Raw genomic sequence first — 57,671 nt, 5'->3', positions numbered from 1 at the left:
TTTTCTGAGCCTGTCCAACCACATCAATAGATTGATAAGTTCCAAAAACAACCAGCAAATCTGATTTAGTTTTCGATTTTAGCTCTTGGTAGTTGTAAAGTAATTTTTCGTAGGAAGTTGTTGCTGGAAAGCCAATATCACTTGGTCTTATAGGAATATTTGATCCATCATGATTAACACTCTCTTTACTTGCATTCCTATCACTAGTAACTGCCATTGATGACATAGTCATTTCTGTATCGCTATTCCATCCTCTCAAAGTTTGAGTTAACAGTTGGATACTTGGAACAAGATATAATACCACAAATTGTTCTTTACCTTCTTTTTTCGCCATAGCTTCAGCAACTTTTAAACTAGTGAATGTTTTCCCCGTCCCAGGTGCCATAATTAATTGTCCTCGCTCATTATTCTGATAATGAGCGAGGGCTTTTTCTCTGACATCACATTGATACTTTCTTAGTTTCTTTTTCTCTTTGGTCTTTACTTCATCGGGTTTATCAAAGTAGAATTGATCCCAATCAATCCTTGAGTTTCTCAAATCGGATAATCCAATACGAATAACATCATCGCGATTGTCTAGAGCTTTTTCTGCGTTTTTCCCCCAATTATCAGTTGAGGATACAATTATTCCTGAATCATAATAACTTTTTCCTAACTCTCCCAAAAAAGAGTCAATATTAGTTTTCTGAATGGCTTTCTCATAGAACTTGGCTTGCACGGCAACAACTTCACCTGTATATTTTTCTGCTACAAGATCCACTCCCAAATCTAACTTTGGTATATTCAACCGTTCGGGAACATCATTAAGCATCCAAACATTCGCAAACTCATTCCTAAATGTAGGCTCGTTCGTAAGATATGCTCGAACTAAATATTCAAAATATGTTCCACGTATTCTTTGGTTCTCCGAGTTAGCATTTATTTGCTGTACTAATTTATCAAAACTCATAATACCGCTCCTTTAAAACTTAATGATTCTATTATACTTAAAAAATACAAGTCTTTTCAGTGAATTAATGTAACTAGCATATATTTTTAAAGGTACTGAAAACTAAAACCGTTGATAATTCATACAATAATACAAAGTTCCATAACTAGTTTAAATTAATGAATTTGGAACATAAACCCCGAATGATATTAACTATACTCCCCTATGCCTTTCGAAGGGAAACATACAAACCGTGTTGGTTAATGTGATGAAATTGGGTGAATTTTTTATCATTTTATATGTTAAGGGTTTAAGAAGCAGAATGCCTTTGTTAGTATGGCAACCAAAGGAGGAGGATCAATTATGCATAACAGAATGAAGCTAACCGCAGTGAAACTGGCAGCCTTGGTATTTCTAGTAGGTGCCTTTGCCCTCCCGGTTTTACCCCATACTGCGGCTGCCGCAGCATCCCAAGCTACATACAAAGTTGAAAACCTCAACGACAGTGAACTGAAGATGACATTCAACCATGCAGATGTTCATATTGACGCTAAAGGCAATGCAACCCTAAAAGACAACATAACGGGCGAGGAGCAGGCTCTTCCGAAAAGCTCTACTGACAAAAATGGTGACCCCGTTACACTGAAATATGAAAAAATCAAAAATGGCGTTTTAGTCAAAGTCGTAAACAAAGACGCTGGAAAAACGAGCGGTTCAATCAGCACCCAATCAGTCGGGAAATGTATTTTAGGTACTGGCGGTGGTGCGGTAACTGGCGGCGGCACACTGGGTCTTGCAGGAGCTGCTGTAGGAACAGTCACAATACCCGGTATCGGAACAGTAGGAGCGGGTGCCGTCGGAGCAATTACCGGCGCTGTTGGCGGTGCAATGACGGGAGCTGCCGCATCTTGCTTTTAATCATGAAAAAAAGGGGCCCGCGCCCCTTTCTTTTACTAACTATGGAAGGTGGTCGACATGTACAAAATCATCATTCCTTCAATACTAGCCATCTTCATTCTCTGGATACTCTTACAGATTTCGCTGGAGATAAGTATCGTTAAGAATCCATTGAATTATTTTATTGTATTCATTGTCTTCTTTCTCTTTATAAAGATGGTGAAAGAGAAGCAACAATAGGTTGCTTTCATCAGATGTGGGAAATAAAATTATATCTTAATGAATCCTATAAGCAGAAACCAGGCTATTATTCTCTATTGTACCTTGAGAGCAGGTGGAGGAAGCTTAGGTTTTGAACATTATGTTTGATTGGAAGTTTAATTTTAGCGAGAAAAATAATCTATTTAATCTTAAACAGTAATACAGTAATGATCGGATTCACGATTAATTAAAAATGTATGTTTACCTTTATGAAGTTAAATAATACGTCAGTGCTTAATTAGACAAACACTGACGTATTATTTATGTTTTAAATTGGTTCAACATTAGAGTTTACTCTTGGTTAGTATTAAAAATGATATTGTCCATTTCATTTTAATTTGGTAGATGACTAGAATACTTTTCTCCGAACTTTTCTATATCACTATAAAAAGGGTATTTTAAGGACTTTAGGCCAGTTACATTCCACTAGAATACTAACGCTGATTACCTGTTATAGTCTTCAATAATCGAAATCGTTTTATTTGCCACTTCACTCCCAAGTGAGGCATACAATTTCTTATCGCCAATAACATAAAATTCTTCTTTAGCTCGTGTAGCTGCAACATTCATCATATTTGGATCAGAAACAGCCCATCTTGCTGCCCCACTGCTATTAGTGTCCGCTCCAAGAACAAAATAGACAATTTTTGCTTCTTTTCCTTGAAAAGTATGGACAGTTCCGATGTTTGTTTTTTTCCCATTTTCGCGTTTCGTAAAGTTAATTTCATCTAAAACTTGTGCAAGTTTATAAGCCACATTTCTAAATGGAGATATAACATAGATTTCTTCAGCTAAGTCTGGATTTTCCTGCAAACGCTTATTAATCAGACTTTTCAGTAAGTCAGCTTGTTCTTTAACAAATTTGTCATTTGCTTTTCCGGTTGAATCATACCATTGTGATTTTCCCTGTGACTCACCTTCTGATTTACCTTGTACCATCAACCCATCATACGAGATTTCATTTGAAATCGTAAACATAGGATAGTTTGAACGTCTGTGCACCCAAAGTGGTATGCCAATCCATTCATCCTCATTTTTTTGGAAACCATACTGACTTGCAGCATCCACAATCGTTTGAGTAGAAGCATCAGCAGAGACAAACTTTTCATCAACTTTATAATACCTTCCAATCAATGTCAGGACATTTGAATCTAACGTCAACACTGGTTTTATTTGTGATGGATCCCCAACCACCATAACCTTTTTACTTCTAAAAATTGCGCCAACACTTGCCTGCGGTAGTGCTTGGCCTGCCTCATCTATGAATAGGTTACTTATTGAATTTTCATTAAGGTTTTTAAACATTCTACCAAAACTAGCAAAAGTAGTACTGACAACAGGGATAGCAAAATTCAACCATTGCCATGATTCTGAAATTAACTGATGTCCATTCTCTTTTCCAATGTATTCGGACTGTTTATTCCAAATAATTCTTGCCGCTCTTAAATTCTTTCTGTTTTCATACAGGAATTGCTTTCTAACCTTTAAGGCTGAAATGAATAATTCTGATTGTAAAATACGAAAGCGCTTGGTAAACCATGGATTAGACTTTTGAAGTTCATCATATGATAGTGAGAAATCTAGTTCTTCTATTCCACTTTGAAATTTGAGTTTTTCTAATAACGCAATTTCTTGTTCCAATTTCTTCAAATCATTTTGTTGAGTAGTCATCCATTGTTCGAAATCAGCTTTTGTGTCCTGAATTTGTTGCCGAGTATATTCAATTTTAACGGAATTTACCTTTAGTTCATTTTCGAATTTCATGCGCTCATTCAACAATATAGTCTTTTGTTGAGAAAGATGATTTAAATGAGCATTCGTATTATTGAGATTTTTGAAATACTGCTCAACTTTTGATTTATTAAATATTTTCTGGAACCATAAAAAACTTGGCTTTTGTGAAGTAACTACATCATAATTCCGTTCAGCTTGAGCTTGTAAATCATTCAAATTTTTGATTTCAATGGAACAATCCGATAACTTTTTTTGGAGATTTACGCTTTCTTGTCTCAGCCTTTCAAGTTCACGCTGCGCTTCTTCCTCCTGTGAAATCAAATTTGCTCGTTTCTCTGTTACTTCTTGTTCAAAAGCAATGGTTTGCTCCTTATGCTTGGTTTTAAATTTTTGAAGAGAATACATTTTCTTGCTATATTCCTGAATTTTTTCTCTTTCAGTTTTTAATTCATCATAGAGACACGCGAATTCTTGATATACACTTACATCTGTATTCGCTTGATAATTTTCTTCTAAATCTTTTTCAATTACTTCAATGGTTAATAGTAACTTGTTAATGTTTGTTGACGCTCCGCCTTCCAACGAAAATGTACCCCAATTATCCTCATTTAAAAGCTCACTTTTTATCTTGCGATTCTTTCCGAAACCTTCACCAGTTAATTTAGAATTAGAAACATCTTTAAAATAATTTGCTTCCTCTAGTTGCTTTTGAAAATCGTCAGCAATCTTTTCTTTCTTTGGTAACTCCTTAACAATATTTTGGACTGCCCCATTGTTTGAACTTGCTACAATAATATTCTTATCTGAAATGGAATCCGGTAAAACACCAAGTTTGGCACTCTGCCAATAAACTAGACTACCTTGAATATTTTTATCAGACAGCTGTAAAATTTCCGCTGCCTGTTGCACTACTAAATCAGCGAAAATATCTTTTAACAGTGTTGTTTTCCCTGTTCCTGGCGGTCCATTGACACTACGAATATCATTTTCATCATTTAAAGCAAGATTTACCGCAACCTGTTGCATGAATGAAAGCGCAAACTTAGGATTACTGGGGAAACGTCCCAACGGATAAAATTTAGGTTGCAAAATCATCTCGAAAACATGTGAATTAAAATGAGTTGATTCTTTTTTACCATCTAAATTTTTTCTGTATCCAGAAAAGCCATTAAAATATCTATCCAAATTTTTATTAGTGATTGTCTTTGCCTTGTTCAGATCTCCAATAAAAAACGAATGTAGATTCACATCTCCATTATCCAAGTTTTTCACAAATGCATAGCGGAAATTTTCTGTAGTAACATTATAATTTTGTAAGAGTTCAGAAAATGCGGTATTAAAATCCTCATCAAATTTTCTGTTCAAGTCTTCTCTAAATGAGTTTTCAACTTTTAAAATATCTTTCGGTAAATCGCCATGTCGGCGGATATAACCGCTCATCGTATAGAACAATTTGTCTGCTATGAAATTTAATTGGTTATCAAAATATAAAGAGAAGGTGAATTTGTCAGAGTTACTAACTTCTTCGCAGGTCTTGGCGATCTTATATTTCTCCCTCAATATGTCAACAATCTCTTGAAAATTGAATATATCAAAATATAATACTAAGCCCGACTTCTTAAAGAACTTATCTGATACATTTTGCTGTTCTTTTTGTTTAGTTAAAAAGTCTAAAAAAAACTTATTCCAGTCCTCCTCCACTGTATGTAAAGGCTTTAGAGCTTTATCTTTTTTATTAATAGAACCTTCTGATAGTTGCTCTATCGTAATCCAAGCATTTAAAATGTCTTTCCTTCCGTTCATACTATCCCCCGTCATCATCCATATATAGAAAACTTGAATTATATGTTGCATTTGTGTATTTCATTTTAAAAATGCAGAGTTTTTCATGGACAAAATTAGATTTACTAGAAGCTTTTCAACAAATGATAATGTTTGGATTTAATGAGGCTGATCTATTTCATTAACTTTATATCATTAATTTTACATTTTTTGATAATTTTCATCACTTTCTTTAACATAGTAGACATTATAATTTCTACCTAAACAAATATCCTTTTAGATTAGTTTGTAATCAAAAGGATATTTGTCTTATAAAACTTCGCTCACTTCTGTTAAAGTTTTCCGTGATGTATCTAAATGAGGTTATCTATCATCTTCTGCAACAAGTTCCTTTAATTGTCGATTTAGGTTAGTAAGAATATGTTGCTTAGAATAATGATACAATTGATGTATCATTTCTTGAGGAACATCTTTCTTTCTGATGTGCCATGATTCTGTGGCCGACCAACTATGTCCGTATAACATCCTAGATATACTTGAACTTACATAGTTTAGAACCCTATCTAACGATTGTGCAGTTAGCTGAAATAGCCTTGGTGACATTTTTCTGTAATCATAATTAACTACAATGTCTAAAATTATAGTTAAATATTTATCATACATTTTAAATGCTCCATTTTCAGAAGTTTTTTCCCAAACCTTACTTATACAAACTGTGAGGAACTGTATATATGGAGAAATCATATGGTGTTCAAATCTTGATAAAACATCAATTAATTTTAATCTGACCTCCCTATTGTCTATAAAGGATTGTACGAACTCTTCATTCCCTCCTTTTAACTTACCTATCAGCTTATTTAATTGAGCTAATTTATTATCATAATCTTCTTGTTTTGCAACAATAAAGACAATCAACTCATTTAAAAACTTTTCTAAGTCACTTATTTCAATGATTACATTTCCATTTTCATCTCTGTAGGCTTCCTCTTTTGGTGAGGATGTCCAAAGAGCTTGTATGATTTCATAAGGGTATTCGTTTTCTTCTGTGTAAATATTTTTAGACCAATCAACTGCTGACAAAACATTTACATCCCCTAACCCATAACCCAGAATTAAGGTAGTAGATTCTCTTATCGTCATTGCTAATTTAGCCTGCCTATATTCATTGGGTCTAAAAAGCGGTATATAATCTTCCTGAGTAATAATAATTGATTCAGAATCTAATCTAGTTCCATGTAGATGATAAATGGGAACAATACTTTTAGGAGCAGATAAATAATTCATCGGACTAAGACTCTTACTCTTCCCCGTAAGAATAGTTTCAAGAACTAAATCGTAGTTTGTGGTAACTATCCATGAAGGGCTTAAGATATCAAAGATTTCTCTAAACTCTAAGGTCCTTTCTTCACTCGGAAGCCAGTTAGATAAATTACAAATTTCTTTTTTAAATATACGTTTAGCTTCAACATAATCGATACTTCGCTTAATAGCTAACCTTTTACAAATCAAAGTTGCTAACTCAGGTAATGAAACACCAATTAATTCTTCATCGTTCGGAAATTCTATCTCAAATTCTCCACTTGCTTCTTTAATTAATTCAAACCAACCTAAAGCTGGTGGAAAATCATCACCAATAGCAGCCTTAGAAAACCCCGCTCCAATGAACATCCCTAAATTTCCATAGTTAAATGCATTAAATAGTTTCTCAAAAACTATCTCTCTTGGTATAACTTCACTCACTTTAAAAAGCCTCCATATAAAAATTTTTTATAAAAAGGGTGTGTGATGAAATACAGTATCTCCGTTTTTATTATCAATTTTATTGGCAATATTCAAAGCATATTTATAAGATTCAGGATGTATAATTTCTGAATTTACTATAATTTCTAGAAACTCTTCAAAATCAAAAATATCCTCCTCATGACCAAACACATAATAACAAGGTAGGCAATCCAATTCTTCGTTATACAAGAAGTATATTAATCCAGTGATATAACCATCAATATAAGCCACATCATGATAAACACCTTTATTATATTTTTGTTGTTTTATATTTTCATAGTTATTTATTATTATCCTTACTTGTTGAGGGTTTGAATAATCACCTGTCTTCCTCATTGCTAAAATTCTTTCAAACGAGTGAATAAGACCATCTTGATAACATAAGGTTAAAATTACTTGAGGATTTTCTTTTATGTTAAATGAAGATGAAATTCTAGTATGTTCCTCTTGGACCAACTCTAAAACATCATATATATCTTCAAAGTTTTCATCAGGTACTATTAAATTCAAATGTATTAAATGTTCTTTTAATACCTTTATGAAAAATGTTGCATCTGTTATAACAGGTGTAATATTTATATTGCTAAATTTTTCTTCAGCTTTTTTATCTAAGGTAACTATATATGCATGTGGAAGAAAATCCTTCATTTCTTCTATTAAAGAGTAATGGATCTTATTAAAATCCTCGTCTCCAAATGAATAACCTATAAAAACAACACATTTTGTAGCAAGCATAGTCTTTAACGAGCTTCCAATAATTCCACTATTTAAAGATTGATAGCATTTATCATAATCTTCCTTAGTCGCTATAACTGTCCCATAGTTATTTATTGAACCATGGATTTTCAAAACCTTTCTTCCTGGATTATTCCAAAATGCAAAATCTTGAACTGTAACAATAGGTACAGCTCCACATTTTCTTTCAAACAAGTCGTCCCAATTCGTAGTAATTATTTCTGTAATTTGATGTATTGTTGAAAGCTCATTATGGAATTTCGAAGCTCTTCTTTCTAGTTCTGGGAAAGAACCTACATAATCAAGTCTATCTTTAATTTTTCTTAGGAGCTTTGCACGTCCATTTGGTTGCTTACAAAATTGACTCATTAATTCAGAAAATGACAAATTTGCACCTTTGTCTAAATTTAATAAATCTTTTATTTCCTCATATAGTGTATAGTTATACACACTTCTGGATTCAGTACTTACTCCTGCTCCTGCAAAAATTACTAGATTTCGATTTTGAACTGCTTCAATAATATCTCTGGGAAGAATAAATTCATGATTATTTTTACAAACTTCACACTCACAGTTTTTACTTTCTAAAGATTGTGCCATTGATATACTTCAACTCCCCTCATATTATTTCATTACATTTATGGGTATGTATGTTTTTTATCATAACTCCACTTTCCATTAATACCTATAATAAAAAAGGAATCTTTTAAAAATCCCACTCACTTATGATAAGGCTCCCCACGGTTAATCCGAAACGCCCGATAAATCTGCTCCACTAAAATCAGCCGCATGAGCTGATGAGGAAATGTCATTTTTGAGAATGACAGTTTGTCGTCTGCCCGTTTCATGACGGCGTCACTTAGTCCTAGTGAGCCGCCGATGACGAAGGTGATTTTGCTTTTTCCATAAGTCGCCAGCTTATCTATTGTATCGGCCAGTTCTTCGGATGTTTTCATTTTTCCTTCGATGGCGAGGGCGATGACGTGGGTGTCCGGGCTGATTTTGGCCAGGATGCGTTCGCCTTCTTTGTCTTTGACGATTTTCATGTCTTGGTCGCTCAGGTTTTCCGGAGCTTTTTCGTCCGGGAGTTCGATGATGTCGATTTTTGCGTAGGCTGAGAGTCGTTTTTTGTATTCTTCAATGCCTTGCTTGAGGTATTTTTCTTTTAATTTTCCGATGGTCACAATATTGATATTCACAGGTCATCCCCACTTTAGAAACAAGTTATTCATATATATTGTCCACAATTGTGGATATCTTTTCTGTATTTTGTGTAGGATCATTCGTTCCCTACTAGATATGTTGCAGTGTCCCCACATAATTCACAGACTGTGGATAAACTGTTAGTATGTTCGATTTTTCTGATTTCGGGCGGAAGCTCATGATCATCTATGTACATGTCCAGCACGGTTTCGATATGTTCTTCACAAGAATAATAAGCGGTTTTCATTGTTACATCCTCCGATTTTCTTTTGCACGCGGCAATTGTTCTCTTTTCAATATAACCTATTTATACACATGTTAGTAGTGCTTCGGGCTGAGTTTTATCCACAATTCGGCAAATCACGCGCAAAAAGAGCCGGTGTTTTCAGCATCCGGCTCTTTACGTGTTTTCTCTTTTTTCTAAGCGAAGTACGAACAGAATTCTTAATAGACACGCCAGCAGTGTAGAGCATACATCTATCCAGTCCAGCTTTCCGTCATTTAAAAACGCGGCAAGCTTTTTCTTCATCGGCTCCCTCCTAAATTCCTCTATCTCTATGTTCGGTCGGCTTTTTTCTTGCTATATAGCCTTATCATGAGGGTCACAACGATATATACAATCATAATCAATGCCCCGTTACTCACATCAGGGTATCCAATCAACATATTCATTATGACAAAAACAATGGTTATACAAATGACGGACAACAATAAGAAGATACTGAATGATTTCAAATGAACACCTTCTTTCCCGCAGTAACGTTTCATTATAAAAAGCTTACCAAAAGCGGCAAGCTCTTCCGAAATGTTCATACTCTTCAAAACCCGCCCATCACCTGAACATCGTACAGCTTGAGATGGCTTTTCGGCGTGACGATGTTTTTTAAGTTTGGGATGGTTCGGTCGTTCAGTTTTTTGCCCGTTTTCAGGTCGAAAGATTCGATTTTGGCGGGCTTTTTGTAGCTGTATGTGAACAGATACAGCTTTCCGTTTTGATGCGTCAGGTCTTTGAAGTCGGCTTTCATTCGGGATGCGGGGAGGGCGAAGGCTTTTTTGCTTTTTCCGGTCTTAGGGTTGATGCGGTAGACGGTTCCGAAGCCGTCAACGAAATAGAAGCTGCGCCGCTCCATGAAAAAGCTTTTTTTGAAGCTGAACGGCATGGAGTCATAGATCGTCTGTTCGTCATTTTTATAAGCGGCGATGTCATACGTTTTGATGGCGCCGCTGTTTTTCATGACTTTCACCATTTGATAGATGTGATCTGCTTTTTCCCCTCTGGTGACAAAGCAGACGGCGCTGTCGTCCGCTGCGAGCTGGGATTCGACAGACGTGCCTTCTTTGTACGTCCATGTCGCGATTGATTTTGTATGGAGCTTTTCTTTATCGGCCTGAATGTCTTGGACGTGATAGCCTTTTTCGTCATCTGTCGGCGTGAGTGCGAAAAGATGATCTTTAAAAAAGCCTGAAGCGCGGATATAGTGCGGGATGACGTCTTGCTTCCAACTGCCGTCAATCTGGCGGTACAGCTCTGAGCGATAGCTGCCGCCGCTCTTGTCGTAGCCCGAATTATACAGCGTGTAAAAGCCTTTCGCCCGCTCGATATATCCCGCGCTGTCTCCCGTATGCTGGTACGCTCTTTTATACGTGTGAAGACCGCCCTGAACGGTGTAGATTCCTTTTTTGTCTTCCAGCAGCACGCTGCCGTCATGCACTTTGGCCGATCCGAGCTCAAGCCCCTTCATGTGATAAGAAGAGAGCCGCCCTTTTTCATCGGCGAAGAGGGCGTAGCTTTTTCCGCCGCCGAACGTGTCTTGGTCAGCCGCAGTGGAGAAATACAGCAGCGCCTCTTTATCTTTCAGAAAATCAGGGTCATTTAATGTGTCTCTCGCAACCTCCGCAGGATCTTCCGTGCGGAAATAGAAGAAGCATAAGACCGCTGCGGCGGCGATGATCACTAAGGGTATCCAGATGATTTTTTTCACGTTGTACTCCTTAGTGAATGGTCAGAATCGTGGCCGTGTAGGACGAACTTGTGATGTCGCGCGGGTATACGCCTAAGCCGCCGTTAGAGTCGATATCAATCCCGGCTTTTAAGAGGAATGCCGACCACAGCAGTTTTGAGCAGTTTTTGGCGCCTTCATGGCCCGTATTTCTGTTATTGACGAAGTTGAAGGAGTACTCATCACCGACTCTTGATACAGCCCAGTCAGCGGCGGCTTGTTTTTGGGCATCAGTGACTTTCACGGTCTGAACGATTGAATTGTCTTCGACTTCTCTGCCGTTATAAGCAATCTGGCGGACGCCGTCTCCCGGCACGGATTCGACAATTTTATCAGCGGATGAATACATGCCGACATGCCCGTGGTTGTAATAAGCCGTGTATGAGTTCGTGTAATAAATATTGCCTTTTGTGCTTTTCGGAAGTTTTTTGGTTCCTGACGATCCGCCCATCGCAGAGATCCCTTCTTTGGAAGCGATTACATTTCCTTGCACCTTGTCTGCCGTGATTTCTTGATGAAACTGCTTGAGAATTGCTTCTGTTGAAACGTGCTTCTGTTTGGCAAGCTCTTTGGCGGATTGGAGAACGTCTTGGGGAGTCGTGCCCTGCTGAAGCTCTGCGATTTCTTTTGCGTAGCGGGCTGTTTCTGTTTCTTTCGCTTTTACATTCATACCGGAGAACGACAGAACCATGGTGAATGACAGGGCAAACGGGAGGACGGCTTTGAACAGCTTTTTACACATCATGACTTCGCCTCTTTTCTTTGAGTATAATTTTTCCACATTTGTATTATATGACGGAATTGCGATAAAAAAATATACAATTTACAGATTTTTAAAAATTTTATAACAATATGTAAATATTATGCATAAAACATTTTCAAATATAAGGAAATCCGGTTATCATACAAGAAAGGGGGAGGGCATATGAAGGACAGAACGATCGGTTCGATGCGGGTTTCCGCAATGGGGTTAGGGTGCATGGGCATGTCGGAATACTATGGCAGCCAGAGTGAGGAAGAGTCGATATCCACACTGCATCATGCCGTTCATCTCGGCGTGAATTTGTTTGATACGGCTGATCAATATGGATTGGGTGCGAATGAAGAACTTGTCGGCAGAGCGCTCGCCCCATTCAGAAAGGAGCTGTGCCTCGCGACGAAATTCGGTTATGTCCGTAGCGAAAAGGGTGAGTTTATCGAAATCAACGGACGGCCCGATTATGTGAAAAAAGCGTGTGACGCCAGTCTGAAACGTCTCGGGACAGATTATATCGACCTTTATTATCTGCACCGGGTTGATCCGCGGGTGCCGATTGAAGAAACTGTCGGCGCCATGAAAGAGCTGATAGACGAAGGAAAGGTGAGGTACATCGGATTGTCAGAGGCTTCCGCAGAAACGATCAGGCGCGCCGTCCGTATTCATCCGATTGCCGCGCTTCAATCGGAATATTCTTTATGGAGCAGGGAAGCGGAGGAGCATGTGCTGCCCGCCTGCCGTGAGCTCGGCATCTCATTTGTGCCTTACAGTCCGCTCGGCAGAGGTTTTCTTTCCGGAAAGATGACGTCGGCCGATCAGCTGGATGCCGATGATTACAGAAGAAGAACGCCGAGATTCCAGGGAGACAATTTGGCGGTGAATATAGGGCTCGTCCAAAAACTTACCGCCATTGCCCGGGAAATGAATATCACTGCTCCTCAGCTTGCGCTCGCATGGGTTCTCGCAAACGGCGATGACCTCATTCCGATTCCGGGTACAAAAAAGAAACACTACTTGGAAGAGAACCTCGCCGCTCTCGACATTGTGCTTCCCGAGGATGTGAAGGCGCAGTTGGATGAGATGTTTCCGATCGGCACGGCGGCCGGCGAGCGTTATCCGGAACACATGATGACATTGTTAGATGAATAACAAAAGAGGCCCATCGTGCGGGCCTCTTTTCATGACAGCTTTTTGCTCATGATGACATCCGTCTCCAGAAATCCCGTCTTCTCATACAGCTTCCGAGCCGTTTCGTTATGAGCGAACACATGGAGAGAAATCTTGCGGACACCCAGGTCTTTGGCTTTGTCCTCCAGCCTTGCAAGCGCCTCTTTTGCATAGCCTTTGCCGCGGAAAGGCGGGTGAAGGCCGAAATCATAAATAAATGCGTCCTGCTGCGGGTGGTCCGGATCGGCGTGCAGCCACAGCCAGCCGGCATTTTCCTTTCCGTCCAATGTCAGCGTCCATAAATAGTGATCGGCCGTCTCCAAGCCGTCAGGAAGCAGGTCTTCAAATGCCAGCTCCGCTAACTCCGGCGCTTCGTCAGGCAGCCACGTTCCCGCTTTTACCTTTTCTTCAGCGTAATGCTTGGTTGAATGGGCGAGATAGGACTGAAATTCTTGTCCTGTCATCGGCTGCAGCGTGATAGCCATTGAATCACTCCTTACAAAACACGGACTGAAAGCGGTATCATGCAGTATTATCCGAAGGCTCCGTTTTCCGCCGGTTTTATGATTTGTTCGGCTTGTGCCGTTGAACCAGTTTGCGCAAATAATCCAATCGAAATGAGACTTGCCAAGGCTGCTGAGAGTACAATGAATTTACATGTTTTCATTACGAATCCCCTCCGTCAATCTCAAAATTTGGTCATTGGCATCAATTGATTCCTGAAAATACTTCGCCGCCAGTTTGTAATTCTCCTGTTTTTTAAAATGCGCCGCGGCTTGATACGACAAATCGGAAACGTCACTCCACAGCTCTTTCCTTCTTAACTCGGCGAAAGCTGATTCAAGCGATTCTTCACTCTGGTCAATAAAGACATGCTGTAAGATGCGCAGCTTTTGGGTGTATACGGGCTCGTTTTTTTCTTCAGCGGCATTCAGCGCTTTATGCAGCCAAAACCGGCCCTCATCCATCTGTTCCTGTTTCAATAACACTCTGGCCAGCATGTACAGACTCCGCACCGAATATGCTGATTGCAAATGCTCCTTTTGATCGATAGCCGTTTCAAACTCGACCCGCGCCTCCTCAAGCTTTTCCTGTCTTTCATAGCAAATGCCTGCGTTAAAGTGGGCGAGCGCCTCAATATGCGGATCGCCCGCTTTGGCGGCTTGATGAACCGCCGTCTGCAGGAGCTCTTCGGCTTTCTGGTAGTGAAACAAGTCCATTCTGTTACAGCCGATCACCATTAAACACTGTGCTTCTCTGACCGCGTACATTTCATTGGCTTTGTAGATCTCCAACGCTTTTTCCGCGTGGTTCATTGCAAAGTAGTTTTGGCGGATTTCATAGTAGGCAATCGCCACTTGATAATTAAACTCGGCTCTTTCAATCTCATTCGGTATGTGCCGGAGCCTGCTTTCAGCAATCCGGTAAAAATTTATTGCGTTCATAAACCGTTTACGGTAAAACTCGTGCATTCCGGAAAAGAAATAATAATAGTATTGAATCATCTGGTCTGTTTTTTCTTTATCGGCGTTCAGCTGGATCGTTTTTAAAATGCCGTCTGTTTTCTCATACTCTTCCATCAAAAGCTTATAGCGGGAATCAATTAAATTAAAATAAAGGAGCACCGTTTGATTTTGTGTCATATTTTGCAGATCCGTAAGCAGTTGTTCTCTTAACGCCTCAGCCGATTCGGTGTTGTGCTTTTTGATTTCCTCATACCAGTCACTGATTTTTTTCGCAACTGTTTCGTGGGCCATCACCTCAGCCATCTGTCAGGACACCTCCCTTTCCCATTTTGTGTAATAAATATATCATATTTACAGTTCCGAAAAGAGGGTGAAAGCCCTCTAGTTTCCTCATGGCAACAAAAAAACCCCCGCAGGTGCGGAGGCTCATATTTTATAATAGTTTTTTTCCCAACAAAGATTCTACCAGCTCGACCGCTGTTTTGCCGGTTTTGTTTTTGTGATCGAGGATCGGGTTGACTTCGACAAATTCAGCTGAAGTAATGATGTCGGCATCATACAGCATTTCCATTGCCAAGTGGCTTTCACGGTAGCTGATGCCGCCGACGACAGGCGTGCCTACGCCGGGTGCGTCGCTCGGATCAAGGCCGTCGAGGTCAAGGCTGAGGTGAACGCCGTCACAGTCTGACAAGTAGTCAATAGTTTCTTCAATGACCTTTGTCATGCCGAGGCGGTCAATCTCATGCATCGTATAGACCTTCATGCCTGTTTCCTTAATGTATTCACGCTCGCCTTCATCAAGCGATCTCGCGCCGATGATGACGACGTTCTCCGGCTTGATTTTCGGGGCATACCCGCCCAGATTCACCAGCGTGTCGTGCCCGACGCCGAGGCTGACGGCCAGCGGCATTCCGTGAATATTGCCTGACGGCGACGTTTCCAGGGTGTTTAAGTCGCCGTGCGCGTCATACCAGATGACGCCGAGCTGTTTATAGTGCTTTGCCGTTCCTGTCAGCGTTCCGATCGCGATGCTGTGATCGCCGCCCAGGACGAGAGGGAACCGCTCATTCTCAATGACGCTGTCCACCTTTTGGGCGAGCTGCTCGTTCCCCGAGAGCACAGAGTTCAGATTTTTCAGCTCTTCATCATTTTTGAGTTTTTCACGATTGACGGGGATGTCGCCTAAGTCTTCCACCGCATACCCCATGTCAGATAACCGTTCAATGAGATGCGCGTAGCGGATGGCGCTCGGGCCCATGTCCACTCCGCGTCGTGCTTGTCCTAAATCCATCGGCATTCCAATAACTGAGATATTCTTGTTCATCCGTTTTTCCACCTCAACATGTTGTATGTTGTCCTGTGCGGGTTTCTCAAAGATGACTTGGACACGAAAAGATTTAAAGCTCTATCTGTTTTTCTGACTGCTTATGCTTTTTTACATACAGATGATAGACGATAACGCACACCGCCATGAACGGGATGCCGCAATAAAGGGCGAGCCGCTGTTCTGAATCAAATGCGAGGCTGATCAGAACAACCGTGTTTAACGTCAGCCCGATAATAGGCAGCACCGGGTACAGCGGTGTTTTAAACTTCAGGTCTTCCACTTTGCCGCCTTCGCGGATGTATTTCCGTCTGAACATCAGCTGTGACAGGGAAATCGTGATCCAGCCGACCTGCGCGCTTAGTCCGGCTAATGATAAGAGAAACATATAAACGGTTTCCGGCGCTGCCACTTTAGACAGCAGTGACAGGCAGGCGACGGCCAGCGTCACGATCAGAGCGTTCATCGGCACCCCGCGTTTATTTGTTTTGCCGAGCGATTTAAAGGCTTGTCCTTCGTTCGCCATGGCATATAAGATACGCGTCGATGCAAACAGGCCTGAGTTGGCCACTGAGAGCAGCGCAATTAAGATAACAAAGTTCATAATATCGGCGGCATATGGAATACCGATTTGTTCAAACACCACGACAAACGGGCTTTCGACCACTCCCGCCTGCTTCCACGGAATCATCCCGGCAATGACGATGATGGAGAGAACGAAAAAGACAAGCGTTCTCCATACCGTCTGCCGGATAGAGCGCGGAATCGTTTTCTCGGGATTTTCACTTTCTCCCGCGGCAACCCCGATCAGCTCCGTTCCCTGGAACGCGAAGTTTACGGTAATCATCGTAATAAGCATAGCCTTAATGCCGTTCGGAAACAATCCATCCTCATAAAAATGAGAGAAGAAAGGAGCCTGCTCGCCGTGTTTCATGTCAATCAGGCCGAACATGGCGGCGCCGCCCAAAATAATAAACAGCAGAATGACTACAATTTTAATGCCGGAAAACCAAAATTCCGACTCAGCGAACGCTTTTGTGGTAATGGCGTTCAAAAGAAACATCAGTCCGACAAACACGAGGCACCACACCCATACGGGAACATGCGGAAACCAGCGGAGCATCAATTGTCCCGCAGATAAAAACTCAATGGCGCATGTCACCGCCCAGCCGAGCCAGTACAGCCAGCCGAATGCGAAACCGAAAGCGGGGCTGATGAATTTGGTTGCGTACGTCTGAAACGACCCTGATACGGGAAGGGCAACCGCAAGCTCGCCTAAGCAGAGCATTGTCAAAAACATAATAAAGCCGCCGACCAGATAAGACAGAACCGCGCCCAGCGGTCCCGCCTGGTTAATTGTAAATCCGGTACTCAGGAAAAACCCGGTGCCGATCACTCCGCCTAATGAAATCATAAACAAATGGCGTGATTTCATTGTGCGCTGAAGCTGATTCTCTTTTTGATTTGTATTCACTATTCTGCACCCCTTCAGCAACTTGTATTGGAACCAAGCCGGTGCTTTGAAACCGATTTGCTGTCCAAAGAGCCTCTATTTGTATATGAATGTTATATGAAATTCATTTTCGTACATAAAGATACATTATACTAAAATACTGTCGCCGCGCAAATAGAGTGTGCTGAATTTTTTATTTGTAAATTCCATACAAGCCGAGGGAAAGCATTGCCGCATCAAGGTTTTACGCGTTTTGAAGCACGTTTGTGATCTTTTGGATCGCCCAGTCCAAGTCTTCCTTGGAAATCATTAACGGCGGTGCAAAACGGATCACGGTATCATGTGTTTCTTTGCATAAAAGCCCTTCACCTTTCAGCTTTTCACAATAAGGGCGGGCCGCTTCTGTCAGTTCAACGCCGATAAACAGGCCGCGACCGCGCACGTCTTTTATGATCGGGTTATCAATTTTCTCAAGCTCTTCTTTAAAATAACGGCCAAGCTGAAGGGAACGCTCTGCCAGCCCTTCTTCCTCAAGGACTTCAAGAGATGCGAGCGATACTGCGCAAGCGAGCGGGTTTCCGCCGAATGTCGAGCCGTGGGAACCCGGGTTAAACACGCCGAGAATGTCACGGTTCGCCGCAATGCACGAAATCGGGAAGACGCCCCCGCCGAGCGCTTTGCCTAAGATGAACATATCCGGTACGATATTTTCCCAGTCAACCGCGAATGTTTTCCCTGTGCGGCCGAGTCCCGTCTGAATTTCATCAGCGATCAGAAGTACATTTTCTTCCTTACAAATGGCTGCCGCTTCTTGTAAAAATCCTTCCGGCGGAATGACGATGCCCGCTTCTCCCTGAATCGGTTCGAATAAGAAAGCGGCTGTGTTCGGGGTGATCGCCCGGCGCAGCGCTTCTGCGTCTCCGTATGGAATTAATTTTATACCCGGAAGCATAGGTCCGAAACCGCGTTTATACTCATCTTCTGAAGAAAGGGATACCGCAAGCATCGTTCTGCCGTGGAAGTTGCCGATACACGCAATGATTTCCGCCTGGTTATCCGCTACTCCTTTGACCTCATATGCCCAGCGTCTCGCCGCTTTGACAGCGGATTCAACGGCTTCCGCCCCCGTATTCATCGGCAGAATCATATCTTTTCCGGTCAGCTTGGCTGTTTTCTCATAAAACGGACCGAGCTGATCATTATGGAACGCGCGTGACGTCAGAGTGATTTTATCCGCCTGATCCTTCAGCGCCTGAATGATCTTCGGATGTCTGTGCCCCTGGTTCACCGCAGAATAAGCACTCAGCATATCCATATATTGATTACCTTCAGGGTCTTTTACCCAAACACCCTGCGCCTCGGAAATAACAATCGGCAGAGGATGATAGTTGTTCGCGCCGTAATGTGAAGTTTGGCTGATAATTTCTTGAGATTTTGTGAAAGCTGACATAATCTGATTCCCCCTTGTTTTGTAATCATTCAACATTAGATCTTGCTTTCCCTTTTTATAAAGCAAGTTCCGTGCCAATCCGAAAAAACGGGATGTTTCGCCAGCATTCTTTCTTTTCCCGCAAAATTTTCCGGCAGTTTGCGTGCAAACTTCAGCCAAGCGCAAAATTTTTTTGCGTTTTCCGCTGACAAAATAGGAGCAATCCAATTAGATTGCTCCTACTCAACAGTTATTTATTCAATTGTCTCTGATATACAATGTAAGAATATAGTAAAGATAATATGATACAGCCGATTGCCGCAATGAAAATGACTGACACTCTATACACCGGCGGCAAAAAAGCTGCAAGCATCATGAGTATGCCCGCTGAGACAAAAATTTTCGAACTAACCCTGTGTGTATCCTTCCAAACTCTTTCACTGCTCAGCGTCCAAGGCGTTCTTATCCCTAAAAAGTAATTAGGCTTAACTTTCTGAATAAAGTTTCCAAACACCATGAAAATGACTCCCACTATAAAGTTTCCTAAATAAGATATAGGGAGATCATATCCCAGGCCGGTCAAGATGGTCATCAGATTAATGACAAACAGAACCGCAAACAATGTATTAAATATAGCCATATATGGCCGGATAAATGTTTTGTAGTTATTTTTAGGATCAATCTTAGGGATGATCACCATTAAAATATATTGAATAATCATGATGCCAATAAGCATCACCATTGCATTAAATTTAGAAGTGTAATCATTTGCGCTTCCGTTTAATCCCCAGTGTGTCGCCAAATTGTCCGGTAAAGATGAATATGTGAAAGCCCATGTGAAAACAGTTAAAACTATGATTCCTGCTGAAAAGAGATATTTTTTCATGATTCCCCGCCTTTCTTATTATCATGTTCTGAATCAGTCAGAGAAAAGAACCAGCCTATAAGATCCTGTAATACAGTGGTATTTAATGAATACATAATAAATTGGCCTTTCCTCTCATCGTGAACCAAATCAGTATTTTTCAATATGGTAAGGTGATGAGAAATACTGGGTTTTGACATGTCGAAGTGTTCCGCAATTTCACCAGCTGTCATGTCTTGTTTCTTTAATAAATCCAAAATTTTTCTCCTTGTAGGATCGGCCAGTGCTTTAAAAGCTTTATTCAAAAACTTTCCCCCTCTCATACATACATGATTTAGATATTTAAGTATATATCTAAATATCAACCATTTTCCTAAAAAAGTCAATGGTTTTATTAACTAAATTTCCATTTATTTTTAAATATCGTCCAAGCGCAACATTTTTTTGCGTTTCCTATTCGATTTATTTTAAAATAATGAATGTTAAGACGATTGAGAGGGGGAATTGACCTGCACACAACCAGCGAATTTTACACACTCGTGTTACAAAGCATTCTGGAAGAGATTGATGTCGGGCTGCATGTGGTGGACGAAAAGGGCAGCACCGTCATTTACAATAAGAAAATGATGCAGATTGAAGATATGGATGAACGGGACGTCCTGCATAAAAACCTGACTGATGTATTTATGTTTTCCAATCAGCAGGACAGCACGCTCGTTCAGGCCCTTCAAGAAGGCAAAACGATTAAAAACGTGAAGCAAAGCTATTTCAATAACAAAGGCCAGGAAATCACGACGATCAACCACACCTTCCCGATTGTGCAAAACGGCGAGATCAAGGGAGCCGTGGAAATCGCCAAGGACGTCACCAAGCTCGAACGGCTGATCAGGGAGAACATGCACAGGAAAGAACAGAACAGCTACACGTTTGACAGTATTCTCGGCAACAGCTCAGTTATTCGGGAAGTCATCGAAAACGCAAAACGGGCAACCCGCACATCATCATCGGTGCTTTTGGCCGGCGAGACGGGAACGGGCAAGGAACTGTTCGCCCAAAGCATTCACAACGGCAGTCAGCGCTCAGGCGCCCCGTTCATCTCACAAAACTGCGCCGCCCTGCCGGATAGCCTGGTCGAAAGTATTTTATTCGGCACGAAAAAAGGCGCCTTTACCGGAGCCATCGACCAGCCCGGCTTATTTGAGCAGGCGCAGGGAGGCACCCTGCTCCTTGATGAGATCAACTCTCTCAATCTCAGCCTGCAGGCAAAACTGCTCCGCGCCCTGCAGGAAAAGAAAATCAGGCGCATCGGATCAGCTCAGGACAAACCGATTGACGTCCGCATCATCGCCACGATGAATGAAGACCCGATCACCGCCATTTCAGAAGAACGGCTGCGCAAAGATTTATACTACCGCTTAAGCGTTGTCACGCTGATCATTCCCCCGCTCCGGGAGCGCAAGGAGGATATTCTGCCTCTGGCCGAAGTGTTTATCCAGAAAAACAACCACCTGTTCCAAATGCATGTCGATTCGATCAGTGACGATGTGCAGCGATTCTTCCTGGAATATGACTGGCCGGGCAACATTCGCGAGCTTGAACATATGATTGAAGGCGCCATGAACTTTATGACGGATGAAACGACGATTACGGCGGCCCACCTGCCTTACCAATACCGGATGAAAATCAAACCCGCTGACACGGAAAGCAAAGCCGCCGCAAGCACCCAGCCCGGCACCGATTTAAAAGACAAAATGGAAAACTTCGAAAAATACATGATCGAAAAAACCCTGAGAAAACACGGCAATAACATATCCAAAACGGCAAACGAGCTCGGAATCAGCAGACAGAGCCTGCAATACCGCCTGAAAAAATTCGGTCTGGACCGGATGAAATGAATCCATACAAAAAAAGGCTGAGATGCTCCTCAGCCTTTCGTCAGGTTATATCTGATTGGCAAGCCGCTCTCCGGTAAACCAAAAGTTCTCACTCACTGCCAATGTATGTTCCGTATTCTCGACTTGATGCCACCAATGGCGCGGCGCGTAAATGATTTCTCCCGCCTTTTGTCTGAAGCGGATCGGAGACGCCTTTTGCACCAGCGGTTTTTGCTCAATGTCTTTTTCATCAAAGACATTGATATTTCCTTCGTACAAATACGGAGAGTCGTCCGGATGATAGAAGATCCATTCCTTCTCCCCGAAGATGACGCCGTTCCACGCGTGCGTGTTGTTAAAATCCTGATGCAGCGGCGTGCCTGTCTGCTTAGAACCGAGAAAGAACCATTTCCAGTCCCGTCCCGTTTCTTCATCCGCTCTCAATGTGTCTTTTGTAAAATACTCGGGTGCGGAATAGACAAGGTCTAAGTCATTTTGGTTCAGCTGCGTAAAATTCCAGTCACAGTACCATTTGTCATCATTCTGATCAATGTACTCGATATAGTTGGAAAGCTTTACTTGTTTAAACGTTTTGACCCCTTCGATATCTGATTTCCGGATGGTGACCATTCTGTCTCCATAGTGTTCATCAATGTATTCAAGCGTCCACGGCCTGCATTCCCAGTGATCCATTGCCCCCGTCAAAATAAAAGGTTTCTTATCAGCATACTCGCTTACAAAAAGATCGTACGATAACTCATTGATTGTCAGTCTGTCAATGGTCATATCCATTCCCCTTTTATTCGGCAATCTGCCGTTTTTTTTGTTTGGCGTAACTGTATGGACCTGAAAAGATGGTGACGTTTTGATTCTCAAGCCAGAAAATCTTGTTGAACTTCTCCAGCAGGTTTCTGTCGTGAGAAACGCAGATGATGGTGCCTTGAAACTGCATCAGGCTGTTTTCGAGAATTTCCTGAGATTCAATATCCAAGTGGTTGGTCGGCTCATCCAGGATCAGGACATTCAGCTTTTTTTCCATTAAGATGGACAGCTTCAGCCTGATTCTTTCACCGCCCGACAGGACGGAAAGTTTTTTAAAGACCGACGACCCGTAAAATCCGTACTTGGCCAGCATATTCCGGGCCATGCCCTCTTCAGTCAGCAGATTTTCTTTAAAGAATTGCAGAATCGTCTGACTCGAATCTCCGACGTGGCTCTTTTGATCAATGTAGCCTATCTTAAGATTTTCCCCCACTTTAATGGTGCCGTCCGACAGTTCTCTTTCCCCGATGATGCAGCGGATCAGCGTTGTTTTGCCGACGCCGTTTCTGCCGACGATGCCGATTCTGTCTTTATGCTTTATGCGCAGGTTCACATTTTGATATAAAAGGGAAGATCCGTTGGTCACCTTTCCGTTTTCAATGAACACAATATCTTTTGAACCGGCGCCCGCTTCCTGAAATGCGTTTTTTAATTTTTGCTCCGTCCGGACCGGCTTATTGATCAGCTCGATCCTTTTCAGCGCCTTTTCCATATTATTCGCGCGTCTGTGCAGGCCGACAGACGGCGGATTTGAGCGGTTGGCCCAATCTCTCAGCTGGGCGATGGATTCCTTCATCTTCTGTATTTTTCTCTGCTGTTCTTCATATTTCTCAAACTGGGCGATGATGAATTCTTCCCGCTTTTTCAAGTATTCGCTGAATCCGTAAGGCCAAATCTTCACCTCGGTATCGTCAATCTCGAGCACCTTCATCGCCGTTTGGTCGGCAAATGTTTTATCGTGGGTCGTAAACAGAATGGTTTTGTTCGATTTTTTAATAAACCCTTCAAGCCACTCAATCGCATGGACGTCCAAATGGTTGGTCGGCTCGTCCAGCAGTATAACGTCGTCGTTGCGGATTAAAATTTCGGCAAGGCCGGCTTTTGTCTTTTCGCCGCCGCTCAGCTTTGAAAACGGCTGATCCTTTAATTCGCTGAGGCTGAGCCCATTGCATACTTCATCAATCATCGCGTGCATCTGGTAGCCGTTGTTCCGCTCAAATGTTTCCGTGTATTGACTGTACTTTTCCAATAAAGCAGTCAGCTCGTCATCACTCATCGGTTCCGAAAGCTTCAGCTCAATGGCCTTCATTTCCTTCTGGATCGCCGCGAGAGCTTCAAACGATTTTTCCAGATATTGATACAACGTCAGATCCTCATGGGGATCAGCGATCTGCTTCAGCAAACCGACCTTCGCCCCTTTGTTGATCGCAATCGTTCCTTCATCTGCCTCAAGCTCTCCGGAAAGCACCCTGAACAGCGTACTTTTGCCGGAACCGTTCGGCCCGGCCACGAGCACTTTTTCGCCTTCATTGATGAAAAAAGAAACTTGTTTGAAAATGGTATCTCCCGCTAGATTTACCGTAAGATTATGAATATTCAGCAACTCACATCATCCCTTTGTCATTCTGGTTCAAAGCTCGACTTTATTCTGGATGGCGACGCTCGCTTTCAGTTTGTAAAAGCTGAGCATCATAAACAGCGACAATAAGATGGATAATACCCCGATTGCGGTCAGCAGCAAAGCTGAATCAAAATAGTCCGTTAAGAATCCGATAAACGGAAAGGCAATGAACATGAAGAGCGAGGTCATCAAACTGATAATGGACAGCAGCGTGGCTCTCGTTCTGGACGGAATCTCATTATTCACCACCTGACTGGATACGGGTTCTATCACATCATAGAGCGCGTTAATGACGACAAAAGCCGCAATCGTCACGTACAGACTGCCCGAAGGTATAAACAGATAGGCCGCCCCGATGATGCAGAATGTCAGCAGAAGCACGCGCCTCGGCGTGAATTTTTCCGCCGGCTTGGAAGAAAAGATGGAGCACAGCGCCTGCAAGATGGACAGTCCCGCAAAAATAATGGATATATTGCGCACGGACAGCCCTTCCTGACTTAACAAATCTTGTCCGTACATATAAAAAACCGATGTAATCGCAAAGAAAACGGAGAGTGACAGCACCAGATATTTAAAGGCTTTGTTCAGCCTGAAGAAATCTTTGACTTCTTTTAAGATGTCACTGACCGTCTGCGTTTCGTGTTCACTGTTTTCAAATTTGATTTCCGTCAGCTGTGTAATGACCGCCATTGCAATCAGCTGAGTGACAATCCCGGCGATAAACACATACGACCATGATATTTCCTGCAAGTAGCCGCCGATGCCCATGGCAATCGCAAGACCGAGTATGACAAGTCCGTTATAGTTTCCGATGGATTTGCCGTACCACTTTTCTTTCCCTTGTTCTTTCAGTGAATCAAACAAAAAGGCGTGATCCGTTCCTGATATAAACGTCAGCCCGATACCGTATATAATATGGGCGATGAAGAGGGCGATGAAGTTATGGAAGCTCAGGAACATCACCAAATAGATAATGACCATAAAATGGCCGAGCAAGAGCGATTTTTTTCTCCCGATTCTGTCCGAGATGACGCCGCTCGGCACTTCCGCCAGAAACATCGCCAAATTCAGGACCGATTGCAGGATGCCCACAAGAAACAATGAATAATTCATGCTTGTTAAATATAAAATCCAAATTCCCCGTTCAAAAAAGAAGTTTCCGAAAAAACCGGAGAAGTAAAGCAAATTTCGATTCCGCAAATGAATACCCCTTTCCAGCTATCTGCATTTAACATCATGAACAGAAAGGAGCCCGTCAGTCTTTACACTAAAACCCTCTATACATGGATCTTGCAGATACAGACTTTTCCCAAAACAAATTGGGCAATAATGAGTTGTATTCTCGAATAACCCAAAAAGTTCCTTCTTTTTTTCAGATCCTATGGCATCAATGATCGTTTTTTTCTTCTCCGGATCGCTGATGTCGCGGATGAAATATTTGATATAGCTCAGCTCATGCATGTAAGCCGGCAGGAACAAATGGAGCTCAATATCAAACCCGCTTTTATCCATATGGTAATAATCATTGAAATGACTGACGCGGGAGACGGATACGTCCGCTCCGGCCCGCCGAAACAGATCAGCCAGCCTTTCAATGATCTCTCCGTTGGGATAATAATCGGCATAAACGATTCGGATCGGTTCTTCTTTTGTCAAAAGGGGCGGATCTTTCTGCGGTGTCCTCCCGTTTTCCCATATACCGATTAGTGAATCAGTCGGTGTGATGATATGCCCCAAATCCCCGGCCAGCTTTTGTTTATCAAAATAATGCTGAATGAAAGTTCTCAGCATGTCGTCCTTTACCTTGAAGGTAAATAACATCGGCAAATGATTTTCTTTAAAATCAGCATACTGCCGATACCTCATGTTTGAATGATGAAACTGGGTGTGGCAGGTCACGTCCGTTTGATTCGCTTCGTACAGCCCGATGCTTTTTTCCAGATCATCATTCAAAATAAATTGGATGATCTGAACGGTGCGGTCATCCGCGGGCGTCATTTTATATTGCGGATTTCGCTCAAATTCCAGCCCCTTCTCAAACGTTCGCTTGAATCGGTACGGGCCGTTTTCCGGCACATCGCCCCCGGCGGTCGCCGGAATCAGAAAGCTGCTCTGCAAAACGGATTCTATTTCATCAGACGGCTCGTCCAAGGTGACTTCAAAGCGTTTTTCGCCCGTTACGTTCACCCCGAGCTGATCGGATGAGACGAGGCCTTTTACATACGGAACGGCCTGTTTTATGTTCAGGAAACTGCCGAGATGGGGACTTTGGTTTTCTTTTGTCAGATGATAGATGATCGTTTGAACCACACCCTCGGCGTCACCTAAATAGTCCGGGTGAATGTCCACCTGACAGGTGCGGGGATCTTTGCGGATGATCCGGCAGTTATAGCCGTCCTGCAGGCTTTCATACATAATGCTGCAAATCATCTTGCTTGTGTAATCCTGCGTATCTAATGGGTTCAAGCGTATCGGGCTTGTGTCGATTTCTATTTTCAGAGGGTCGCCCGGTTTTCTCGCCGTACGATGCATCGTCTTCATAAAGCGCTTTCCTTTTGAGAAAGCTTCGTTTCTGTAATATGAAGGCCGTCAAAGTCCAGGCCGATGCGGGTATTCAGGGATTTCGGGCTTCCGCCTGCAAGGTATGTGATAATGTCATGAGACATAAACGAGGATATAATACCGTTTGTCGCTCCTAAGGAACCTTTGATCGGTTCATCGGGGTAACAGTTCAGAAGTCCGGCCGGCATGTTTTTTTCATAAGTGACGCCGGATTGATAGGATTCAGGCGTGAGCAGAGGCCCCCATTGGCCGCTGAAGCTGCCGACACCCCCGGTCATAAACGCGATATTCCGCTCCTTACAATACCGGTAAACCCATTCAGAAATGTTATGGGGTTTGTCAGCGGCATTTATGACGATATCAATTTCATACGGATCTAACACACGCAGGTCCTGCGGCTGTGTAATTTCCTGATGGTAAAGTGCTGCGTCCGCATGGGGATTGATACCCGCAATATAATCTCTGCATTCTGAGATCTTTAATTTGCCTACAGAAGATTTATTATAGACGAATTGTCTGTTCAGGTTATGTACTGATACGGCATCGAAATCAATGAGAATAAAATGCTGCATGCCCGCCGCCAGAAGGTTTTGAAGAATGATCGTTCCGACGCCCCCCAGACCCACGATCGCTGCCCTGCTGCCGTCTAATCTGTTTTGGATCAGATTGGGGTTTTGGTTGTATTTCTCAAAATGGTACAGCTGCTTTTCAGTGATGCGGCCTTCACGGCCGTTTTGCCATGGCTCTATTAAAGCATCCAATTTCATTAACGCATCGAAAAACTGGTTTCCCGCTTCCTCTCCCAGAAGATCAGAAAGCTCTTGTTTTTCACAGCCGGTGATCAGCCGTTCAACCGCCTCTTTGATCTCACTCGTATGCGCAAGCTTAATCGCCTTTCGATATTGAATGATAATATGCGCCGTGTAGGTCAGCACCTGCACGCTGTCTTTAAACTTCCAGCGCTTACAGTCAGTTGACATCATGACATACCCCCTGAAAGATAATAACTCCCCAATGAGGGGAGTCACGGCTTTACTAGCAGCGATGCACCAAGCTTGCTGTTTCTGTATCAAGATCAAGTTCTTCAATCTTCATCAGTACACACCCCCTTTACCAATAACTAGATATTATCATCAATATTGGAAAAGGACAAGTTATTTTTTGAAAATTTAGAATTTATATATAAATTGTGATATTTCTTCCTGCTTCCCGGTTTATCCCGGCAGCCGGATGATGAACACGGAGCCTTTTCCCTGCTCACTTTTCACTTCAATTGTTCCGTTATGGCTGTCGATAATGGTTTTTGTAATGGCAAGACCCAGCCCCGCGCCGCCGGATTGACGGGATCGGGAGGTTTCCGCCCTGTAAAACCGGTCAAACAAATGAGGCACATGCTCCGGAGCGATTCCCGTTCCGTTATCCGCAATCATAAGCATGATTCCTCCGTCTTTCTGCAGGGAGACGGTGATGACACCCGTGTCTTCATCCGTATGCTGCACCGCATTGTAAAATAGATTGAGAATGACCTGCTTCATTTTGTCTTTGTCAAAAACGGATTCTATCTTTTGATCGACAAAGAACTCGAGCTTCCGGTTTCTCGCGAGCAGCTTCAGCTGAGCCTCCATTTCCAAAATGACGTCTCCCAATGCGCCTTTTTTCATTTCAAAGCTCGGCACCCGGTCAATCTTCGCGAGAAACAGAAGATCCTCTATCAGCTTATTTGCCCTGGCGGATTCCGCGTACATGCTTTGAAGCGCTTTTTCTTTCTGCTCCGGCTTCTCCGCCGCTCCGCGCATTAAAATTTCGATAAAGCCGTGAATGGAGGTAAGCGGCGTTCTCAGCTCATGTGATGCATCTGATACAAACTGCCGGATTCGTTCTTTCGCTTCTTTTTCCGCCTGAAAAGAGGTTTCAATCCGTTCCAGCATCTGATTGATGGAGATGCCCAATGACTCAATTTCGGCCTGCTTCCTATCGATCGGCAGCCGTTTATCGAGACTGCCGGCATTAATGTCACCCATCATACGCACAATGCGGGACAGCGGCTTGAGTGTGAGCCGGATCACCGGCAAGAAAACAAACAGTCCGATGACCAAAGCCGCAAAGGAAAGCACCGCGAAAATGCTGATCTGGCGGAAAAGCGAATCATTCAGAGGCTGGGTCAGCGTGCTCATCTGCACAACTCCCGCCTGCCTGCCGTCAACGGAAATCGCCTGAAACACGACGATGATTTCCTCACCCGCCTTATTGTGAGCCACCTGATAGTGAAGCGCCATTGTATCTGTCAGCGCATCCTGATACACTTTTTTCGGAAAAGAAGGAGCGGCCCCCGCGTGCGGGTCTTCTGATAAAACAGACATCTTGTATGATTGATTGATAAAAGCAACCGTCACCCCGGGGTAAATCAAATTCGGATGAGCCGATGTTTCGGAACGGGCAAGGGTTTTGATTGACCTCCATACGCTTTGATCCATTGAATTGATATAACTCTGAATGCTGATCGCCTGATTTTCATACATCGTCCGTGTCATAAACATGTACTGAGTGCCGCCGATGAAACATAACAGCAAGGCCAAAATCGCCAGTGACCTGAACAGGAGCTGGAATCGCAGGGTTCTGTACAGCCGTTTCATGCCAGATCCACCCTGTACCCGGCGCCCCGAACCGTGCGAATCACCTTGTGTTCTTTGTCCTTCAGCTTTTCGCGCAAAGAACGGATGTACACCTCGACGATATTGTCTTCCCCGTAAAAATCATAGCCCCATACCTGATCGAGAATCCTCGTTTTGCTGAGAACCGTTCCGTGGTGGAGCACTAAACATTTCAGCAGTTCATATTCGGTGGCGGACAGCTTCAAAGGCTGTTCATTGTAAAAAATCTCTCTGCTCCGGTCATCGATTCGGAAGGGGCCGAGCACCACCTCATCGAAAAGATGCGGAAACTGGTTGCGGATTCTTGCGTAAATTCTGGCAAGCAGCTCCTCAAAGCTGAACGGTTTGATCATGTAATCATCAGCGCCTTCAATCAGCGCCTTTACGCGAAACTCTACTTCATCCTTCGCGGTCAGCATGATGATGGCGGTATTGCTTGTTTTCTTAAGCATCCTTGACAGCTCAAGCCCATCCATTCCCGGCATCATCACGTCCAAAACGGCAATATGAGGCTGAAATGTTTTCACAAGATTCATCGCCGACATCCCGTCTGCCGCGGACATCACTTCAAACCCTTCATTGACAAGCCCCATCGTTAAAAAATCAATGATGGCGGGCTCGTCGTCTACAATCAGCACCTTGATGCCTTTCAACTTATCCATGATGCAGTCTCTCCTTAGATGTATCAGCCTGTGTTTATTTTTTTCGCTTCCCCTTCTATTATTCGCTTTTATCTGAAACAAAACTGAATCTAAGCTGAAAATCCGCTGAATTCAGGAAGTTTTCAGCTTAGATTCATGTTGTTTTCAGTTTGGGTCTTTACAATAAGCCTTAGTTGGGAAGCCAACAATGAAATGTTTAAGGAGGAATATATGATGGGAATTACAAAAGTTTTATCAGGAGCTGCACTGGGGACCATACTTTCAATCAGTTCTTTAACTTCAGCGCATGCGGCTGTCATTCATAAGGATGACGCAGCGCAGACGAAAGTGGAAACGAAACAGCAGGCTTCCGTTTCTATCTCTAAAGCGAAAGAGACCGCATTGAAAAACTGCAGCTGCAAAGGCGCCGTTCAATCAGCGCAAATGAAAAAAGTCAACGGCGCTTACGTATATGTTGTCAACGTCCTTGACGTAAAAGGAAAGCAGCACACCGTCAATGTCAACAGCTCCAGCGGAAAAGTCGTGAAACACCAAATTGAAAAGAAACAGCAATTCATCTCAAAATCCGGCGCTGAAAAAATCGCCGTGAAGAATTGCAAAGGAACAGTGAAGTCTTCTGAGCTGAAGACCGAACATAACGCTATGGTTTACGTGGTTCAGGTGTCAGGACAAGACGGGAAGCTTCACACATTCCATATCAATTGTAAAAACAGCAAAATCGTCAAACATGATATAAAGAATAACCAGCAACACATGACCCGTGCAAAAGCGGAATCGTTCGCACTCAGCCATTGCAAAGGCGCTGTGAAATCCGCTCAAATGAAAAAAGAAAACGGCGTATCAGTCTATGTTGTCAGCATATTCGGCCAGGACGGCAAGCTTCATACGCTCCACATGGACGGCAAAAGCGGAAAAGTCCTGAAAGAAGAAGTGCAGAAAAAACAAGTGATGATCGCTTCTAAAAAAGCGCATTCCATCGCGCTCAGCCATTGCAAAGGCGCTGTTAAATCGTCTGAAATGAAGAAAGAAAACGGCGTCTACAAGTACATCGTGAAAATCACTGCCCAAAACCATACGGAACAAACGGTGAAAGTAAACGCTCAAAACGGAGCCATCTGTAAATAACAAAAAATAAGCTGCCGGCAGTTTCATCTGCCGCTTCAATTCAGCAGCACCAGTCTGTTTCAATCACAAAGTTCTAAGTTCATGTCTACCTTTTTCTAAATATACCCATTTTTAACTGAACGTGTTGTGACCCACGTTCAGTTCTTTTTTATGGCTTCTGAAAAAAGGCATAAAAAAAGCGCCCTGAAAAAGGACGTTTGATATGACATGTTTCATGTTCTTAAATTCTGCATTCTAAAATAATTCTTCCTTCACATTCACCTTCAATTTCATTCAATACGATGATCACATCAGCCGTTTTCATGTGTTTCACCTCCCCGTTTTCATAATAGTATAATATTAACAAATAAATCAATAAAAAACAGCCCGGATGTCCGGGCTGTTTTTTTATTTCTGTAATCGATCCGCTTCTGTCAGTTTGACTTCCGCTGTTTTTTTCTTTCCCGAACGGTAAAACGTGATGTTCACACGGTCGCCGATCTTTTTGCGATACAGGCGCTCACGGAGATCCACAACGTCATTGACCTTATGTCCGTCGAACCCGGTAATCACGTCGAGCTTTTTCAAACCCGCTTTTCCGGCCGGTGAAAACGCGTCGACACCCATAATGACCGCCCCGGTTTTAACGCCTTTCGGAAGTTTCAGCGTTTGGCTCCAATGGTAGCTCGCAATATCCGTTAAGGATTTCATCTCAATACCGAGGAAAGGCCGTCTGACTTCTCCGTATTTTTCTAAATCCTGAATAACGGGAATGACAAGCTTTGACGGGATGGACAGGCCGATGCCTTCAACGGCGGATTCAGCGATCTTCATTGAGTTGATGCCGACCACCTTGCCCGATATATCCATCAAAGCGCCTCCGCTGTTGCCGGGATTAATCGCGGCGTCGGTCTGCAGCACTTCCGCATTCCAATCCGGCTGTCCGTCGCCGTTTGAGTCAACGGGCACTGCCCTTTCCGTGCCTGAAATGATCCCCTGTGTCACTGATCCCGCAAATTCAAGCCCGAGCGGATTTCCGATCGCAATGACCGGTTCTCCGACTTTGACTTGATCAGAATTGCCGAACTGGGCGGCCGATTTGATTTTATCAGACTTCACCTTCAGCACGGCGAGATCCATCAGACGGTCGCTCCCGATCAGCTCAGCAGGCACGCGTGAGCCATCCTTCAGGCTGATCTCAATTTCAGTCGCACCTGCAATGACATGGTGATTGGTTACGATATAAGAAGTGTTTCCGTTCTTTTTGTAAATGACGCCCGACCCGCTTCCCGCTTCGCCGCCCTCTCCCCAAATATCGGTCTTTTGGATATTGAGAACACCGACTACCGAATCTGATACACGGCTGACCATATTCGTGACAGCATCATTGACATTGACGTTGACTGTTTTCACCTGTTCGCTGCCGAGACGCTGGCTGGTGCTTTTGCTGCTTTCTCCATGGTCTCCGCCTGTCCAGTACGGCAGCAGGAAAGCCATGAGCGCGGCCCCGACGATGACGCCGATCAGACTTGATAGAAAGTACCCTCTCTTGCTGCGGCGGGGCTGTTCGGAGGCGTACTGTTCATCATCGCGATTATAATCCACCCTATCTCAAATCCTTTCAAGAGTACTCGATTTGCTTATAGTGTGGGTCAGATCGCGGATTAATAATCATGATTCATTTGGAAAAATTACACGGCGCACAGCGGCGTCGGGATTTTCGGATCGGTATCAAATAACTGAAACGTTTCCCCGGCGACAAATCCTTTCGCAGCCAATGTCTGCTGCACGGACATTCTCGCCAGTTCCTTCATATTGTTGTCCTGGCTCAGATGCGCCAAATAGATGCGCGATGTGCCGTCGCCAATGACATCAGTCATGGCGAGCGCCGCGTCTTCATTCGAGACGTGGCCGACATCGCTTAAAATCCGCCGCTTAATGCTCCAAGGGTATCTGCCCATTTGCAGCATGCCGACATCATGGTTGCTTTCAAACACAAACACATTGGCCGAACGGATAATGCCTTTCATTCTGTCGCTCACATACCCGGTGTCCGTCATCAGCGCGAGCTTTCTGCCTTGGTAGTGGAAAACATAAAACATCGGCTCGGCCGCGTCATGAGAGACGCCGAATGACTCAACATCAAGCCCGCCGAAGGATTTCACGCTTTCCATCGGGAACAAAAACTTTTGTCCGGTATCCAGCTTGCCGATCTGATTCTCCATCGCTTTCCACGTCTTTTCATTCGCGTAGACGGGAAGACCGTACTTTCTCGCAATGACGCCGAGCCCTTTAATATGGTCGCTGTGCTCGTGAGTGACAAAGATGCCGTCGACGTCGTCTATCTTGCGGCCGATTTTCTCCATCAGCCCGTCCATCGCTTTACCGCTCAGGCCGGCATCCACCAGAAAAGAGTGCTCCTCTGTCTCCAGATAAAACGCGTTTCCGGTACTCCCGCTCGCAAGCACGCTAAATTGCAAGCCCATTGTGTCTCACTCCATTATTTATTTTGATTGTTATCAATGACTGTGCTTTCCAATGCGTTCACAGTGTACGTTTGCAGTGTCTTTTTCTTCGTCCCTTTTGACTTATCTTCAATTGTAATTCTCCATACCGGCGCCAGCACCTGCGTACTTGTCAGCGGATATTGGGCAATATAGCCGAACTTAACGCTTTTAACGGCGCAATTCGCTTTTAAATAATTTTGAGAATACAATAATTCGACCGCATCAAGCTCAGGAATCAGGCTCTCCGTCTGGATTCGCTTGAATGACTCCAGCATGGTCTGCTCGTAAGATACGACCTCGTTTTTATCGTTCAGATGCAGAATCACCTGTCCGATCGCATCCGTGGACGAGTCAAAATCCTGATAAATAAACTGGCCGTCATACATCTGGTAAAAAATGATCTGTTTTTTATCCTTGTCGACTTTCCACAGTTTATATTTTTCACCGCCGGTTACTTTAGAGCTGACGAGCGATTCCGCATCCTCCTGCGTTTTTTGCTTCGATAAACCGACCGGATCGGTAAATTTCATTTTCAGCGTCGTAACCTTGTGATCATCCGCCGGCATCTCCATTAAAGGCTTTTGATCTTTCAAAGCATCAATATCTTCGGCGGTAAATACCTTTTGGCCCGCCGTCAGCCGGTAGCCCGTTGCGGAATCAGAAGACAGGTTGCCGAATGTGATATGATCCATCTCCATGTCTTTTTCCACGTTTGAATTTTTAATCACTTCGTATTCACTGCTCGAGCGTTTTTCAAAAAACTGATAGCCGAGAAAAATATCGAGGATGAGGAAGGCAATGATGAAGATCGTTTTTGTCTTATTCCACTCCATTATCGTCCTCCTCCTTCCCCAGCAGATCTTTCGTAATCGGGACGATCTTCCCGTTGATTTTCATACTCCAGACGGGTTCCAGTTCAACGAGATCATTCGTTGATGAAGAGACCATTTGATAGGACAGGAAGATCTGGTCGATTTTATTCACGTCGTATTTATCCTGCTGCTCCAGCAGAGACACAACCTCATTGCCGTTCATCATTTTTACGTCTTTTGTTTTAATCGGATTCGGTCCGAGAACATAGTTCGGCCGCTTGTAGCTGAGAACCTCGTCATTGGCCCATTGCAGGGTCAAAACAGGTCCGGATCCGAAAGGCTTAGACGTGCTGTTGACCACAGGCATTTGGTCTTTAAACATGTAGAAACTCAGCTGCTGGTTATCACTCACATTGAAAAATTGATAATGATCCGTCCAGCTTCCCGTATCCTCTAAATATTTATAACTTTTCTTAATCAGCTCGCCTGTTTGATAAGAAGCGCTTTGTGCCAGGTTCCGATGCTGGAATTGAATCTGCCGCTGTGTCGAATTGATTTCCAGACGGCTGATTCCGTCAGTCAGCACATTCCGATTGTAATTCGGGTCTTCTCTGACCGTGCTCGGATCATTAAAAAGCGTCTGCTTAAACAGGTTCGTCTTAATGGTTTCAGTGATAAATTCTTTTTCCTTCATATTAAACCGCGCATTCGGCATGAGAAATTCTTTGCTTTTTCCGACCGAATAGAGGTGGTATAACGGCATACTCGACTTTTTGCTGTACAGCTCATTCATCAGATTGCGGTAATTCGCCGATTCCACAGTCACTTCCAAAATCAGCTGCTTGCTGTATGAGACCATGTAAATCTTCTTATTCGTCTTATTCTCATTAAACGGAATGACAATATGGTCAAATGAGCTGTATTCCATTGACGGATTCGACCATTTAAACATCGTTTGGAAGAAATCAATCGGAATGGTGTCATTGAATTGCAGATCGAGCTTTGCCGAATTGCCGTTTCTGCCGTAAAGCCAATTTTTAAAACCGAGCTTGTCGTATTGATCGGAAATATCCTTCATCCCTTTTACTTCCCATTGCGGCAAATCCGCCCACAGGTCATTAAAGAGCGTCTCATCATTCACTTTGTAATGAGAGCCGTTTGTATGAATAAACATATCCCGGGGTTTTACCGTTTGCGACACTTTTTGGCTCGTTTTATCAATTTTATGCTTTTCCCGGACAGTCGATTTGGTTGAGGCCGTGCCTTCTGAAAAATTGGGCTGGAATGTCCAAATTCCCCATGTTAAAACAAGACTAATGACGACCAGCACTGACAGTATGACTGTTTTTATATTTTCACGCCTCATCCCAATCATCCTCTTGCTCTTCTTTATATGGAAGAGTAAATGTAATCTTCGTTCCTTTGCCTTCTACACTGTCGGCCCAAATGTCTCCGCCGTGAGCCTGAACCATCTCTTTTGCAATCGCAAGGCCGAGCCCGGTGCCGCCGAGTTTTCTCGTGCGCGCTTTATCCACTCTGTAGAAACGGTCAAAGACTTTTTCCACATCTTTTTTCGGAATGCCGATACCTTCATCTTTTACGCTGATATAAAGCAGCTCTTCTTTCTCATTCACATCGACTGAGAAAGTGACATGTCCGCCTTCCGGTGAGTATTTCAGTGCGTTAGAAATGATATTATCGAGAACCTGCGTCACTTTATCCTGATCAATCTCCACGTACAGATTTCTGTCCGGAAGCTCGCGGATAAATTCGACATGCTGTTCTTTCGTCATTTCAAAACGATCGATAATCAGTGACATAAAGCGGATCATATGAATCCACTCCCGATTAAACTGATAATCTTTGCTGTCGAATTTAGAAAGCTGAAGCAGGTCGTTCACCAATCTGATCATGCGCTCAGTCTCATTTTGGGTCACCATTAAGAAACGCGGAGCGATATCTTTGTTTTCCCACGCGCCTTCTGCAAGCGCCTCTAAATAGCTTCGCATGGTCGTCAGCGGTGTCCGCAGCTCATGAGACACGTTGGCAACGAACTCTCTGCGCTCCCGATCGAGTTTTTCCTGTTCGGTGACATCATAAAGAACCGCGATTAAACCGTCGATTTTTCCGTGCTCTCTCTGAATAACGGAAAAATTCACCCGCAGTACAGTCGTTTCATCGTCACGTTCGATCTCCAGCAGCATTGAATCCTGCTGTTCTACTAAATCCTCAAATGTAAAGTTCTCTTTTATGCCCAATAAAGACGTAATCGGCATCTCTAAAGCCGTTTCACGTGAAACATTCAGCAGCTCAAGCGCAGGGCTGTTTAAAAGAATAATAGCCCCGTTGCGATTCGTTGCAATGACACCGTCCGTCATATACGCGATAACGGAAGAAAGCTTTCTTCTCTCCCCTTCCGTCATGGCTTGGGCATCTTCAAGCTCTCTCGTCAGATGGTTGAACGTCGTTGCGAGCTGACCGATTTCATCATGCCCGTATTTCCGCACCTTTCTGGAGAAATTCCCTTTTGCCAGTTCCATCGCCTGCTTACGCATATCTGACAGCGGATGGGTAATGGTGCGGGCGAGAAAAATACCGAGAAGAGCCGTCAGAACAAGGGCTAAGCCTGTTCCTGAAGCAAGAATCGAGTTGACGGTTTTCATCTGGTTAAAGGTATCTTCCATACTGGCCACGACATAAATCGCGCCGACAACTTCCTGATTCTCTGTGACGACAGGTTTCGCTGAAATCAGCACTCTGTTTTTGCTTTTAGGATCATAATATTTTTTTGAATAGGCCTGTTTTGTTGAGAAAATCCGTTTAAAAATCGGGTCAGTCGTCTGTTTCCCCGCTATTTCCTCGCCATAAGGCCTCGAAGAACCGACGACCTCATAGCTTTTATCAACAAATGTAATCTCCCGTATTTCATTATTTTTCGTAAAATCATTCAAAATCCGTTTGACGTCATCTTTAATGACGGTGCTGTCATTGTCTCCTTTATATTCCTGCTCAATATAATAGGAAAGATTGTCAATCCGCTGATTTAACGATAATTCATAGGACTTGAGAAGAGAATTCTCCACCTGTTTCACAAAGTACACGCCGATAATCTGCATGGCGATGATAATGAGAAGCACATAGATCAGCGTGATCTTAAACTGAATCGACCGAAAAAAACCAACCTTATTCATCGCCGGTTAGTCCTGTTCAGGGTTTCTCAAGTAATAACCGACACCCCGTCTTGTGACGATCCAGTTCGGATGGCTCGGATTATCCTCGATTTTCTCACGGAGGCGGCGCACTGTTACATCCACCGTTCTCACGTCACCGAAATAGTCATAGCCCCACACAGTCTGCAGCAGATGCTCACGGGTCATGACCTGTCCGATATGTTTGGCTAAGTAATGAAGCAATTCAAACTCACGATGGGTCAGCTCGATCGTTTCTTCTCTTTTTGATACGACATAAGCGTCAGGGAAGATGACGAGAGAACCGATATGAATGTCATTAGAAGCTGATTCTTCCTCAGCCGGCGCAACCGTAAGCTGGCGGCGCAGGTTCGCTTTGACGCGGGCCAGAAGCTCACGCGTGCTGAAAGGCTTCGTGACATAGTCATCCGCTCCGATTTCAAGCCCGATGACCTTGTCAATCTCCGAGTCTTTTGCCGTCAGCATAATAATCGGCATATCATATTTTTTCCGGACTTCCCGGCATACTTCAACTCCGTCTTTATTCGGAAGCATAATATCTAAAAGAATTAAATCAGGCTGAAGCTCCTCCACCATTTCCACGGCTTCGTTTCCGTCGTACGCACAATGCACGTCATAGCCTTCTTTTCTTAAATTAAACTCTAATATATCTGCAATCGGTTTTTCATCATCGACTACAAGGATTTTCTTATCCATCATCTTGATTTTCCTCCTGCCAGAATGACTTCATTTCATCTATTGATGTTTCATGATGATCACAATTCGGATCATGAAAAACGTTCCCCGTCTATTATAACGGTTTCAGGTCAAAAGATAAAAAAATTAAAGAGAACAGCGCAAAAACGTATTGAACTGCCATCCTTTTGTCATGTTTTTTATTTTCTTTTAAAAAATAATATTTTTTTGAAACCTCACGAAAAAAAACGCCGTCTAGTGTTTGACGTCTTCTTCTGGGCCGGCTGAAAAGCCGGCTCTCCCTTTTTTATAACAAAAGAAAAAACGCACCTACTATTGCAGATGCGTTTGGGTAAGTGGCTCGGGACGGAATCGAACCGCCGACACACGGATTTTCAGTCCGTTGCTCTACCAACTGAGCTACCGAGCCAGATGTTTCTTTTCTATACTATAAAGTAAAGTAAAATGGCGGTCCGGACGGGACTCGAACCCGCGACCTCCTGCGTGACAGGCAGGCATTCTAACCAACTGAACTACCGGACCTTACAGTAATTTGTCCGGAGAGCCGTATCGTGGCGGCCCTCCGAGGACAAATAAGGAGTTAGCAATAACGCTAAAGTAAATCAATGACCCGTACGGGATTCGAACCCGTGTTACCGCCGTGAAAGGGCGGTGTCTTAACCGCTTGACCAACGGGCCATAAAAAGTGGTGAGCCATGAAGGACTCGAACCTTCGACCCTCTGATTAAAAGTCAGATGCTCTACCAACTGAGCTAATGGCTCTTGATGTGTCGGATTATGTATCATAGAGCATTCAGACAAAAGCTTTCTTGCAGTACTCTATTGAAGCTGTTCCGTAACAACGAGATTTATAATATCATAGAACATTCGAAAGTGGCAACTACTTTTTTGAAAAAAATCTATTATTTTTTTCCTACATAAAAAAACAAGTCTCCGTGACCGGAGGCTTGTTTGCTGCAAATTCTTAGTTAGCGCGGTATACACTGCGGATGACGTTCGTTTGTGAACGGTCGGGACCGACAGAGAAAATAGAAAGCGGAATACCTGTCAGCTGAGACACGCGTTCCAGATAATGGCGCGCATTTTCAGGAAGATCGCTTAATGTTTTTGCGCCTGTGATATCTTCCGTCCAGCCAGGCATTTCTTCATATACCGGTTCACACTCTGCGAGAGCTTTCAGACTTGCCGGGAATTCTTCAATCACTTCACCTTTGTAGCGGTAAGCGACACAGATTTTCAATGTTTCAATGCCAGTCAGCACATCGATTGAGTTCAGAGAAAGATCTGTGATTCCGCTGACGCGGCGGGCATGGCGGACAACAACGCTGTCAAACCAGCCGACACGGCGCGGACGGCCTGTCGTTGTGCCGTATTCGCGTCCGACTTCACGGATTTGATCCCCGGTTTCATCTTTCAGCTCAGTCGGGAAAGGACCGTCACCGACACGGGTTGTGTACGCTTTAGATACACCGACGACGTGCTGGATTTTTGTCGGGCCTACGCCTGAACCGATCGTCACCCCTCCGGCGACCGGGTTGGATGAAGTGACAAACGGGTATGTCCCTTGGTCAATATCAAGCATAACCCCTTGAGCGCCTTCAAATAAAACGCGGCGGCCTTCATCCAGCGCGTCATTTAAGACGACGGATGTATCGCATACATACTTTTTAATCTGCTGGCCGTATTCATAATACTCATCCAGAATATCTTCAATTTTGAAGCCTTCCGTTTCATACATTTTTTCAAGCAGACGGTTTTTCTCTTCAAGGTTCCGTTCAAGCTTTTCTGCAAACACGTCACGATCTAGCAGGTCTGCGATCCGGATGCCGATCCGCGCCGCTTTGTCCATATAAGCAGGTCCGATGCCTTTTTTCGTTGTGCCGATCTTGTTGGCCCCTTTGCGTTCTTCCTCTACTTCATCCAGTTTCAGATGGTATGGAAGAATGACGTGGGCTCTGTTGCTGATTCTCAAGTTATCCGTGCTCACATTGCGCTCATGAAGATACGCAAGCTCCGTTACGAGCGCTTTCGGATCAACAACCATTCCGTTCCCGATGACACACGCTTTATCTTTATAAAAAATTCCTGATGGGATTAAATGAAGCTTGTACGTGACTCCATCAAACTTGATGGTATGTCCTGCATTGTTTCCGCCTTGATAACGTGCGATCACTTCTGCATTTTCTGATAGGAAATCTGTAATTTTACCTTTTCCTTCATCGCCCCACTGCGTACCTACTACGACTACTGAAGACATATATCCGTGCACCTCCGTTAACCTTTCAAAACGATATCTCATTCAAACAAATTAAGTGTATCAGTGCCGAAACAGAAAGTCAATCGTAAATCCGAACATTTAAATCTTATCAATCTATATTTGTTCGCCTTAAACATGATTAAAAGCGTTTTCTATTTCATTTGCTATCTATTACTCCCGAAACTTTCATGCTTTAACAAGAAAAAGAACCCGTAATCAGGGTTCTTCAGACAGTCATTTATATGCCGCTTGTATTCATCAGGACGACCCGCCAGCCGTCAGGATCTTCGATGGTCACGCCTTTTTCTTCCCAGTACGGGTTTTCGGGTGCTTTCTCCTCATATCCCATCTGCTTTAATTTCTTGCTGATGCGAATGACCTCCTGCTGATCCTGGATGTAAAAGACAAGCAGGCTGTCGCCGTGCGGAACGGGCGCCGGCTGAGACGAACCGGTTTCTTCGGTGAATTCTAAGTGGTATTGCGTATGGGGCAGGCCGAACATGACACCGCTGTAGCCTCTATGTCCGGAAAAGCTACCGATCCTCTTCAGTCCGAGGCCCTCTTCATAAAACCTGATGATTTCTTTGAGCTGTCCGGTCGGCCGGGCAATCCGGATTTGCGCCGCTTGAAATTGCGGAAATTCAATTGTCATCATCATTCCTCCCTTAATGCCATTATATAAAAGCGCTTTCTTTATTTCGTCTGCCGAACGGACGGCATTCTCTCATTCTTTCGGATGAAAAAAAGCCTCAAGACATTGCTTGAGGCTTTACGCACCTGCCGGAACACCGCCGTCATCAAAGCGCCGTTCCAGGTTTACGAACTTATTGTATTCTTTCACAAAAGCCAGTGAGACGGTTCCCACCGGGCCGTTACGCTGTTTGGCGATAATGATTTCGATGATGTTTTTGTTTTCGGATTCTTTATCATAGTAATCATCACGATACAGGAAGGCGACGATGTCGGCATCCTGCTCAATACTTCCCGACTCACGGATATCTGACATCATCGGACGTTTATCCTGCCGCTGCTCAACACCCCGGGAGAGCTGAGACAGGGCGATGACCGGGACTTCAAGCTCCCGCGCCAGCGCTTTTAGCGCCCGTGAAATTTCCGATACCTCTTGCTGGCGGTTGTCGCTTGAACGGCCGCTTCCCTGAATGAGCTGCAAGTAGTCAATTAAAATCATGCCCAATCCGTTTTCCTGCTTCAGCCGGCGGCATTTTGAACGGATTTCGCTGACGCGGATGCCGGGGGTGTCATCTATAAAGATACCGCTGTTTGACAGGCTTCCCATCGCCATCGTCAGCTTGCCCCAATCTTCTTCCGTCAGATTTCCCGTTCTGAGATTTTGGGCGTTAATATTCCCTTCGGCGCAGAGCATACGCATGACAAGCTGCTCGGCACCCATCTCAAGACTGAATATCGCGACGCTCTCATCCGTTTTGGTGGCCACGTTTTGCGCAATATTTAAGGCGAACGCTGTTTTCCCCACAGACGGACGGGCCGCGACAATAATCAAATCATTCCGCTGAAACCCCGCTGTCATCCGGTCAAGCTCGATAAAACCGGTCGGAATCCCGGTAATATCGCCTTTCCGGTTGTGAAGCTGCTCAATGTTGTCGTATGTTTGCACAAGCACGTCTTTAATATTTTGGAAGGCGCCCGAATTTTTTCGCTGCGCGACCTCCATAATCGTTTTTTCCGCATCGCTTAATAAATCTTCAACTTCATCCTCGCGCGTATACCCGTCTTGAGCGATCGAGGTCGCCGTTCTGATTAAACGGCGGAGAATGGATTTTTCCTCAACGATTTTCGCGTAATATTCTATATTAGCCGCTGTCGGAACGGAATTCGCGATGTCCGTCAGGTAAGAGACGCCTCCCACCTCTTCTAACAAATCGGTATTCGCAAGCTCTGACGTTACCGTGACCAAATCAACCGGTTCACCGCGGTCTCCGAGCACGAGCATGGCATTGTAAATTTTTTGATGTGACATTCTGTAGAAATCATCCGGAATCAACACTTCAGAAGCCAGTGTTAACGCAGACGGCTGTAAAAAAACAGCACCTAACACGGCCTGCTCAGCTTCTATGTTTTGCGGCGGCAGCCGATCATTCAGAAGGTCTGTCATGCTAAGCACCGTCCTCTCCTTAAAAAATATCCAAACTCCATTTTACCATTTCTCAAGAAAAAGAATAGAAAAATATCGCTTTCCCTGTATTTGTTAAACAGCGGCTGCGTGTTTCGCCATTCTGAATGCCGGGAAACTGATAAATAAATCGAAACCAGGAGGTAAGAAGGATGAAAACATATGCAGTAACACCCAGTGTTGATGCGGACGGATGGTTTGTGAAGGTGGAAAATGTGGCGCCGACGGCTCTTTATACATCGAAGGACGCGGCGATCGAGAAAGCGGAGCAGACGGCTAAAGAGAACAGCCCGTCTAAGCTTGTCATTTATGATCAGCATAAAAACATTGAAGAAGAACGGTCCTTTTAAGAAAAGCCTTCGCCCGAGCGAGGGCTTTTCTTATTCGATGAAACGGATGTGCAGCACCGTCTGCGCCATGAGATCGGCCGTTTTTTGATACAGCTCCCATTCTTCACAGGCGGCGAATACTTTCATCATGTCCTGCAATGTCTGTTTCAGTATGATAAATTCGTCAATTGTCCGCAGTTCTGCGGCTTTTTTCTGATAATCAGCCAGCTTCAGCTGTAATAACATCAATGGCGATTGCATAAAAAACCTCCCCCATTCTGTTATAAAGCCCCGCTTTTCAAACCTCCATTCCTTTGTCATATCCTCTTACGATCGATTTCTGATTTTAGTACAATAAAGAAACGGAAGGAGTGATCACATGAAACCGCTGCAAATTTCCGCCGAAACGGCGCAAAAGCTCGCAGAATCACTGAATATGCCGCTTGAGAGAATCATGCACATGCCTCAGCACATTCTGCTTGCCAAATTAGCTGAAATCCAAAAAGAGAACGATCACAAATAAAGGCTGCTCTCTCATATATATGTGCGGGAGGCGGAAGCGATGGCTTTCCGCCTCTTTTTTTCGTGAAGAAAATTTTGGTAAAACATTCTTTAAATCGTTATCGTTTATTCATAACTTTTTCATATTTATTTTTTACAATGGGGTCACAAAAGAGGTGAAACCATTGAAAACAAAACGACTGGACATCGTTCTTATCGGTATTTTATCAGCAGCGGCGGCTTTGAATATGTACGGCATTTGGCAGGATGATGCCGCCAACCAGTATTATTTGGCTGCCGTCAAAAGCATGACGCAAAGCTTTCACAACTTCTTCTACGCATCCTTTGACCCGTCCGGCTTTGTCACGGTAGACAAACCGCCTGTCGCTTTATGGATTCAAACGATTTTCGCTTTGATTTTCGGCGTACATACATGGAGCGTGATTCTTCCTCAGGCTTTGGCGGGGCTCGGTTCCGTTCTGCTGCTGTACTTCATGATAAAGCCTTCGTTCGGCACGGGCGCGGCCAGAATCGCCGCTTTTGTCATGGCGCTGACGCCGATTGCGGCGGCCGTCAGCCGGACGAATAATCTCGACAGCATGCTCGTCTTTACACTGCTTCTCGGTTCCTGGTGTTTGATGCGCGCGGTGAAACGCGGCAAAATCATTTGGCTCTTATCCGCATTCGCACTTGTCGGTCTTGCTTTTAATATGAAAATGATGCAGGCCTACATCGTGCTTCCGGCTTTTCTGCTTTTTTATCTCATTGCATCACACACATCCATTAAGAAAAAACTGATCTCACTTCTCGCTTCTTCAGCCGTTCTCCTGGCGCTCTCCGTCTCATGGGCGGCAGCCGTTGATTCCATTTCCGCATCAAGCCGCCCCTATATCGGCAGCAGCCAGACAAACTCCGTGCTGGAGCTGGCATTCGGATATAACGGGACGGAACGGCTGCTCGGGCAGACGACGGGCCTTTCTAACGGCAGCATGACCGGCGGCAAAAGCGTGATGCAGGAAGGGATGGGCATGCAGCCTCCGGGAACGAACAGCCCCGCAATGGGCGGCAGCGCTCCTCAGGGAAAAAACGGTCAGGTTCAAATGCCCCGGCAGCCATCCGGACAGAACGCGGCCTCACCGCAAGGAAGCGGAACTCCTCCGCCACAAAACGGCGGCTCACAAGGCCCCGGCGGCGGCAAAAGCATGAGTATGAACATGTACGGCAACGGAACCCCGGGTGCGCTCAGGCTTTTCCAATCTGAATTATCGGGGCAAATCAGCTGGATGCTGCCTTTTGCGCTCACCGGTTTGTTCGGCGCCGTCATCAGCTGGTACAGAAACCGCCGGAAAAAAGCGGAGGAAATGAAAGAAACGATGTTTTGGACAGCATGGCTTGTGCCTGCAGCCGGTTTCTTTAGCATCGCAAGCTTTTTCCATCCGTACTACTTAATCATGCTGGCGCCTCCGATCGCAGCCCTTTCCGGAATCGGCTGGCGGGCCTTATATGATTTATACAAGCATGATAAAGGCTGGACGGGCTGGCTGCTGCCTGCGGGTGTCTTTCTCACCGCCGGTTTTCAGGTCTTCATCGTAAGCGGGTATACAAACCAGATCGGCAGCGCTTGGATGTACATCCTCGGACTGTTGGGGCTCGGCACTGTCATTGCCCTCATTGTGATGAAACACAAGCCGTTCGGCAGACAACTGACCGTGATCACCATGTGTGTGTTGATGCTCACGCCGCTGTACTGGTCAGCCACGCCGATCCTTTACGGCGGAAACAGCGTCATACCCGAATCCGGCCCGCAGCTGAAAAGCTCAAACGGCGGCAATATGTTCACCTCTGAAGTGGATACAGGCCTGCTGTCTTATTTGAAAAAGCATCAGACAGGTGAGGAATATCTGTTTGCAACGCTCACCACGGTGACTGCGGCGCCTTATATCATCCATACGAATGAATCAGTCATGGCACTCGGAGGCTTTAACGGAACCGATCCGATTTTAACCGTCTCACAGCTGAAAAAACTTGTTGATGATGGAAAAGTGAAGTATTTCTTATTATCCGGAAACAGTTCAGGCAACACGAAGCTTGTCTCATGGATTAAAAAGAACGGCACAAAAATCTCAGCTGACCAATACAGCACCGGAAAAACAAGCTCAGCCCGGCAAGGAATGACAGGCGGCCCGGGCGGACAAAGTCAGCAGACTCTGTATGAGATGAAAAAATAGTTCGGAAAGAGGCTGGATAGTTAAACACCGGCCTCTTTATTTTGCTCTTGAAGCACCTGCCATGCGGCGCCGGTATCATTCAGAAAAATGATTGATAAATACTTTCTATTTTCGAAACCATCAGTTCCTGACGCAGATGCCGGCCGGCATAGGAGCGCGCTTCTTTTCCAAGCCGTTCCCTGAGAGACTGATCCGTAATCAGCATTACGAGAGCATCAGCAAGTTCGCGGCTGTTGCCGGGCTGACAGATAAGCCCTGTGTCCTCATGCCGGATCATCTCAGGGATTCCTCCGCAGTCAGTTGCGACAATGGCTTGACCTGAGAACATCGCTTCGATGATCGCTATAGGGAAATTATCATTCAATGTCGGCAGGACAAATATAGATGATTCAGCCAAAAGCGCCGGCACATCACGTCGTTTTCCGAAGAAAAACACATTTGTGAGGCCCAGTTTCCGTTTCTTTTCCTCCAGAAACCCTCTCATGTTTCCGTCTCCGATGATCCATATATCAACTCCGGATAAATGGTGCCGGATGCGGGCGAGAGCGTCCAGCATCACATCATGTCCTTTTCGCTCGGTCAGACGGGAAACGCACGCAATCACGAGCTTTTCAGCACGTTTTGACTCAGGGGCATCCTGAATGTCAATGCCGGTATGAACAGTCGTCAGCTGAGCCTCCTTCGCTCCGTACTCCAGCAAGGGCTCGTGAAAGGAGTCGCTGATTGTAATGATTTTATCCGAAGCCCGAATACCCTGCCTTTCTATTTCACTGAAATATGCCTCTTCTATTGAACCCTTTTGGATTTTATGAAACTTCATCCGGCTTTTCGTAAAATGTCCGTGCGGCGTGAAAAAAAGAGGACGCTGATACGTTTGATTAAGGTATCCCAGCAAAAATACCGCAAATAAATCCTGCGCGTGAAACAGGTCATATTGTTCTAAGTCTTTCTCCTTCAAAAATCTTTGAAAGACATATAAATAGCTGAGATTCTTCACAAACTTTTCGTTTGCGGCGCCGTATCTGCCAACAAGAAACGCTCTGATCTCGTCAGCGGCCCGCGGGATATCTTCCTGAAAAAAAGATGGCGGCATTTGGAGCGGCGAGATGACATCCGCCTGATGACCGATGCGCTCAAAACCCGTCTTAATTGATGTGATATAACTCGCCAACCCTCCGACATTCGGGTAACGGAGAAAGGTTGCGTACAGAATACGCAATGGCTTTTTTCGTTTGGGGGAGCTTTTTCCTTCCGCACAGAACGAATACAGCATCTCTGGCTCACTTTGATGTTCGATCCCGTAAAATTGATCCATGACGCGCAATAAGGCAAGAGGCACCAGACCGTTCGGCTTGCCGATCTCTTCTTTCACATCCGCTCCCCCTCTCTCAAACTTATAATCCTAATTCCCGTCCCCATTTTGACACTTTGTCAACATGATACGGCAGCAGTTCTCCTCCCCGATTGTCGAAGATTCTCCGCAATTGGGTATGAAGCCCTTTCTCAAGTGTTCTCTGCAAATAAGCCATTTTATAAAGCGTCATAGGAGGGGTCTGAAAATGAATACCCCGCTTTTTCATTTCTTTCGTATACACTTTTACGCAATACGTTCGAATATCTTCTGCGTGCCGGCTCCAATCTTTTCTGAAACCAAGCAGAATTTCAACCAGCACCGTCATATCAAACCAAACCGGCGCGTATTTTGCGGATTCCCAATCGATGAATTGAATATCCCACGGTTCATGTCCGGACGCATCGTGGGTGCAGATATTCTGCATATGAAGATCACCGTGTGTGATGGCTGAGCCGTTTTGTATCAATTCAGGGAAAAAATCCGGCTCCTCCTGCTCAAGCAAGTTTGTGATTTGCCGATAATGAGGCTTCACGATATCTTTTGTGCGCTCATCTTTAAGCGCTCTATCCAATAATTCCGCTGTCTTTTTGATCTGCTTTTTACGCCCTTTTCTCATGGTTTCCGATTTGTATACCGGCAGCCACGACCGCCATTTACCGTCAGAAATATTCTTGTTTTCAAAGGTGCGGCTGTGCAGTTCTGCGACAGACGGAATAATATACTTGAAATGCTTCGGGTGAAATGTAAGCTGTCCCCTGATCTGGCTGACAAACTCCATAAATATCCACGTTTCATGGTCACTTTCTTCTATAAGATAGATATCCGGCAGCAAATCCCCTAAAACAGAACGGGCTTTCCCGTATATATTAATCTCGACCTTATTTTTTTCACGGGAAGATTTATATACCTTCAATATCAGCGGAACAGTGCCGGATTTTTTCTTTACAAACAGTTTATAAATGGCGCTTCTGTCCGTCGATTTCAGGCATGTGATGTCATCCGGATTCACCGCAGCCCTTTCACCGAACGAATACGACAGTTTTTCGTCAATTCTCAGTTTTTGAAATGCGCCATACAAAATCTCCTTTTCATACATGCCGATCTTCCTTCCGCTTCCGTTTCCAGCTGTTTTTGAGATGAGACCAAGTGTTTCTGATAAATGGCATCGGGTCATTCCAAGCAAAAAGAGCGTACTCTTTTTTTCCTTTACACCCTTTCCAAAAATCCCGGAACGTCATTTCTCCTCTTTTTCGTTTCTTCAAAAACGTTAAGAAATAACGCACCTCATAAATCCAGTTGATTCCGTCTTTTTGTTCGAGCTGGGGCTTCACATGCTGCCCGGTCAAATACAGATAGTACATGTAAACGAAATGAACGCCTGCCGGTTCTGTCAGGCTATGGCTGAGCCAAAAGCGCGGATTAATTTCGATAAACTTGTAAACATTGTCCCGGGGATCCTTTTTAAATTCCGCCATGCCTACTCCCTTCAGCTGAATCGCTTCAAAAAACGGCAGGGTTTTCTCGATTAAATCAGGAAGCCGTTTGCTGACGACGTGGGCCCCCGCGCCAAAATCAGCAGGGAATTGATGGTTCTTTTGCAGAGAGAATAGGCCCATTAATTTCATTTGGTCATCATAAAAAGTGGCGACTTTATAAAAACACTGGTTGTCTCCGGGGATGATCTCCTGCACGAGCAGTTCTCCATTTTCTCTGTAGGAGCTGAACTCCTTGCGCAATTGTGCGGCATCCTTCATTACAATTGCTTTTTTGTTTACTTTTTTTCTGTATTCATGGCCGGCCACCGGTTTTAAAATACACGGGAAGTCAATATTGGCGATGGCTTCTTCCAGCTCATCCTGGTTGTTCGGAAAAAAGGTTTTCGGGCAGGGGATGTGATGCTTGACCGCTAATTCATATGCTTTGCTTTTATCTAAGACCGTTTCTAACAGAGAGTGGCTCGGGAGCAAAAATAAAAAAAAACCGGCTAATGTCTCGCGGAATTTAGATATAAATCCCGCATAATCATCAGATCCTGCGTACAGAACCGGCTTTGCTTGGAATCGCTTCCCGAAATCAGTCAGAAATGTCAGCAGTTCTTCCTCTTCTGTTAAAGGGCTGGGACATATCCCGCAATCTGCCAATCTTGATTTTCCGATACGATAAGGTCCCTCCGTGTCAAACGCGTAAACATCGATTCCTCTTCGGGCAAGACTGCGAATGATCCCAATCCCGTTTGCACTGAAATCAAGTACAACGGCTGCATGTTCATGTTTCATGATCTCCCTCCGAGCTGTTGGTATTTTGATAAATCGATTCGATATTTTTTATCATCGTCTCACTGCTTAAATATTTCTCCGCGTAGGCCTTTGCGTTTGAAGCAGCCTTCTCCCGCGCAGATTTGTTAGAGATAAAAAACGCTAAAGCCCGGGCAAGAACCTTTGCATTTCCCGGTTCGACAATAAGTCCCGTTTTGTTATGGCGGATCAGATCCGGAATACCCCCGCAATCGGTCGCGATGATAGCCGAGCCGCTGAACATCGCTTCAATAATCGAAATAGGCAGACTATCATTAATGGTCGGCAATACGAATATATCCGTCATATTCAAAATAGCGGGAACATCATCTCTTTTTCCTAAAAAGGAGACCATAGATAGATTCAGTTTTCGAGCCTGTTCCTCTAAGGCGCTCCTCATCTCTCCGTCGCCCGCGATCAGCACTTCAACATGTTCAAGTAGATCAGACGGAATTCTTGAAAGTGCGTCCAGTAAATATTTGTGACCTTTTCTCGGGCCTAATCTTGCAATACACGCGATGATGATCTTATTTTTCGGTATCGGGGTTTTTCTTTTCCCGCCTGTTTTTGCATCGTAATCGATTCCTGTGATCACCGTTGCCATGTCTTCCTGTTCGGCTCCGAGCTTCATGAGCGGGCTGCGGAACGTATCGCTGATAATAATCAGGCGATCTGCGTATTCAATGGCTTTCATCTCTAGTTTTTTATAATAAAACTCTTCTACCGATCCTTTTTTAAAGATGTGAAATTTAAGTCTGTTGAAAGTAAACATGCCATGCGGTGTGAAAAATAAAGGTTTCTTATAGATTTGATTGAACCTGCCTAATATGTTGGCTGTAAATAAATCTTGAGCATGAAACACATCATATTTTTCCAAATGAATCTTTTGAAGCATTTGCTCGTATATAAACATCAGCCGATTATTCTTCAAAATATGATCACTGTAATCCCCGTATCTGTCACTAAAGAAATCTTTTAATTTCGGAACAACATCCGCCCGCAATTCTTTTACCTGTGCGGAAGGAAACTGATTGGGGGATATGACATCCACCTTATGACCTCTTTTTTTCAGTCCTTCACTAAGCGTTTTAATATAGTTTGATAAACCGCCCGTGTGCGGGTAGTCCCAAAACGTGGCAATCAAAATGGATAACTTCTGTTTTTTTCCGTATAATCGCGGAATATGATGTGCATGTTTCATCTGAGTCTTTACTGCCGTCTTTTTTTGCGGGTGCGCTTTGACCCCGTAATAGCGGTCAAGCGTCTGAATCATATACGGATACGGGACGGAAAATGTCTTGATCATTTCCAGATCCTCCGCACGACTTCAAAAGCTTCAGCGTATTCCACACCCGCCGTCATCCCTCTGACTCTTCCTAAATGTGTAACGCCTTCATATGAACGGGGATGAGGGTAATCCCTCATTTCTACGTCATAGTGGTGAAGCGCCGCGAGTTTGGCATCCATTGTGTCTGTGATATTAACGAAGTAATTAGGCTTGAAGAGTTTATCAGCCGTATTCCTCTCCCACTCGCTTGAAGATAGCGTTTCAAACGTAAGCAGTTCGATAGGCTTTTGATTCGGAAGCGGTCTGGCGGCTGTTAAAACTGCTTGGAACGTTCTCTGGTGGTCCATATTGACATCGCCGTAATGATGTGTAAAGATTTTTTCAGGCTGATAGACGCGAATGAGCTGTTCTAATTCTTTGACAAGCTTATGAAGAGGGATACATTCCAGCTCTAAATTCGTATGCTCCAAAAAGATGACTTTCTCAATTCCTAGCTCTTGATTCGCGCGTTCGCCCAATTGTTTAATATGATGAGCTTCTTCTTTTCTTCCTAATGCTGTAATAATGGAAATCACTTTATATCCTTCATTGATCAGCCGTTTTATGGTGCCCGCTGATCCCAATAGTTCATCGTCGGGATGAGCGCCGATAACCATAATATATTCTCCCATTTTTTCCACACTCCACCAAACAAATGTTACAAATATCATATGACGACCCTAAAAAAAGGAAACTTACATATGCGGATTTTCAGAAACTTACAATTCCCTTCGCCATTCCCGGTAGCGTGACGGATTTAATTTTTTTATGGTGTTCAAAAACTCATCCGCCAAGCCGTATTTGTCCAGTCCTTTTAATAGTTTTACGGGAACTCGGGTAACGGTCGAAAAGGCTCTTTTATGGTCGATCACTTTAAGTTCACCTTGTTCGTTGATCAGAATATGCCTGATTTCGGCATCCCATCTGGCAAAACCGATATCTTTTAATTCATCCAGCATGTTTAAAATATCAGCTGTCAGTTTGACGGACAGGGATTTTTCTTTTTTGATATGGCGCGCAAGGGAGGTGCCTTTGACGTATTCCATCACAATATAATGATCTCCGTATTCATACAGTTTCGGGATCACCGGTGAACCATATCCGAGCTCTAAAGCTTCCAATTCCTTCTTACATGTCTCTTTTTTAAAAAAATATTTTACGCATTTGTTGTGTGTTAAGCGATAGACCTCCCCATCTTTTCCGTCTCCGATCAGCGGATAGTGTTTCAGCGCTTTTTTATTCTCCGGATAATTAAAATATGTTTCAGAAAAAAATCGTTTCATACCGACACATCCTTCGTCATGATGTAATATAATATTCAATCCGTAACGATCGGAAATGAAACAATCTCATCATTTTCTTGCGCTGCGACGTCTGCTGACATGAAAAAAACCCGCCGGATCGGCGGGTTTTTCATTGTGTATTACGCTTCTTCTTTTACGTGAACCTTTAGCACAGCCTGAACTTCAGGGTGCAGCTTTACAGGAACGTTTGTATATCCCAGTGTGCGGATACCGTCTTGGAGCTCCAGTTTCCGTTTATCCACTTTAATCTTATGCGTTTTTTGCAGCGCTTCTGCAATCTGTTTACTTGTGACAGATCCGAATAGACGGCCGCCTTCACCGGATTTGGCACTCAGCTCAACAGTCAGCTGTTCAAGCGTTTCTTTCAAATCTTTCGCTCTTTCAAGCTCGGCAATCGCTTCTTTTTTCTCTTTTTCTTTCTGTCCTTTCAATGCGCTGATGTTTGTCGCATTTGCTTCGACAGCGAGGCCTTTTTTAATGAGAAAGTTATGTGCATAACCGTCTGCTACGTTTTTCATTTCGCCTTTTTTTCCTTTACCTTTTACATCTTGTAAGAAAATAACCTTCATCTCTGAACGCCTCCCTCAAAATATTCATCAATGGCTTCCTTCAGCCGGACGAGCGCTTCTGAGACAGAAATGCCCGATAACTGGGTTGCCGCATTGGTTAAATGCCCTCCGCCATCCAGCGCCTCCATAATAATCTGCACATTGACCTCGCCCAGCGATCTCGCACTGATGCACACCGTATGCTCATCCCGTCTGGCTACCGCAAATGAAGCTTCCACTTCACTCATCGATAAGAGGGAATCAGCCGCCTGCGCAATCAGCACCTGGTCAAAGTACTCCTCTTCGTTCTCAGGAAGAGAAGCAATCGCGATATGTTCTTTATAAAGAGACGTATGCTGGATCAGTTTCGCCCGCTTGATATAAGAACCGACGGATTCTTTGAGAACTTTCTGCACCAGAACCGTATCTGCGCCTTTCGCTCTCAAATAAGAAGCGGCGTCGAACGTCCGCGAGCCCGTGCGAAGGGAAAAGCTCTTCGTATCCACTATTATACCAGCTAACAGGGCCGTCGCTTCAATCATATTGATTTTGAGCCGCTTCGGCTGATATTCAAGCAGCTCCGTCACGAGTTCTGCGGTGGATGAAGCGTATGGCTCCATATAAACGAGCAGCGGGTCTTTAATAAATTCCTCGCCTCTGCGGTGGTGGTCAATCACAACGATGTGCTCGATTTTGTTCACGAGACGCTCTTCCATCACAAGGGACGGTTTATGTGTATCAACGACGACAAGCAGCGTGTCATCATTTGAAATTTCCATCGCCTCTTCCGGCGTGATGAACCGCGACCACAGCTCTTCATATTTTTTAATTTCTTCAATCAGGCGCTGAACGCTTGATCCGATCTGGTTCGGATCAATGACGATGTAGCCTTCTTTGCCGTTGGCCTGCGCCACCTTCAATATTCCGATTGCGGCTCCGACCGCGTCCATATCAGGAAATTTGTGCCCCATGATAATGACATTGCTGCTTTCTGAGACAATCTCCTTGAGCGCGTGAGAAATCACCCGGGCGCGCACCCTTGTGCGCTTCTCCATCGGATTTGTTTTGCCGCCGTAAAATTTCACCTTGCCGTTCGGCATTTTGATCGCCACTTGGTCGCCTCCGCGGCCGAGAGCCAAATCGAGGCTGGACTGCGCCAGATCTCCAAGCTCCTTCAAGGAAGAAACCGATGCGCCGATCCCGATGCTGAGGGTCAAAGATACAGTGTGAACGGATGTTTTTTCTCGGATTTCATCCAAAATCGAAAATTTCGCGTTTTCAAGCTCCGTTAAAATGTGTTCATTTAACACCGCGATAAACCGCTCCGAAGACGTCCGTTTCAGGAAAATGCCGTACTCCTGCGCCCACGCATTTAATAATGAGGTGACCTGGCTGTTCATCGTGCTTCTCGTTTGGTCGTCCAGCCCCTGTGTGACGTCATCATAGTTATCTAAGAAGATATATGCCAGCACGGTTCTCTCATTTTCGTACTGCTTTTCAATCTGAATCTGTTCTGTCACATCAAAGAAATAAAGCAGGCGCTCATCTCTTTTAATCACTACTTTAAACTTCCGCTCATTCAAGGTGATCGTTTCCGAATCGACCTCCTGCTTGATCAGCGGCACGACGGCCTCGCATGTGTCATACAGCGAGCGTCCGACGAGCGTGCTTTCATTAAAACAGGAAGACAAAAACGGATTCGCCCACTCAATGTAATATTGGTCATTAAACAGCATAATCCCGATAGGCATTTCCATTAATGCCTCTTCGCCTACTTTTTTCAATCTATACGATAACGTGGAGATATAATCGTCAATTTCTTTTCTGATCAGAGAATCCGCACGCTTAATGAAAAACAAGATCACGGCGAGCAGCACAACGCCGATAGCTCCTATCAGCCAGTTAAAGTAAATGCTGATGAGGATTATGATGATTGACAATGCAATCAATGCATAGATGGGATACCGAAACAACGGTTTTTCATAAAAACTAGGCATTTCTATCAACTCCCCACCTGTAAGTCACACTCAATTTCGCGTCACCTTATTTCTTATGTTAAAGCCTATGTCAATGATGCCTAAGAGGAGATACACGGACAAGATGAGCGGAAAAAGCACCCCCAGCACAATTGCTAATACAGGAACGGCTTTCGGCATCTCCATTTCGCGGCAATAGAAAAAAATAAACGCTAATCCTTGAATACAAATCAGCAAGCTGAGAATAAATCCCCCATTCAATGAAACCGAATACAGCATATGCCCTTTTTCTAAAGGCAGAAACCCTAATATCGTCACAATAAAATACAGAATGACAACGCTTTGCGGGAGTTTGAGCTCTCTAAAAGGCTTCATCTTCGGAAGATCAGGGGAAAATCGCCGTAAAAGCGGCCTTGCCATAGCATAACTGAGGAAAGAAAAAACGATGCCGGTCAATACGAGCACTGTCGGAAAAAGATATTGAACCGTGCTCAGCTGACTTTCCATCAGCTTGATCTGCTTCCCGAACTGGTCTCCATAACCCAGCTGCTTTGACATGGTTTCTGCTAAAGACAGCGACTCCCGAAGCTGGGACATGGCGGTATCAACCACATTCATATTAAGAAACACGATGCTGACCACAAAAAAAACGACGCCGCACAGCACATACGCCATAGCGCCGGCAGCAACCGCATAGCCGGGCTGTTTCTTTTTAAAATAATATCCCATGGCGATTCCCGTACAGGCTGCCGTAAAAGCGCCTGTAAGCCCGGTAAACGAACCTACAATAAAGCTGACAGGAAGGCTGGCAAGCCCCATCCATACCCCGGGCTTCAGACCGTGCCGAATGGTGTAAAGAATGATCGGCAGCGGCAAAGCAAAGAGAAGAATTGCCCCCAGTAAAGGGAGGTACACGACCAAAAGGGAAATGATTGCAAAAATACTGATCAAAATGGCGCCTTCTAATAGAGCCCTTGTATTTTTCACTTACTCACCTCAAACCTTGTATCATTCGAACATACGAATAGAAAAGAGCAGCTTAGACGACTGCTCTTTTGACGCCGCAATGTCTCTTTCAAGACCTGAATTTTCCATAAACTCTCCAAAATACACGTATATATTTTAACATAAGTCGAAATCGCAAGTAAAATGAGCGCGGACAGCCGCAATGTTCCATGTGAAACATGAAAACAGACAAACGGACATCCCAGTGAAAGAATGCCCGTTGTATCAGTGATCCTGATCATCCATGAAACCAGAAGTATCTCTGTTTTTCTTTTTGGTTTTTCGTACATATAACAAGACGATAACGATAAGTAAGAGAGTGGTCGCCTGCAAAACCCCGCTGCTGAAAAGGAAGAAGTTCTTTATCATGTCCCACATATAGTTTCACCTCTATTTCGTATTTCCTTTACATTGAGTTTCCCTTTCTGGAAACTTCAAAACATCAGGAACAACATCGGGACCGGGGCATATGCTGAAAGTGAAAATGAAGGATAAAGGAGATTCTTACACCATGACTGAGCGGAGAACATTAGCATGGCATGAAACGTTAGAACTGCATGAGTTAGTAGCTTTCCAGGCAAACGGACTTGTGAAATTAAAAAGAACAGAGCGGGACGTAAGCGATGCCAGATTAAAACAGCTTTACAGATTTTCCATCCATTCGCTCGAACAAAACCTGCGTGAACTGCTTCCTTTCTTCCCTGAAGCTCCCGCTTTTCGTGAGGATGAAACAGAAGAGCGCGCTGATTCTTCCTTTTACAGCGGCGGCCTGCTCATTCTGGCCAAAACATCTGTCCGCAATTACGCCGGAGCCATTACAGAGACGGCCACACCTCAATTAAGACACGTTTTCGTCAAGCACTTAAACGCGGCCATCAAGTGGCATCAAATGGTCTTTGAGTATATGGAAGAACGCGGTCAATATCCGGCTTACAACCTGAGCGAATTGCTGAAGAATGATGTGCGCAACGCCAGAAAGGCCATCGCGATGAAATAAAAAAAAGCAGCAAGGAATTTAATCCTTTGCTGCTTCTTATTTTTGAGCGGACTGATCTTGAGGAGACGTTTTTTCCCGGTATGCCTCGAGAAACTCCCGGTTGGCATCTCCCCATTTCTTCATTTGCAAAACGATCGGTTCCAGCGACCTGCCGAATTCGGTAAGAGAATACTCCACCTTTGGAGGCACCTGCTGATATACCTCGCGATGCACGATGCCGTCCGCCTCGAGCTCGCGAAGCTGAAGCGTCAGCATACGCTGCGTAATGCTGGGACAAATGCGCCGAAACTCATTAAACCGCTTTTTTCCGCCGATCATATGATAAAACAAAATACCCTTCCACTTTCCGCCGATAACGGAAAGCGTCAGTTCAACCGGACAACCTTCTTTATTCGGATATATGTTCATTTTTCATCCTCCATAGTACCTTTTTTGATACTATATGCTGATTAGCATCTGACTTACCCAGTATTTTACTCGCAATCCTCCCCACCTCTCAACAAAAATGCTTCTTTTTCACATCAATTTTTAAGGTTTTGAAGATTACACCCTCCGCAAGACGTGTTAAACTATAAAAAGATTGTTTACACTACAAAAAAGGACAAGGAGTTATTATGGAAAAAATTCTTATTTTCGGACATCAAAACCCAGACACAGATACCATTTGCTCTGCCATTGCCTACGCTGATCTAAAAAATAAACTCGGCTTCAATGCTGAGCCCGTCCGCCTCGGACAAGTCAACGGCGAAACACAATACGCGCTTGATTATTTCAAGCAGGAAAGTCCGCGTTTGGTGGAAACAGCCGCAAACGAAGTAAACGGCGTCATCCTTGTTGACCACAATGAACGCCAGCAAAGCATCAAGGATATCGAAGACGTTCAGGTTCTTGAAGTTATCGACCACCACCGTATCGCCAACTTCGAAACAGCGGAACCTCTTTACTACCGTGCTGAGCCGGTCGGCTGTACGGCTACGATTTTAAACAAAATGTACAAAGAAAATAACGTGAAAATCGAGAAAGAAATTGCGGGCCTCATGCTGTCAGCAATCATTTCCGACTCTCTGTTATTTAAATCTCCGACTTGCACGGAGCA

The 57,671-nt window shown here is 44.3% G+C and carries 55 protein-coding genes and 4 tRNA genes (2 of these 59 cut by a window edge); 10 read left to right on the top strand and 49 right to left on the bottom strand.

Annotated elements, in window-relative coordinates:
- Window positions 1–949, bottom strand: partial view of a type ISP restriction/modification enzyme gene (locus RUW00_RS08710; protein WP_095271269.1) — the beginning only. The gene continues 3,731 nt to the left of window position 1, outside the view; only the first 949 of its 4,680 coding nucleotides appear in the window; its start codon is at window positions 947–949; its stop codon lies beyond the left edge, outside the window.
- A gap of 342 nt (window positions 950–1,291) precedes the next feature.
- Here RUW00_RS08710 and RUW00_RS08705 point away from each other — a divergent pair, with 342 nt between their 5' ends.
- The gene (locus RUW00_RS08705) at window positions 1,292–1,846 is read left to right on the top strand and encodes a Pathogenicity island protein (RefSeq protein ID WP_095271273.1); all 555 of its coding nucleotides are present in this window, start codon (window positions 1,292–1,294) and stop codon (window positions 1,844–1,846) included.
- A gap of 57 nt (window positions 1,847–1,903) precedes the next feature.
- Window positions 1,904–2,065, top strand: a complete 162-nt coding sequence (locus tag RUW00_RS08700) for a hypothetical protein (RefSeq protein ID WP_004393168.1) — start codon at window positions 1,904–1,906, stop codon at window positions 2,063–2,065.
- A 465-nt stretch (window positions 2,066–2,530) separates the two neighbouring features.
- On the opposite strand, the gene RUW00_RS08695 is transcribed toward RUW00_RS08700, so the two are convergent.
- The 8 genes from RUW00_RS08695 to RUW00_RS08660 form a co-directional block, all read right to left on the bottom strand.
- Window positions 2,531–5,623 (bottom strand): AAA domain-containing protein, encoded by a 3,093-nt coding sequence (locus RUW00_RS08695; RefSeq protein ID WP_176464745.1) that lies wholly within the window; start codon window positions 5,621–5,623, stop codon window positions 2,531–2,533.
- 342 nt (window positions 5,624–5,965) lie between these two features.
- A complete protein-coding gene (locus tag RUW00_RS08690; RefSeq protein WP_045555133.1) occupies window positions 5,966–7,342 on the bottom strand; it encodes an SIR2 family NAD-dependent protein deacylase in 1,377 nt (458 codons plus the stop codon).
- Between the two features lie 27 nt (window positions 7,343–7,369).
- Complete coding sequence (locus tag RUW00_RS08685; RefSeq protein ID WP_032875458.1) at window positions 7,370–8,719, bottom strand: SIR2 family protein; 1,350 nt, start codon at window positions 8,717–8,719, stop codon at window positions 7,370–7,372.
- A gap of 119 nt (window positions 8,720–8,838) precedes the next feature.
- The gene (rlmH, locus tag RUW00_RS08680) at window positions 8,839–9,318 is read right to left on the bottom strand and encodes a 23S rRNA (pseudouridine(1915)-N(3))-methyltransferase RlmH (RefSeq protein WP_013354196.1); all 480 of its coding nucleotides are present in this window, start codon (window positions 9,316–9,318) and stop codon (window positions 8,839–8,841) included.
- A gap of 80 nt (window positions 9,319–9,398) precedes the next feature.
- Window positions 9,399–9,569, bottom strand: coding sequence for a CxxH/CxxC protein (locus tag RUW00_RS08675; protein ID WP_230014689.1), 171 nt, complete (start codon window positions 9,567–9,569; stop codon window positions 9,399–9,401).
- 153 nt (window positions 9,570–9,722) lie between these two features.
- Window positions 9,723–9,851, bottom strand: coding sequence for a hypothetical protein (locus tag RUW00_RS08670; protein ID WP_315956586.1), 129 nt, complete (start codon window positions 9,849–9,851; stop codon window positions 9,723–9,725).
- 289 nt (window positions 9,852–10,140) lie between these two features.
- On the bottom strand, window positions 10,141–11,304 hold the full coding sequence (locus tag RUW00_RS08665; RefSeq protein WP_315956585.1) for a hypothetical protein: 1,164 nt from the start codon (window positions 11,302–11,304) through the stop codon (window positions 10,141–10,143).
- A gap of 10 nt (window positions 11,305–11,314) precedes the next feature.
- Window positions 11,315–12,064 carry a YiiX/YebB-like N1pC/P60 family cysteine hydrolase gene (locus tag RUW00_RS08660; RefSeq protein ID WP_029973009.1) on the bottom strand — a complete coding sequence of 250 codons (750 nt, stop codon included), beginning with the start codon at window positions 12,062–12,064 and terminating at the stop codon, window positions 11,315–11,317.
- A 183-nt stretch (window positions 12,065–12,247) separates the two neighbouring features.
- Between RUW00_RS08660 and RUW00_RS08655 the strand changes: the two genes are divergently transcribed.
- The gene (locus RUW00_RS08655) at window positions 12,248–13,228 is read left to right on the top strand and encodes an aldo/keto reductase (RefSeq protein WP_315956584.1); all 981 of its coding nucleotides are present in this window, start codon (window positions 12,248–12,250) and stop codon (window positions 13,226–13,228) included.
- Window positions 13,229–13,257: 29 nt separating this feature from the next.
- On the opposite strand, the gene RUW00_RS08650 is transcribed toward RUW00_RS08655, so the two are convergent.
- From RUW00_RS08650 to RUW00_RS08615, 8 genes are all read right to left on the bottom strand, one after another.
- Window positions 13,258–13,731 (bottom strand): GNAT family N-acetyltransferase, encoded by a 474-nt coding sequence (locus RUW00_RS08650; protein WP_022554029.1) that lies wholly within the window; start codon window positions 13,729–13,731, stop codon window positions 13,258–13,260.
- Window positions 13,732–13,778: 47 nt separating this feature from the next.
- Window positions 13,779–13,913 carry a hypothetical protein gene (locus RUW00_RS08645; protein WP_007407881.1) on the bottom strand — a complete coding sequence of 45 codons (135 nt, stop codon included), beginning with the start codon at window positions 13,911–13,913 and terminating at the stop codon, window positions 13,779–13,781.
- Window positions 13,900–15,015 (bottom strand): response regulator aspartate phosphatase, encoded by a 1,116-nt coding sequence (locus RUW00_RS08640; RefSeq protein ID WP_315956583.1) that lies wholly within the window; start codon window positions 15,013–15,015, stop codon window positions 13,900–13,902. The genes RUW00_RS08645 and RUW00_RS08640 overlap by 14 nt, the downstream gene beginning before the upstream one ends.
- A 130-nt stretch (window positions 15,016–15,145) precedes the next feature.
- Window positions 15,146–16,036 (bottom strand): arginase, encoded by an 891-nt coding sequence (gene rocF / locus RUW00_RS08635; protein WP_007407883.1) that lies wholly within the window; start codon window positions 16,034–16,036, stop codon window positions 15,146–15,148.
- 73 nt (window positions 16,037–16,109) lie between these two features.
- The gene (locus tag RUW00_RS08630; protein WP_021494640.1) at window positions 16,110–17,510 is read right to left on the bottom strand and encodes an amino acid permease; all 1,401 of its coding nucleotides are present in this window, start codon (window positions 17,508–17,510) and stop codon (window positions 16,110–16,112) included.
- 223 nt (window positions 17,511–17,733) lie between these two features.
- On the bottom strand, window positions 17,734–18,939 hold the full coding sequence (locus RUW00_RS08625; protein WP_004393130.1) for an ornithine--oxo-acid transaminase: 1,206 nt from the start codon (window positions 18,937–18,939) through the stop codon (window positions 17,734–17,736).
- 229 nt (window positions 18,940–19,168) lie between these two features.
- The gene (locus RUW00_RS08620) at window positions 19,169–19,804 is read right to left on the bottom strand and encodes an SdpI family protein (RefSeq protein WP_121984302.1); all 636 of its coding nucleotides are present in this window, start codon (window positions 19,802–19,804) and stop codon (window positions 19,169–19,171) included.
- Window positions 19,801–20,088: an autorepressor SdpR family transcription factor gene (locus tag RUW00_RS08615; RefSeq protein WP_032875437.1), complete on the bottom strand. Its 288-nt coding sequence runs from the start codon at window positions 20,086–20,088 to the stop codon at window positions 19,801–19,803. The genes RUW00_RS08620 and RUW00_RS08615 overlap by 4 nt, the downstream gene beginning before the upstream one ends.
- 174 nt (window positions 20,089–20,262) lie before the next feature.
- Between RUW00_RS08615 and RUW00_RS08610 the strand changes: the two genes are divergently transcribed.
- Complete coding sequence (locus tag RUW00_RS08610; protein ID WP_007614954.1) at window positions 20,263–21,678, top strand: sigma-54 interaction domain-containing protein; 1,416 nt, start codon at window positions 20,263–20,265, stop codon at window positions 21,676–21,678.
- 45 nt (window positions 21,679–21,723) lie between these two features.
- Here the strand turns inward: RUW00_RS08610 and RUW00_RS08605 are convergent, their stop codons facing one another.
- The 7 genes from RUW00_RS08605 to RUW00_RS08575 form a co-directional block, all read right to left on the bottom strand.
- Window positions 21,724–22,443, bottom strand: a complete 720-nt coding sequence (locus RUW00_RS08605; RefSeq protein WP_007407887.1) for a cupin-like domain-containing protein — start codon at window positions 22,441–22,443, stop codon at window positions 21,724–21,726.
- Between the two features lie 13 nt (window positions 22,444–22,456).
- Entirely contained in the window at window positions 22,457–24,082 is a 1,626-nt protein-coding gene (locus tag RUW00_RS08600) for an ABC-F family ATP-binding cassette domain-containing protein (RefSeq protein ID WP_007614956.1), read from the bottom strand.
- 27 nt (window positions 24,083–24,109) lie between these two features.
- Entirely contained in the window at window positions 24,110–25,300 is a 1,191-nt protein-coding gene (locus RUW00_RS08595) for an MFS transporter (protein ID WP_103526427.1), read from the bottom strand.
- A gap of 18 nt (window positions 25,301–25,318) precedes the next feature.
- Window positions 25,319–26,641 carry a periplasmic substrate-binding domain-containing protein gene (locus RUW00_RS08590; protein WP_103526424.1) on the bottom strand — a complete coding sequence of 441 codons (1,323 nt, stop codon included), beginning with the start codon at window positions 26,639–26,641 and terminating at the stop codon, window positions 25,319–25,321.
- A complete protein-coding gene (locus RUW00_RS08585) occupies window positions 26,638–27,645 on the bottom strand; it encodes a ThiF family adenylyltransferase (protein WP_021494635.1) in 1,008 nt (335 codons plus the stop codon). The genes RUW00_RS08590 and RUW00_RS08585 overlap by 4 nt, the downstream gene beginning before the upstream one ends.
- 231 nt (window positions 27,646–27,876) lie before the next feature.
- Window positions 27,877–29,295: a sensor histidine kinase gene (locus RUW00_RS08580; protein WP_021494634.1), complete on the bottom strand. Its 1,419-nt coding sequence runs from the start codon at window positions 29,293–29,295 to the stop codon at window positions 27,877–27,879.
- Window positions 29,292–29,975, bottom strand: a complete 684-nt coding sequence (locus RUW00_RS08575) for a response regulator transcription factor (protein ID WP_014419337.1) — start codon at window positions 29,973–29,975, stop codon at window positions 29,292–29,294. The genes RUW00_RS08580 and RUW00_RS08575 overlap by 4 nt, the downstream gene beginning before the upstream one ends.
- A gap of 213 nt (window positions 29,976–30,188) precedes the next feature.
- Here RUW00_RS08575 and RUW00_RS08570 point away from each other — a divergent pair, with 213 nt between their 5' ends.
- On the top strand, window positions 30,189–31,100 hold the full coding sequence (locus RUW00_RS08570) for a PepSY domain-containing protein (protein WP_021494633.1): 912 nt from the start codon (window positions 30,189–30,191) through the stop codon (window positions 31,098–31,100).
- Window positions 31,101–31,487: 387 nt separating this feature from the next.
- On the opposite strand, the gene RUW00_RS08565 is transcribed toward RUW00_RS08570, so the two are convergent.
- The 13 genes from RUW00_RS08565 to dnaB all read right to left on the bottom strand — a co-directional run bounded on the left by RUW00_RS08565 (window position 31,488) and on the right by dnaB (window position 42,694).
- Window positions 31,488–32,684 carry a S1C family serine protease gene (locus RUW00_RS08565; protein WP_014419339.1) on the bottom strand — a complete coding sequence of 399 codons (1,197 nt, stop codon included), beginning with the start codon at window positions 32,682–32,684 and terminating at the stop codon, window positions 31,488–31,490.
- Window positions 32,685–32,770: 86 nt separating this feature from the next.
- Window positions 32,771–33,565 (bottom strand): MBL fold metallo-hydrolase, encoded by a 795-nt coding sequence (locus RUW00_RS08560; protein WP_007407895.1) that lies wholly within the window; start codon window positions 33,563–33,565, stop codon window positions 32,771–32,773.
- Between the two features lie 14 nt (window positions 33,566–33,579).
- The gene (locus RUW00_RS08555) at window positions 33,580–34,419 is read right to left on the bottom strand and encodes a two-component system regulatory protein YycI (protein WP_014419340.1); all 840 of its coding nucleotides are present in this window, start codon (window positions 34,417–34,419) and stop codon (window positions 33,580–33,582) included.
- Window positions 34,406–35,764: a two-component system activity regulator YycH gene (yycH, locus tag RUW00_RS08550; RefSeq protein ID WP_191389389.1), complete on the bottom strand. Its 1,359-nt coding sequence runs from the start codon at window positions 35,762–35,764 to the stop codon at window positions 34,406–34,408. Before yycH ends, RUW00_RS08555 begins: the two co-directional genes overlap by 14 nt.
- A complete protein-coding gene (gene walK, locus RUW00_RS08545; protein ID WP_004393106.1) occupies window positions 35,754–37,589 on the bottom strand; it encodes a cell wall metabolism sensor histidine kinase WalK in 1,836 nt (611 codons plus the stop codon). The genes yycH and walK overlap by 11 nt, the downstream gene beginning before the upstream one ends.
- Window positions 37,590–37,595: 6 nt before the next feature.
- On the bottom strand, window positions 37,596–38,303 hold the full coding sequence (gene walR, locus RUW00_RS08540) for a cell wall metabolism DNA-binding response regulator WalR (RefSeq protein WP_004393104.1): 708 nt from the start codon (window positions 38,301–38,303) through the stop codon (window positions 37,596–37,598).
- A gap of 336 nt (window positions 38,304–38,639) precedes the next feature.
- A tRNA-Phe gene (locus RUW00_RS08535) sits at window positions 38,640–38,712 on the bottom strand.
- Window positions 38,713–38,748: 36 nt separating this feature from the next.
- A tRNA-Asp gene (locus tag RUW00_RS08530) sits at window positions 38,749–38,825 on the bottom strand.
- Window positions 38,826–38,909: 84 nt separating this feature from the next.
- Window positions 38,910–38,981: transfer RNA gene (locus RUW00_RS08525), tRNA-Glu, on the bottom strand.
- Between the two features lie 8 nt (window positions 38,982–38,989).
- A tRNA-Lys gene (locus RUW00_RS08520) sits at window positions 38,990–39,065 on the bottom strand.
- A gap of 202 nt (window positions 39,066–39,267) precedes the next feature.
- Window positions 39,268–40,560: an adenylosuccinate synthase gene (gene purA, locus RUW00_RS08515; RefSeq protein WP_014419343.1), complete on the bottom strand. Its 1,293-nt coding sequence runs from the start codon at window positions 40,558–40,560 to the stop codon at window positions 39,268–39,270.
- Window positions 40,561–40,798: 238 nt separating this feature from the next.
- Window positions 40,799–41,212, bottom strand: coding sequence for a VOC family protein (locus RUW00_RS08510; RefSeq protein ID WP_280144777.1), 414 nt, complete (start codon window positions 41,210–41,212; stop codon window positions 40,799–40,801).
- Between the two features lie 117 nt (window positions 41,213–41,329).
- Complete coding sequence (gene dnaB, locus RUW00_RS08505; RefSeq protein WP_004393100.1) at window positions 41,330–42,694, bottom strand: replicative DNA helicase; 1,365 nt, start codon at window positions 42,692–42,694, stop codon at window positions 41,330–41,332.
- A gap of 170 nt (window positions 42,695–42,864) precedes the next feature.
- On the opposite strand from dnaB, the gene RUW00_RS08500 reads away from it, so the two are divergent.
- Complete coding sequence (locus RUW00_RS08500; RefSeq protein WP_007407900.1) at window positions 42,865–43,062, top strand: DUF2188 domain-containing protein; 198 nt, start codon at window positions 42,865–42,867, stop codon at window positions 43,060–43,062.
- A gap of 30 nt (window positions 43,063–43,092) precedes the next feature.
- Here the strand turns inward: RUW00_RS08500 and RUW00_RS08495 are convergent, their stop codons facing one another.
- On the bottom strand, window positions 43,093–43,302 hold the full coding sequence (locus RUW00_RS08495) for a hypothetical protein (RefSeq protein WP_015418617.1): 210 nt from the start codon (window positions 43,300–43,302) through the stop codon (window positions 43,093–43,095).
- Between the two features lie 118 nt (window positions 43,303–43,420).
- Between RUW00_RS08495 and RUW00_RS08490 the strand changes: the two genes are divergently transcribed.
- Both RUW00_RS08490 and RUW00_RS08485 read left to right on the top strand, forming a co-directional pair.
- Window positions 43,421–43,564, top strand: coding sequence for a YycC family protein (locus RUW00_RS08490; protein ID WP_014306172.1), 144 nt, complete (start codon window positions 43,421–43,423; stop codon window positions 43,562–43,564).
- A 163-nt stretch (window positions 43,565–43,727) separates the two neighbouring features.
- Window positions 43,728–45,770, top strand: coding sequence for an ArnT family glycosyltransferase (locus tag RUW00_RS08485; RefSeq protein WP_280144778.1), 2,043 nt, complete (start codon window positions 43,728–43,730; stop codon window positions 45,768–45,770).
- Between the two features lie 79 nt (window positions 45,771–45,849).
- Here RUW00_RS08485 and RUW00_RS08480 read toward each other — a convergent pair whose 3' ends face one another.
- From RUW00_RS08480 to RUW00_RS08435, 10 genes are all read right to left on the bottom strand, one after another.
- Window positions 45,850–47,142 (bottom strand): glycosyltransferase family 4 protein, encoded by a 1,293-nt coding sequence (locus RUW00_RS08480; RefSeq protein WP_021494625.1) that lies wholly within the window; start codon window positions 47,140–47,142, stop codon window positions 45,850–45,852.
- Between the two features lie 22 nt (window positions 47,143–47,164).
- Entirely contained in the window at window positions 47,165–48,220 is a 1,056-nt protein-coding gene (locus tag RUW00_RS08475; protein WP_103526414.1) for a phosphotransferase, read from the bottom strand.
- The gene (locus RUW00_RS08470; protein WP_021494623.1) at window positions 48,213–49,400 is read right to left on the bottom strand and encodes a carboxylate--amine ligase; all 1,188 of its coding nucleotides are present in this window, start codon (window positions 49,398–49,400) and stop codon (window positions 48,213–48,215) included. Before RUW00_RS08470 ends, RUW00_RS08475 begins: the two co-directional genes overlap by 8 nt.
- Entirely contained in the window at window positions 49,390–50,724 is a 1,335-nt protein-coding gene (locus RUW00_RS08465) for a glycosyltransferase family 4 protein (protein WP_121984304.1), read from the bottom strand. The genes RUW00_RS08470 and RUW00_RS08465 overlap by 11 nt, the downstream gene beginning before the upstream one ends.
- Entirely contained in the window at window positions 50,721–51,377 is a 657-nt protein-coding gene (locus RUW00_RS08460; RefSeq protein ID WP_017418490.1) for a PIG-L deacetylase family protein, read from the bottom strand. The genes RUW00_RS08465 and RUW00_RS08460 overlap by 4 nt, the downstream gene beginning before the upstream one ends.
- 87 nt (window positions 51,378–51,464) lie before the next feature.
- The gene (locus RUW00_RS08455; RefSeq protein ID WP_094296160.1) at window positions 51,465–52,028 is read right to left on the bottom strand and encodes an RIO2 family protein; all 564 of its coding nucleotides are present in this window, start codon (window positions 52,026–52,028) and stop codon (window positions 51,465–51,467) included.
- Between the two features lie 140 nt (window positions 52,029–52,168).
- Window positions 52,169–52,618: a 50S ribosomal protein L9 gene (rplI, locus tag RUW00_RS08450; RefSeq protein WP_004393063.1), complete on the bottom strand. Its 450-nt coding sequence runs from the start codon at window positions 52,616–52,618 to the stop codon at window positions 52,169–52,171.
- Window positions 52,615–54,594 (bottom strand): DHH family phosphoesterase, encoded by a 1,980-nt coding sequence (locus RUW00_RS08445; protein ID WP_007407911.1) that lies wholly within the window; start codon window positions 54,592–54,594, stop codon window positions 52,615–52,617. The genes rplI and RUW00_RS08445 overlap by 4 nt, the downstream gene beginning before the upstream one ends.
- Before the next feature lie 30 nt (window positions 54,595–54,624).
- Entirely contained in the window at window positions 54,625–55,560 is a 936-nt protein-coding gene (locus tag RUW00_RS08440) for a YybS family protein (RefSeq protein WP_115941208.1), read from the bottom strand.
- A gap of 243 nt (window positions 55,561–55,803) precedes the next feature.
- Complete coding sequence (locus RUW00_RS08435; RefSeq protein WP_004393059.1) at window positions 55,804–55,956, bottom strand: hypothetical protein; 153 nt, start codon at window positions 55,954–55,956, stop codon at window positions 55,804–55,806.
- 133 nt (window positions 55,957–56,089) lie between these two features.
- On the opposite strand from RUW00_RS08435, the gene RUW00_RS08430 reads away from it, so the two are divergent.
- Complete coding sequence (locus RUW00_RS08430) at window positions 56,090–56,575, top strand: spore coat protein (protein WP_007407913.1); 486 nt, start codon at window positions 56,090–56,092, stop codon at window positions 56,573–56,575.
- Window positions 56,576–56,611: 36 nt separating this feature from the next.
- On the opposite strand, the gene RUW00_RS08425 is transcribed toward RUW00_RS08430, so the two are convergent.
- Complete coding sequence (locus tag RUW00_RS08425) at window positions 56,612–56,983, bottom strand: winged helix-turn-helix transcriptional regulator (protein WP_007615010.1); 372 nt, start codon at window positions 56,981–56,983, stop codon at window positions 56,612–56,614.
- 206 nt (window positions 56,984–57,189) lie between these two features.
- On the opposite strand from RUW00_RS08425, the gene RUW00_RS08420 reads away from it, so the two are divergent.
- Window positions 57,190–57,671: the 5' portion of a manganese-dependent inorganic pyrophosphatase gene (locus RUW00_RS08420; RefSeq protein WP_061861709.1), read on the top strand. Its footprint extends 448 nt past the window's final position; the window shows 482 of its 930 coding nt (coding positions 1–482); it begins with the start codon at window positions 57,190–57,192; its stop codon lies beyond the right edge, outside the window.

It is taken from the genome of Bacillus sp. IS1, from assembly GCF_032461585.1.
Lineage (GTDB): Bacteria > Bacillota > Bacilli > Bacillales > Bacillaceae > Bacillus > Bacillus velezensis.
Note: the sequence above shows the minus strand (reverse complement) of the source record. Positions and strands in the feature narration are given on the sequence as shown.

Bases quoted from the DNA above. Each gene is read 5' to 3' on its own strand.
- purA (WP_014419343.1), bottom strand. From the start codon at position 40,560: ATGTCTTCAGTAGTCGTAGTAGGTACGCAGTGGGGCGATGAAGGAAAA.
- RUW00_RS08495 (WP_015418617.1), bottom strand. From the start codon at position 43,302: ATGCAATCGCCATTGATGTTATTACAGCTGAAGCTGGCTGATTATCAG.
- RUW00_RS08620 (WP_121984302.1), bottom strand. From the start codon at position 19,804: ATGAAAAAATATCTCTTTTCAGCAGGAATCATAGTTTTAACTGTTTTC.
- RUW00_RS08430 (WP_007407913.1), top strand. From the start codon at position 56,090: ATGACTGAGCGGAGAACATTAGCATGGCATGAAACGTTAGAACTGCAT.
- dnaB (WP_004393100.1), bottom strand. From the start codon at position 42,694: ATGACAGACCTTCTGAATGATCGGCTGCCGCCGCAAAACATAGAAGCT.
- walK (WP_004393106.1), bottom strand. From the start codon at position 37,589: ATGAATAAGGTTGGTTTTTTTCGGTCGATTCAGTTTAAGATCACGCTG.
- RUW00_RS08555 (WP_014419340.1), bottom strand. From the start codon at position 34,419: ATGGAGTGGAATAAGACAAAAACGATCTTCATCATTGCCTTCCTCATC.
- RUW00_RS08590 (WP_103526424.1), bottom strand. From the start codon at position 26,641: ATGAAGACGATGCATCGTACGGCGAGAAAACCGGGCGACCCTCTGAAA.
- RUW00_RS08490 (WP_014306172.1), top strand. From the start codon at position 43,421: ATGAAACCGCTGCAAATTTCCGCCGAAACGGCGCAAAAGCTCGCAGAA.
- RUW00_RS08585 (WP_021494635.1), bottom strand. From the start codon at position 27,645: ATGATGTCAACTGACTGTAAGCGCTGGAAGTTTAAAGACAGCGTGCAG.
- RUW00_RS08610 (WP_007614954.1), top strand. From the start codon at position 20,263: ATGTTAAGACGATTGAGAGGGGGAATTGACCTGCACACAACCAGCGAA.
- rocF (WP_007407883.1), bottom strand. From the start codon at position 16,036: ATGAACAAGAATATCTCAGTTATTGGAATGCCGATGGATTTAGGACAA.
- RUW00_RS08455 (WP_094296160.1), bottom strand. From the start codon at position 52,028: ATGAAACGATTTTTTTCTGAAACATATTTTAATTATCCGGAGAATAAA.
- RUW00_RS08675 (WP_230014689.1), bottom strand. From the start codon at position 9,569: ATGAAAACCGCTTATTATTCTTGTGAAGAACATATCGAAACCGTGCTG.
- rplI (WP_004393063.1), bottom strand. From the start codon at position 52,618: ATGAAGGTTATTTTCTTACAAGATGTAAAAGGTAAAGGAAAAAAAGGC.
- RUW00_RS08695 (WP_176464745.1), bottom strand. From the start codon at position 5,623: ATGAACGGAAGGAAAGACATTTTAAATGCTTGGATTACGATAGAGCAA.
- RUW00_RS08700 (WP_004393168.1), top strand. From the start codon at position 1,904: ATGTACAAAATCATCATTCCTTCAATACTAGCCATCTTCATTCTCTGG.
- RUW00_RS08470 (WP_021494623.1), bottom strand. From the start codon at position 49,400: ATGAAACATGAACATGCAGCCGTTGTACTTGATTTCAGTGCAAACGGG.
- RUW00_RS08465 (WP_121984304.1), bottom strand. From the start codon at position 50,724: ATGATCAAGACATTTTCCGTCCCGTATCCGTATATGATTCAGACGCTT.
- RUW00_RS08625 (WP_004393130.1), bottom strand. From the start codon at position 18,939: ATGTCAGCTTTCACAAAATCTCAAGAAATTATCAGCCAAACTTCACAT.
- RUW00_RS08655 (WP_315956584.1), top strand. From the start codon at position 12,248: ATGAAGGACAGAACGATCGGTTCGATGCGGGTTTCCGCAATGGGGTTA.
- RUW00_RS08580 (WP_021494634.1), bottom strand. From the start codon at position 29,295: ATGAAACGGCTGTACAGAACCCTGCGATTCCAGCTCCTGTTCAGGTCA.
- RUW00_RS08460 (WP_017418490.1), bottom strand. From the start codon at position 51,377: ATGGGAGAATATATTATGGTTATCGGCGCTCATCCCGACGATGAACTA.
- RUW00_RS08640 (WP_315956583.1), bottom strand. From the start codon at position 15,015: ATGGCTGAGGTGATGGCCCACGAAACAGTTGCGAAAAAAATCAGTGAC.
- RUW00_RS08670 (WP_315956586.1), bottom strand. From the start codon at position 9,851: ATGAAGAAAAAGCTTGCCGCGTTTTTAAATGACGGAAAGCTGGACTGG.
- RUW00_RS08645 (WP_007407881.1), bottom strand. From the start codon at position 13,913: ATGAAAACATGTAAATTCATTGTACTCTCAGCAGCCTTGGCAAGTCTC.
- RUW00_RS08705 (WP_095271273.1), top strand. From the start codon at position 1,292: ATGCATAACAGAATGAAGCTAACCGCAGTGAAACTGGCAGCCTTGGTA.
- yycH (WP_191389389.1), bottom strand. From the start codon at position 35,764: ATGAGGCGTGAAAATATAAAAACAGTCATACTGTCAGTGCTGGTCGTC.
- RUW00_RS08510 (WP_280144777.1), bottom strand. From the start codon at position 41,212: ATGACAATTGAATTTCCGCAATTTCAAGCGGCGCAAATCCGGATTGCC.
- RUW00_RS08445 (WP_007407911.1), bottom strand. From the start codon at position 54,594: ATGCCTAGTTTTTATGAAAAACCGTTGTTTCGGTATCCCATCTATGCA.
- RUW00_RS08660 (WP_029973009.1), bottom strand. From the start codon at position 12,064: ATGTGTAAAAAGCTGTTCAAAGCCGTCCTCCCGTTTGCCCTGTCATTC.
- RUW00_RS08560 (WP_007407895.1), bottom strand. From the start codon at position 33,565: ATGGGCTTGCAATTTAGCGTGCTTGCGAGCGGGAGTACCGGAAACGCG.
- RUW00_RS08500 (WP_007407900.1), top strand. From the start codon at position 42,865: ATGAAAACATATGCAGTAACACCCAGTGTTGATGCGGACGGATGGTTT.
- RUW00_RS08475 (WP_103526414.1), bottom strand. From the start codon at position 48,220: ATGTATGAAAAGGAGATTTTGTATGGCGCATTTCAAAAACTGAGAATT.
- RUW00_RS08425 (WP_007615010.1), bottom strand. From the start codon at position 56,983: ATGAACATATATCCGAATAAAGAAGGTTGTCCGGTTGAACTGACGCTT.
- RUW00_RS08650 (WP_022554029.1), bottom strand. From the start codon at position 13,731: ATGGCTATCACGCTGCAGCCGATGACAGGACAAGAATTTCAGTCCTAT.
- RUW00_RS08575 (WP_014419337.1), bottom strand. From the start codon at position 29,975: ATGGATAAGTTGAAAGGCATCAAGGTGCTGATTGTAGACGACGAGCCC.
- RUW00_RS08685 (WP_032875458.1), bottom strand. From the start codon at position 8,719: ATGGCACAATCTTTAGAAAGTAAAAACTGTGAGTGTGAAGTTTGTAAA.
- RUW00_RS08570 (WP_021494633.1), top strand. From the start codon at position 30,189: ATGGGAATTACAAAAGTTTTATCAGGAGCTGCACTGGGGACCATACTT.
- walR (WP_004393104.1), bottom strand. From the start codon at position 38,303: ATGGATAAGAAAATCCTTGTAGTCGATGATGAAAAACCGATTGCAGAT.
- RUW00_RS08605 (WP_007407887.1), bottom strand. From the start codon at position 22,443: ATGACCATTGACAGACTGACAATCAATGAGTTATCGTACGATCTTTTT.
- RUW00_RS08435 (WP_004393059.1), bottom strand. From the start codon at position 55,956: ATGTGGGACATGATAAAGAACTTCTTCCTTTTCAGCAGCGGGGTTTTG.